At 72.1% G+C, this 44468-nt stretch carries 32 protein-coding genes; 21 read left to right on the top strand and 11 right to left on the bottom strand.

Annotation, left to right across the window (positions count from 1 at the left end):
- Window positions 1-103: 103 nt before the first annotated feature.
- On the bottom strand, window positions 104-1606 hold the full coding sequence (locus tag ACWCRB_RS29565) for an LVIVD repeat-containing protein (RefSeq protein ID WP_450998948.1): 1503 nt from the start codon (window positions 1604-1606) through the stop codon (window positions 104-106).
- A 192-nt stretch (window positions 1607-1798) separates the two neighbouring features.
- Between ACWCRB_RS29565 and ACWCRB_RS29560 the strand changes: the two genes are divergently transcribed.
- Complete coding sequence (locus tag ACWCRB_RS29560) at window positions 1799-2455, top strand: DUF305 domain-containing protein (protein WP_450998947.1); 657 nt, start codon at window positions 1799-1801, stop codon at window positions 2453-2455.
- Window positions 2456-2500: 45 nt separating this feature from the next.
- Here ACWCRB_RS29560 and ACWCRB_RS29555 read toward each other — a convergent pair whose 3' ends face one another.
- On the bottom strand, window positions 2501-2983 hold the full coding sequence (locus tag ACWCRB_RS29555; protein ID WP_450998946.1) for a DUF6214 family protein: 483 nt from the start codon (window positions 2981-2983) through the stop codon (window positions 2501-2503).
- Between the two features lie 204 nt (window positions 2984-3187).
- On the opposite strand from ACWCRB_RS29555, the gene ACWCRB_RS29550 reads away from it, so the two are divergent.
- Both ACWCRB_RS29550 and ACWCRB_RS29545 read left to right on the top strand, forming a co-directional pair.
- Window positions 3188-4540, top strand: a complete 1353-nt coding sequence (locus ACWCRB_RS29550) for an FAD-dependent oxidoreductase (protein ID WP_450998945.1) — start codon at window positions 3188-3190, stop codon at window positions 4538-4540.
- A gap of 155 nt (window positions 4541-4695) precedes the next feature.
- Entirely contained in the window at window positions 4696-6093 is a 1398-nt protein-coding gene (locus tag ACWCRB_RS29545; protein ID WP_450998944.1) for a nucleobase:cation symporter-2 family protein, read from the top strand.
- Here ACWCRB_RS29545 and ACWCRB_RS29540 read toward each other — a convergent pair.
- Window positions 6004-6372 (bottom strand): ArsR/SmtB family transcription factor, encoded by a 369-nt coding sequence (locus ACWCRB_RS29540; RefSeq protein WP_450998943.1) that lies wholly within the window; start codon window positions 6370-6372, stop codon window positions 6004-6006. The two genes, ACWCRB_RS29545 and ACWCRB_RS29540, sit on opposite strands and share 90 nt — an antisense overlap.
- Before the next feature lie 143 nt (window positions 6373-6515).
- Here ACWCRB_RS29540 and ACWCRB_RS29535 point away from each other — a divergent pair, with 143 nt between their 5' ends.
- Window positions 6516-7598: an NADH:flavin oxidoreductase/NADH oxidase gene (locus ACWCRB_RS29535; RefSeq protein ID WP_450998942.1), complete on the top strand. Its 1083-nt coding sequence runs from the start codon at window positions 6516-6518 to the stop codon at window positions 7596-7598.
- A gap of 34 nt (window positions 7599-7632) precedes the next feature.
- On the opposite strand, the gene ACWCRB_RS29530 is transcribed toward ACWCRB_RS29535, so the two are convergent.
- From ACWCRB_RS29530 to ACWCRB_RS29520, 3 genes are all read right to left on the bottom strand, one after another.
- Complete coding sequence (locus tag ACWCRB_RS29530) at window positions 7633-10014, bottom strand: SpoIIE family protein phosphatase (RefSeq protein ID WP_450998941.1); 2382 nt, start codon at window positions 10012-10014, stop codon at window positions 7633-7635.
- 41 nt (window positions 10015-10055) lie between these two features.
- Window positions 10056-11399, bottom strand: a complete 1344-nt coding sequence (locus ACWCRB_RS29525; RefSeq protein WP_450998940.1) for an SGNH/GDSL hydrolase family protein — start codon at window positions 11397-11399, stop codon at window positions 10056-10058.
- 117 nt (window positions 11400-11516) lie between these two features.
- Entirely contained in the window at window positions 11517-12851 is a 1335-nt protein-coding gene (locus ACWCRB_RS29520; protein ID WP_450998939.1) for an extracellular catalytic domain type 1 short-chain-length polyhydroxyalkanoate depolymerase, read from the bottom strand.
- Window positions 12852-13252: 401 nt separating this feature from the next.
- On the opposite strand from ACWCRB_RS29520, the gene ACWCRB_RS29515 reads away from it, so the two are divergent.
- The 3 genes from ACWCRB_RS29515 (at window position 13253) to ACWCRB_RS29505 (ending at window position 17258) form a co-directional block, all read left to right on the top strand.
- On the top strand, window positions 13253-14233 hold the full coding sequence (locus tag ACWCRB_RS29515; RefSeq protein ID WP_450998938.1) for a pectate lyase family protein: 981 nt from the start codon (window positions 13253-13255) through the stop codon (window positions 14231-14233).
- A 32-nt stretch (window positions 14234-14265) separates the two neighbouring features.
- Window positions 14266-15048, top strand: a complete 783-nt coding sequence (locus ACWCRB_RS29510; protein ID WP_450998937.1) for a pectate lyase — start codon at window positions 14266-14268, stop codon at window positions 15046-15048.
- A 206-nt stretch (window positions 15049-15254) separates the two neighbouring features.
- Window positions 15255-17258, top strand: a complete 2004-nt coding sequence (locus tag ACWCRB_RS29505) for a HEAT repeat domain-containing protein (RefSeq protein WP_450998936.1) — start codon at window positions 15255-15257, stop codon at window positions 17256-17258.
- Window positions 17259-17747: 489 nt separating this feature from the next.
- Here the strand turns inward: ACWCRB_RS29505 and ACWCRB_RS29500 are convergent, their stop codons facing one another.
- On the bottom strand, window positions 17748-18314 hold the full coding sequence (locus ACWCRB_RS29500; protein WP_450998935.1) for an Rv1733c family protein: 567 nt from the start codon (window positions 18312-18314) through the stop codon (window positions 17748-17750).
- A gap of 212 nt (window positions 18315-18526) precedes the next feature.
- Here ACWCRB_RS29500 and ACWCRB_RS29495 point away from each other — a divergent pair, with 212 nt between their 5' ends.
- From ACWCRB_RS29495 to ACWCRB_RS29485, 3 genes are all read left to right on the top strand, one after another.
- A complete protein-coding gene (locus tag ACWCRB_RS29495) occupies window positions 18527-19612 on the top strand; it encodes a WD40/YVTN/BNR-like repeat-containing protein (RefSeq protein ID WP_450998934.1) in 1086 nt (361 codons plus the stop codon).
- 154 nt (window positions 19613-19766) lie between these two features.
- Window positions 19767-20444, top strand: coding sequence for a uracil-DNA glycosylase (locus ACWCRB_RS29490; RefSeq protein WP_389348303.1), 678 nt, complete (start codon window positions 19767-19769; stop codon window positions 20442-20444).
- Between the two features lie 338 nt (window positions 20445-20782).
- Window positions 20783-21703, top strand: a complete 921-nt coding sequence (locus ACWCRB_RS29485; protein ID WP_369029922.1) for a sirohydrochlorin chelatase — start codon at window positions 20783-20785, stop codon at window positions 21701-21703.
- A 118-nt stretch (window positions 21704-21821) separates the two neighbouring features.
- Here ACWCRB_RS29485 and ACWCRB_RS29480 read toward each other — a convergent pair whose 3' ends face one another.
- Both ACWCRB_RS29480 and ACWCRB_RS29475 read right to left on the bottom strand, forming a co-directional pair.
- Window positions 21822-22895 carry a lactonase family protein gene (locus ACWCRB_RS29480; protein ID WP_450998933.1) on the bottom strand — a complete coding sequence of 358 codons (1074 nt, stop codon included), beginning with the start codon at window positions 22893-22895 and terminating at the stop codon, window positions 21822-21824.
- 37 nt (window positions 22896-22932) lie between these two features.
- Window positions 22933-24444, bottom strand: a complete 1512-nt coding sequence (locus ACWCRB_RS29475; protein ID WP_450998932.1) for an FUSC family protein — start codon at window positions 24442-24444, stop codon at window positions 22933-22935.
- A gap of 205 nt (window positions 24445-24649) precedes the next feature.
- Here ACWCRB_RS29475 and ACWCRB_RS29470 point away from each other — a divergent pair, with 205 nt between their 5' ends.
- Window positions 24650-25126 (top strand): Lrp/AsnC family transcriptional regulator, encoded by a 477-nt coding sequence (locus ACWCRB_RS29470; RefSeq protein ID WP_450998931.1) that lies wholly within the window; start codon window positions 24650-24652, stop codon window positions 25124-25126.
- 31 nt (window positions 25127-25157) lie between these two features.
- Entirely contained in the window at window positions 25158-25847 is a 690-nt protein-coding gene (locus tag ACWCRB_RS29465; RefSeq protein ID WP_450998930.1) for an HAD family hydrolase, read from the top strand.
- A 112-nt stretch (window positions 25848-25959) separates the two neighbouring features.
- Here ACWCRB_RS29465 and ACWCRB_RS29460 read toward each other — a convergent pair whose 3' ends face one another.
- Window positions 25960-27792 (bottom strand): helix-turn-helix domain-containing protein, encoded by a 1833-nt coding sequence (locus tag ACWCRB_RS29460; protein WP_450998929.1) that lies wholly within the window; start codon window positions 27790-27792, stop codon window positions 25960-25962.
- Window positions 27793-28115: 323 nt separating this feature from the next.
- On the opposite strand from ACWCRB_RS29460, the gene ACWCRB_RS29455 reads away from it, so the two are divergent.
- The gene (locus ACWCRB_RS29455) at window positions 28116-29516 is read left to right on the top strand and encodes an esterase/lipase family protein (RefSeq protein WP_450998928.1); all 1401 of its coding nucleotides are present in this window, start codon (window positions 28116-28118) and stop codon (window positions 29514-29516) included.
- Between the two features lie 95 nt (window positions 29517-29611).
- On the opposite strand, the gene ACWCRB_RS29450 is transcribed toward ACWCRB_RS29455, so the two are convergent.
- A complete protein-coding gene (locus ACWCRB_RS29450; RefSeq protein WP_450998927.1) occupies window positions 29612-30355 on the bottom strand; it encodes a LysR substrate-binding domain-containing protein in 744 nt (247 codons plus the stop codon).
- 79 nt (window positions 30356-30434) lie between these two features.
- Here ACWCRB_RS29450 and ACWCRB_RS29445 point away from each other — a divergent pair, with 79 nt between their 5' ends.
- From ACWCRB_RS29445 to ACWCRB_RS29410, 8 genes are all read left to right on the top strand, one after another.
- A complete protein-coding gene (locus ACWCRB_RS29445) occupies window positions 30435-30836 on the top strand; it encodes a DUF5997 family protein (protein ID WP_450998926.1) in 402 nt (133 codons plus the stop codon).
- 5 nt (window positions 30837-30841) lie between these two features.
- Complete coding sequence (locus tag ACWCRB_RS29440; protein ID WP_450998925.1) at window positions 30842-31006, top strand: hypothetical protein; 165 nt, start codon at window positions 30842-30844, stop codon at window positions 31004-31006.
- 179 nt (window positions 31007-31185) lie between these two features.
- A complete protein-coding gene (locus ACWCRB_RS29435) occupies window positions 31186-32931 on the top strand; it encodes a SpoIIE family protein phosphatase (RefSeq protein ID WP_450998924.1) in 1746 nt (581 codons plus the stop codon).
- 86 nt (window positions 32932-33017) lie between these two features.
- Entirely contained in the window at window positions 33018-33872 is an 855-nt protein-coding gene (locus tag ACWCRB_RS29430; protein WP_450998923.1) for a DUF4132 domain-containing protein, read from the top strand.
- Window positions 33869-38866 (top strand): hypothetical protein, encoded by a 4998-nt coding sequence (locus ACWCRB_RS29425; protein ID WP_450998922.1) that lies wholly within the window; start codon window positions 33869-33871, stop codon window positions 38864-38866. Before ACWCRB_RS29430 ends, ACWCRB_RS29425 begins: the two co-directional genes overlap by 4 nt.
- A 73-nt stretch (window positions 38867-38939) precedes the next feature.
- Window positions 38940-40109: an AAA family ATPase gene (locus ACWCRB_RS29420; protein WP_450998921.1), complete on the top strand. Its 1170-nt coding sequence runs from the start codon at window positions 38940-38942 to the stop codon at window positions 40107-40109.
- A gap of 5 nt (window positions 40110-40114) precedes the next feature.
- A complete protein-coding gene (locus ACWCRB_RS29415; RefSeq protein ID WP_450998920.1) occupies window positions 40115-44041 on the top strand; it encodes a DUF5682 family protein in 3927 nt (1308 codons plus the stop codon).
- Window positions 44038-44370 (top strand): hypothetical protein, encoded by a 333-nt coding sequence (locus tag ACWCRB_RS29410; protein ID WP_450998949.1) that lies wholly within the window; start codon window positions 44038-44040, stop codon window positions 44368-44370. Before ACWCRB_RS29415 ends, ACWCRB_RS29410 begins: the two co-directional genes overlap by 4 nt.
- Window positions 44371-44468: the final 98 nt, after the last annotated feature.

The raw sequence follows: 44468 nt of genomic DNA, 5'->3' as shown, positions 1-44468 counted from the left end.
AGGCGCAGGAAGTCCGGGGCGTCGACGAGCGACTTCGCCACGTTCGCCGCCATGCTGGATCTGTCGCGCTTCTGACTCGACAGTCAGTAGTCGGTACCGACGGTCAGTCGAAGTAGTCCGGCTGGGTCTGGACGTTCAACTCGCTCACGCGGACCTTCTTGGCCGGGTCGGTGCGCCGGTCGCTGAGCTTCAGGACGTCGAAGCCCTTGGCGATGTCGTTCGAGTAGATGTAGCCGTTGTAGTAGTACGCCGACCACGGGCCGGCGGTCGTGACGCGGTCCGTGGTGATCGGGCCGCGCTCGAAGTAGGCGATCTCCTTGGGCTTCGAGGAGTTGGTGAAGTCCCAGACGGAGACACCGCCCTGGTACCAGGCCTGGACCATGATGTCCTTGCCCTTGACCGGGATCAGCGAGCCGTTGTGCGCCACGCAGACCTCGGTGTCCGCCTGGTAGCGCGGGATCTTGAAGTAGCTCTTGAAGACGAGCTTGCGCTTGTCGCCCTTGCCAACGATGTCGTAGATGCCGTCGGCACCGCGGTTCGGCCCGATCGCCGCGTTGCAGGTGGCCGCGCCACCGCCGCCCAACTCGTCGGTGAAGACGACCTTGTCGGCCTTCTGGTTGAAGGTCGCCGAGTGCCAGAACGCGAAGTTGACGTTGTCCTGGACCTGGTCGATGACCTTCGGGTGCTCCGGGTCCTTGATGGAGAACAGGATGCCGTCGCCCATGCAGGCGCCCGCCGCGAGGTCCTTGGAGGGCAGCACGGTGATGTCGTGGCAGCCGGTCGTCTTGGAGACACCCGGGTTGGTGGGCGAGCCGGGGTTGCCGCCGCCGTCGGGGCCCTCACCGGGGAACAGGACCGGGAAGCCGACAACCGCCGCCTTCTCAGGGGCCTTTCGCGGCACCTTGATGATCGAGATGCCGTCGTGCGGGGGCTGGCAGTCGGGGAAGGTGGCGCTCGGCGAGTAGGAGGAGACGTAGATGTAGACGTTCTTGCGCTCGGGCACCAGCGTGTGGGTGTGCGAGCCGCAGGCGGTCTCCACGGCGGCGACGTACTTGGGGTTCGCCTTGTCGCTGATGTCGAAGATCTTCATGCCCTCCCACGACGACTTCTCGGTCGCGGGCTGCGAGACGCTGCTGCAACTGCTGTCGCTGCGCGAGGCGTCGGTGGACAGGAACAGCAGGTTCCCGGAGACGGAGATGTCGTTCTGGCCGCCGGGGCACAGCACCTGGGAGACGGTCTTCGGGGCCTTCGGGTTGCTGATGTCGAAGACGCGGAAGCCGTCGTAGTTGCCGGAGAAGGCGTACTTCCCCTGGAACGCGAGGTCCGAATTGGTGCCGGGCAGCGCGTCCTTGGGGATGTTCGTGAGGTGCGTGATGTTGTCGGAGTGGACGATCTCGTCCACCCCGGGTATCTCCCCCTCGGCCAGGGCCTTCTTCACCTGGGTCTGCACGCTCTGGGAAATCTCCTCCGACACCGTCGGTCCGTCCCCCGGGTCGGGGGTCGCGGCGGCGGGTCCTGCGGTCAGCAGCGCGGCCAGGAGTCCGGCCGCCGCGGCGACAACTCCCAGACGTCTGCGACGCGTTCGGGATTCGTTCAACAGGGTCACTGCATCCTCCCTGACAGCCGTTCGGGTCAGAACGGTTCACGGTCCTCCGAAGTATCGTCTTCATCATGCACCGATCAAAAGGGAGCAACGCACTTGTAATGAAAGTTTCTGATCACCGGCGAGTGGAAGCGTGTTAGGACGGACACAGCACTCACGAGGTGTCCGTCAACTCAACTGACCCAGGAGGTCGTTGTGCCCGTCCGTCGCGCGTCCCGTACCTGCCGTCCGGTCCTGGCCGTGCTCGTGCTCACCCTCGCGCTCGGCGCCTGCGACTCGGGCTCGTCCTCCGACGCGGACGCCAAGTCCGTGAAGGCGACGGCCTCTTCGGTGATCGCGCCCGGTCTGCCCGGCGAGGCGGCCCGGACGCTCTCCCCGGAGGAGGCGAAGGCCGAGCTGCCGGACGACTCGCCCAACTCGGCGGACCTCGCGTACGCCCGCATGATGATCGAGCACCACTCGCAGGCGATCGAGATCACCGAACTCGTGCCGAAACGCGCCGAGTCGACACCGGTGAAGCGGCTGGCCGAGCGCATCGCCGCCGCTCAGCGCCCCGAAATCGCCGCGATGCAGGGCTGGTTGAAGGACAACGGCGGCGACGACAAGACCACCGAGCACTCCCACGAGACGATGCCCGGCATGGCGACCGAGGCCCAACTGGCCAAGCTGCGAGCGGCGAAGGGCAAGGCGTTCGACGAGCTGTTCCTGACGGTGATGATCACGCATCACGAGGGTGCCGTCACCATGGCCACGGAGGTCAAGGGACAGGGCAACAACGTCCGCGTCGAGGAGATGGCCGACGACGTGATCGCGCAGCAGACGACGGAGATCAACAGGATGCGCGAAATGTAGTGCGGGCGGGGAGAGTTGGGCAGAAGGCCTCCTCAACCCGCTTGTTCAGCGCCGAGCGTGACGAGGTGTCAGGAAGCCCGCGTCACGGGCCTGCGAGATCAGCCTGAGGGAGCGACGGCGGCTGCGCCCGGTCGCGCACATCACGGCGAGAACGGGGTCGGCGCCCTCTTCCTGGGCCGCGCGGTACTCCTCCGCGACCAGCCACCGCCCCTCGATGCCCCGCGGCCAGGCGGGCCGGGCGCGACGGGGCCGCAGGCACACGTCAGCCTCCCCGTTCTCCCCGGCCTCCACTGGCCCGTCGCCGCACGCCTCGAAGAGCGGCCCCTCGATCCAGTCCGCGAGCGCCGCCAGATCGTCGAGGGACAGCGCCGGCTGCGCCCGTACGTCCTCGATGGAGACGCCCGCCTCCCGGACCACGGCGAGTACGTCGACCTGGGCGCCGTCGGTGAAGGCCAGCCGGACGTCGAACCATGCCGTGGTCGCCGAGCCCTCGTGCTCCTGTACTTCCCAGGCGGGCCGCACCGACACGGTTCCTTCCGTCGGGCAGCGACCGGAAAGATTAAGAAAGGATGCTTCTAGCACATACGGAACGTAACCGCATGATCACTTTCCATACGAACGGACACGCGCGCCCGCCCCGCCCGGCACCCTGTCAGCGCAGCGCCGGCGGTGCGATGCTGAAGGTGTCAGCAACAGGGAGTTCCACCGCGTCCCGCAGTGAGGGGTTCCGCCGTGTTGCGTGTCGCCGTCGTGGGTTCGGGTCCGAGCGGGGTCTACACCGCCCAGAGCCTGGTCCAGCAGGACCCGGAGGTGCTGGTCGACGTCCTGGACCGGCTGCCGGCGCCGTACGGCCTGGTGCGGTACGGGGTGGCGCCGGACCACGAGAAGATCAAGTCGCTGCAGAACAACCTGCGCACGGTCCTGGAGCACGAGCGGGTGCGCTTCCTGGGTGGCGTGCGGATCGGTTCCGGACCCGGTGAGCTGCCGGGCGCCCGCCTGCGGGAGCTGTACCACGCGGTGGTGTACTGCGTGGGCGCCGCCACCGACCGCCACCTGGGCATTCCGGGCGAGGATCTGCCGGGCAGCTGGTCGGCGACCGAGTTCGTGGCCTGGTACAGCGCCCATCCGGACGCCGTCGACGACGGTTTCGTCCAGGGGGCGCGGTCTGCCGTGGTCATCGGTGTCGGGAACGTGGCGGTGGACGTGGCCCGGATGCTGGCACGCGGCCCGGCCGAACTCAGCCCGACGGACATGCCCCAGGCGGCACTCACCGCGCTGGCGGCGAGCCGGGTGACCGACATCCACATGGTGGGCCGGCGCGGCCCGTCGCAGGCCCGCTTCACCACGAAGGAGCTGCGCGAGCTGGGCACCCTGCCGGACACCCAGGTCGTCGTGGACGAGGACGAGTTGCGGCTCGACCCGGCGTACACGGACCCCTCCGCCCTGCCCGCCGCCCAGCGCCGCAACGTGGAGGCACTGCGCACCTGGGCGGCCACACCCCCGGCAAGCACGGCCCGCCGCATCCGGCTGCGCTTCTTCCGCCGCCCGGTCGAACTGCTCGCCACCGGGGGCCGGGTGGGCGCCGTCCGCTTCGAACGGACGGTGCCGGACGGAACCGGCGGCGTGACGGGCACAGGCCAGTACGAGGACATCGAGGCCCAGCTCGTGCTCCGCTCGGTCGGCTATCGCGGGCTCCCGCTGGACGGCCTGCCCTTCGACGCGACCAACGGCACAGTCCCCCATCTCGCGGGCCGCGTCCTGCGCGACGGCCACCCCTCCCCCGGCGAGTACGTGGCCGGCTGGATCAAACGCGGCCCCACCGGCGTCATCGGCACCAACCGCCCCTGCGCAAAGGAAACGGCAACCTCCTTGCTGGCGGACGCCGCCATGCTCGTACGGCAGGAGCGCCCGGAGGACCCGCTGGCGGTACTGCGCGCGGAGGGATTCCGCCCGGTGGAGTGGGCAGGCTGGCAGGCAATCGAGCGCGCAGAGGCGGAGTTGGGGGCCACACTCGGCCGAGGCGTCGTAAAACTCCCCGACTGGAACTCCCTGATGGCAGCAGCGCAGGCTGCGGGCACCCCCTAGGGGCGCGGGGAACTGCGCGACAAGCCCCCACCGGCCCGCAGAGTCAAGACCACCTAGTTGGGCATGACACACATCGGCAACAGGTAAGCAATCAACAAACTGTTCAATTCCCCCTGCCCAACACCCTCTCCCCCACCGCCGCTCCTGGAGCACCCATGACCCCACCCCCACCCGTACACCCCGTGGACGAAGTCCCACCCGCACGCCAACTCGCCGCCTTCGGCCTCCAACACGTCCTCGCGATGTACGCCGGCGCCGTGGCCGTCCCCCTGATCGTCGGCGGAGCCATGAAGCTCTCGCCCGCCGACCTCGCCTACCTGATCACCGCCGACCTCCTTATCTGCGGCATCGCGACCCTCATCCAGTGCGTCGGCTTCTGGCGCTTCGGCGTCCGCCTGCCGATCATGCAGGGCTGCACTTTCGCGGCCGTGTCGCCGATGGTCCTCATCGGTACGACGGGCGGCGGACTCCCCGCGATCTACGGCTCGGTGATCGTCGCAGGGCTGGCGATCGTCCTGCTGGCGCCCGTCTTCGGACGGCTCCTGCGCTTCTTCCCGCCCCTCGTGACCGGCACCGTGATCCTGATCATCGGCCTGTCACTCCTCCCGGTGGCGGGCAACTGGGCGGCCGGCGGCGTGGGTTCGGCGGACTTCGGCGAGCCGAAGAACCTGGGGCTGGCTGCGTTCGTACTGGCCGTGGTGCTCGGCGTGCAGCGGTTTGCGCCGGTGTTCCTGAGCCGGATCGCGGTCCTGATCGGCATCGTCGTGGGGCTGGCCGTGGCTGTTCCCTTCGGGTTCACGGACTTCGACGGGGTCGGGGACGCCGACTGGCTCGGCATCAGCACGCCGTTCCACTTCGGGGCGCCCACCTTCGAGGCGTCGGCGATCATCTCCATGCTGGTGGTGGCGCTGGTCACGATGACCGAGACGACCGGCGACCTGATCGCGGTCGGCGAGATGACCGGCCGGAAGGTCGAGCCGCGCTCCCTCGCCGACGGACTGCGCGCCGACGGTTTCTCCACCGTCCTCGGCGGCATCTTCAACACCTTCCCGTACACGGCGTACGCGCAGAACGTGGGCCTCGTCGGGATGACCCGGGTGCGCAGCCGCTGGGTCGTGGCGACCGCCGGCGGCATCCTCGTGCTGCTCGGTCTGCTGCCCAAACTGGGCGCGGTGGTCGCGGCCATACCGGCACCGGTGCTGGGTGGCGCGGGTCTGGTGATGTTCGGGACGGTCGCCGCGAGCGGGCTGCGTACGCTCGCCACGGTGGAGTTCAAGGACAACCACAACCTGACGGTCGTGGCGGTCTCGGTGGCCGTGGGCATGCTGCCGGTCGGCGTGCCGACGGTCTACGCCAAGTTCCCGGACTGGTTCCAGACGGTGATGAACAGCGGCATCAGCGCGGGCTGCCTGACGGCGATCGTCCTGAACCTGCTCTTCAACCACCTTGCGGGGAAGGGAAGTTCAGCGGGCGGCGACACTGCCGAGGCGGGCGGCCTGACCGGCAGCGGCAGCCAGGACGCTGTCGAGAAGCCCCGGGAAGAGGTCGTCTAGGTCGTCCCGGCGCAGGCCGTTCATCTTGGCCGTGCCCCGGTAGACCTGCCGGATCACCCCGCTCTCGCGCAGCACCCGGAAGTGGTGCGTGGTCGTGGACTTGGTGACGGGCAGATCGAAGTGCGAACAGGACAGCTCGTCGCTCACGGCGGCGAGCTCTCGCACGACCTGGAGCCGCATCGGGTCGGAGAGCGCGTGCAGCACGCCCTCCAGCCGGATCTCCTCGCGCACCGGGTGCGGCAGGTCACGGCTGCTGGGGGCGGGGGCTGCGGTGGTCACGGCTGCTCCACTTCGTCGGGAATCCCATTGTACGAGAACTCTCGTAGTTTGACACTTGCCGTACTACGATGCCTATCGTACGAGTCGTCCAGCGACCCCGTGACCCGTGACGAACGACGATGACGAGACGATTGGAGTCCGCCGTGAGCGCACTCTTCGCGCCCTACCGCCTCCGCGACCTGACCATCCCGAACCGCGTGTGGATGCCCCCGATGTGCCAGTACTCGGCGGCGCCCGAGGGCCCGGAGACCGGCGCACCGAACGACTGGCACTTCGCGCACTACGCGGCACGCGCCGCCGGCGGCACCGGCCTGATCATCGTCGAGGCCACCGCCGTCAGCCCGGAGGGCCGGATCACCCCGTACGACCTGGGCATCTGGAACGACACCCAGGTCGAGGCGTTCCGCCGGATCAACCGCTTCCTGGTCTCGCAGGGCACCGTTCCAGGCATCCAGCTCGCTCATGCCGGCCGCAAGGCCTCCACCGGGCTGCCCTGGAAGGGCGGCGCGCCACTCGGCCCGGACGACGCGTACGCCTGGCAGCCGGTCGGCGCGAGCCCGGTGCCGTTCGACGAGAAGCACCCGGTTCCGACCGAGCTGACTCTCGATCAGATCCGGGACATCGTCGGGCAGTTCGCGGACGCGGCCCGTCGCGCGCTCGACGCGGGCTTCGAGGTCGCCGAGATCCACGGCGCGCACGGCTATCTGATCAACGGCTTCCTGTCCCCGCACTCCAACCACCGCACCGACGCCTACGGCGGCTCGTACGAGAACCGGGTGCGCTTCGCGCTCGAAGTCGTGGACGCCGTACGGGAGGTGTGGCCGGACGACAAGCCGCTGTTCTTCCGGATCTCGGCGACCGAGTGGCTGGAGAAGGGCGGCTGGAGCGCCGGCGACACCGTGCGCCTCGCCGCCGAACTCCACGCGCACGGCGTCGACCTGCTCGACGTCTCCACCGGCGGCAACGCCTCCGGTGTACGCATCCCGACCGGCCCTGGCTACCAAGTCCCCTTCGCCGCACGGGTCAAGGCCGAGACCTCGCTGCCCGTCGCCGCCGTGGGGATGATCACCGACGCCGAGCAGGCCGAGAAGATCCTGGCCAACGGTGAGGCCGACGTGGTGCTGCTCGGGCGTGAGCTGCTGCGGAACCCGTCGTGGGCCCGGCACGCGGCGCGTGAACTGGGCGGCGAGGTGCATGTGCCGGACCAGTACCACCGGTCCGTGTGAGGGTGAGGGTGAGGGCCGTAAGTCCCTTGGGTTATCAGAGAGTTGGCGGCAGTGCCTGTTCCGCCCAGATGGTCTTGCCCGTGCTTGTCGGGCGGGTGCCCCAGCGGTCGGTGAGCTGGGCGACCAGGAGGAGGCCGCGTCCGCCCTCGTCGAAGGTGCGGGCCCGGCGCAGATGCGGCGAGGTGCTGCTGGCGTCGGAGACCTCGCAGATGAGGGTGCGGTCGCGGATCAGCCGGAGCTGGATGGGCTCACCGCCGTACCGGATGGCGTTGGTGACCAGCTCGCTGACCACCAGCTCGGTGACGAACGCGGCCTCGTCGATGCCCCAGCGGGTCAGCCGGTCGGTGACGTGTTTGCGGGCGGTGGCGACCACGGCCGGGTCGGCGGGCAGGTCCCAGACCGCGACCTGTTCGGCGTCCAGGGCGCGGGTGCGGGCGACCAGCAGGGCGACGTCGTCGCCCGGTGTCTCCGGGAGCAGCGAGTCGAGCACCGTGTCGCAGACCTCCTCCAGACTGTCGGCCGGGACTCCGAGTGCCCTGCACAGAGCGGCAGTTCCGGTGTCGAGGTCGAGATCGCGGGCCTCGACCAGACCGTCCGTGTAGAGCGCGAGCACCGCGCCCTCGGGCAGCTCCAGCTCGGTCGCCTCGAACGGCAGCCCGCCGACGCCGAGCATGGGACCCGCGCTCACCTCGATCACCTCGACCCGGCCGTCGGGATACAGGACGACCGGCGGCGGATGCCCCGCGGCGGCGAGCGTGCAGCGCCGGGACACCGGGTCGTAGACCGCGTACAGACAGGTCGCGCCGATCTCACCGGCCTCCCCGCTCTCGTCGGTCCCGAGGTGGCCGACCAGGTCGTCGAGGTGGGTGAGCAGTTCGTCGGGCGGCAGATCGACGTCCGCCAGCGTCCAGACCGCCGTACGGAGCCTGCCCATGGTCACCGAGGCGTGCAGACCATGGCCGACGACGTCCCCGACGACCAGTGCCACGCGGGTCCCGGACAGCGGGATCACATCGAACCAGTCGCCGCCGACGCCCGCCTGGGACAGTGCGGGCAGATAACGGGAGGCGAACTCGACGGCCGCCTGACCGGCCATGGTCTGGGGCAGCAGGCTGCGCTGGAGGGCGAGGGCGGTGGTGCGTTCGCGGGTGTAGCGGCGGGCGTTGTCCACGCACACGGCCGCCCGGCTGGCCAGTTCCCGGGCCAGCGACGCATCGTCGTCGTCGAACACGTCGGGCTTCTCGGGGGTCAGCAGCCGTACGAACACGGCAACGCCCAGCGTCGTACCGCGTGCCATCAGCGGTACGGCCATCAGCGCGAGGTCGTGGGTCTCGGTGTCACGGAGTTTCGCGGAGCGGGCCGCGTGCAGACCGAACCAGCGGTCGAGGTCGGGGTCGCCGGTGCGGGCGAGGACGGGCAGGCCGGTGGCGAGCGCGCGGGCGGGCGGCGAGTACGGCGGGTAGACGTCCGCCGCGCCGAGGCCGATCGCCGCTTCCGGGACCCCGGCCGTGAGCGAGTGGTGGGCGACCCGGCGCAGTTCCACGTCGGCGTCCACCGGCCCGACCGTCGGTTCGTCGCCCTGGAGGACCGAGTCCAGCAGGTCCACGCTGGCGAAGTCGGCGAGCCGGGGCACCACCAGTTCGGCGAGTTCCCGGGCGGTCCGGGCGACATCGAGCCGGGTGCCGATGCCCGCGGCGGCCTCGTTGAGCATGGCCAGCCGCTGCCGCGCCCGGTGTTGCTCGCTGCTGTCGAAGGCGGCGAGTCCGACACCGAGCAGTTCGTCGGCCGGGTTCCGCAGCGGCCACATCTCGATGGTCCAGGCGTGCTCGCGCCTTCCGAGGGGCGACCGGGTCCAGAACTCGTAGTGGACCGGCCGCCCGGTCTCCACGACGAGCTCCAGATGGCGCAGGAAGCCCCGGCTCAGTTCGCTGTCCTCGACGGTGTCCAGGAAGTACCGGTGCAGGAACGTGGCCTCGGGCTCACCCATGGTGGCGACGGAGGCGTCGTTCATCCGCAGATACCGCTGCCCGGTGTCGAAGACGGTCATCGCCACGGAGGACTGCTGGAACGCCAGCATGCCCAGCTCCCGCCCCGCGTCGTCGGGCGCCGCCGTGACGACGTACGCCCGCCGCTCTCCCAGCAGCGGGGACAGGCGCAGCGCCAGCTCCGGGCGGCGCCCGTCCCGGTGCCGTACGGCCACGACGGCGGCGCCGGACGCGCGCAGTTCCCGCCAGGCCGTGCGCGGGTCGCCCGCCACCAGGTCCGCCGCCGGGCGGCCGGTGACGTCGGCGGCGGTGTACCCGGTGAGCCGGCGGGCGCCCTCGCTCCAGCCCGTGAGGATGCCGTGCGCGTCGATCACCGCCAGGGCGTCACCGGACGGGACCACCCGCTCTTCCTCGCGCGGCCCAGTAGCCATATGTCCCAGGATGGGCGCATTGGTGGTGGGCAACAACCCGGTCAGTCGCTCCTCAACAGGTGCGCGGGAACGGTCGCGGCCAGAATCCGGTACCCCTCGGGGTTCAGATGCAGCCAGTCCCCGTCGTGGAGGTCCGCGCGCAGCCGCCGCGGGTCGGCCGGATCGCGTACGGCCCGGTCGAAGTCGACGACGGCGTCGAAGGCGCCCCCGGTGCGGATCCAGTCGTTCACGGCCTGCCGGGTCGTCTCGCGCAGGCCGGCCGGGTCGTCGTAGGGCGTGCTGCCGCCGAAGGGGGTCAGGGTGGCGCCGTAGACGCGGATGCCCTGGGCGTGTGCGCGGACGGCTATCTGCCGGTAGGCGGCGATGAGGTCGTCGGTGACGCGCTGTTGGGCGGCCGGGGTGGCCTCGGCGGTGCCGATGTCGTTGACGCCCTCGAAGACGATCAGCCAGGAGACCCCGCTGTGCGCCAGGATGTCCCGGTCGAGCCGGGCGAGGGCATTCGGCCCGAGGCCGTCGTTGAGGACCCGGTTGCCGCCCGCGGCCTGGTTGAGTACGGCGATCCGGTCGCCGCCCGGAAGACCCCTGAGCCGGTCCAGGAGCTGGTCGGGCCAGCGGTTGTTGCCGTTGGTCGTGGAGCCCCGCCCGTCGGACAGCGAGTCGCCCAGCACGGCGACGGCCCGCGTGTCCGGCCGGGAGAGCACCTCGACGTCGCTGAGCAGGTACCAGTGGTTGACCGGGGTGGCCCCCGGCAGATCCTGCTCGGCCGTGCCGTCGCCGCCCAGCAGGTACGAGGTGGTGCGCGAGCCCGGGTGCGAGGTGAGCGCGAGCGAGGCCTGGCCGTTCGCGAGGTACGTCGTCACGGTCAGGTTGGTCGCGGGGCGCAGTCCGAAGTCCAGCGGGTCGGAGACGACCTGGGCCCCGGCGGGGACGGTGGTGGACCGGCGGCCGGCGAACGTCACCTCGCGCAGGGTGCCGGGTTCGACGGCGCTGACCCCGGCCTGCCCGTTCAGCGGGAGGGCCACCGTCACGGCGGTCAGGGGCAGCGGTGTGGTGCCGAAGGCGTTGGAGAAGCGCAGCCGGATGCGCCCACCGCCGGTGGAGACGCGCACGGTCTGGCGCAGGGTGGTGTCGACGAGAGTGGCCCGCTCCCCGGTGAAGGGTGCGGGCGGCATGTTGCCGGGCTCGGTGAGCTGCGGCATCGACGTCCAGGTGTTGACCCACTTCGGGGCGGCCCGGCCGGGGTCGGCGACCGTCGGCTGCGGGCCTCTGACCAGGGCGACCACGGCGGAGGACGCCACAGCGAGGGCCAGCACGAACACGCAGGTGGCGACCAGGTAGGCGAGCGCTGCTTTTCCGGACGGCCGCTGGGGGCGGGGCGACTTCACGGGCCGGGTGCCTTCCTCTAGGGACGCCCTGTCGGACGTATGGACGTCTTGTCGGATCGATCGCTTCGGGCGGGACGACCGGGTGCGCGCTCGTGGCACGCACCCGGCAGCTCGGGCTCAACCGGCCGTACAGGCCGTGCCGTTGAGCGTGAAGCCGGACGGTGCGGCGCTGTTGCCGGTGTGGCTCGCCTGGTAGCCGATACCGACGCTCGCGCCGGGCGCGATGGCCGCGTTGTAGGTGGCGTTGGTGGCGGTCACCGCGCCGGAGGCCGGTGCGTAGGTGGCGCTCCAGCCGGAGGTGATGGTCTGGCCGGAGGGCAGGGTGAAGCCCAGCGTCCAGCCGTTCACCGCCGTCGTGCTGTTGTTGGTGATCGTCACGTTCGCGGTCAGCCCGGTGTTCCAGGCGTTGACCGTGACGGCCACCTTGCAGGGACCGGCCGGGGGTTGGGGTACGGTGCCGCTGCTGTCCAGGCCGAAGAAGGTGATCACACGGGCGGCCATGCCGGTGGTGATCAGGTTGTGGCCGACACCCTGGAGGCTGATGGCCTCTACGGGTGCCCTGTCACCGGTGGCGCCGTAGCGGGTGCGGGTCCAGCCGGACTGGGGCGAGTCGGTCGTGGTCGGTGTCTGGGTGAGCCCCTGCACATTGGTCCACTGCTTGATCTCCTCCCCGAAGTTGGGGTAGCGCAGCACGTCGTCCTCGGTGCCGTGCCAGAGCTGCATGCGCGGCCGGGCCCCGGTGTAGCCGGGGTAGGCGTTGCGCGCCAGGTCGCCCCACGCCTGCGCGGTGCGGATCACCGTCCCCTGGGCGCACTCGCTGTTCCACTCCGAGCCGTTGGTGGTGGCGAAGCAGCCGAACGGGACGCCCGCGAAGGCCGATCCGGCCGCGAACACGTCGGGGTAGTCGCCGAGCAGGACGTTGGTCATCATCGCGCCGGAGGAGACCCCGGTGGCGAAGACCCTGCTGGTGTCGGCGTCGTAGGTCCGGGTGACGTAGTCGACCATGGACTTGATGCCCACCGGATCACTGCCGTCGCCCCGGGTGAGCGCCTGTGGCGAGGAGACGTCGAAGCACTTGCTGGCGCGGGTGACGGACGGGTAGATCACGATGAAGCCGTAGCGGTCGGCCAGCGAGGCGTACTCGGTGTTGGAGTAGAACACCGGCCCGGAGCCGGTGCACCAGTGCACGGCCACCAGGACCGCGGGGCGCGTGGTGACCGTGTCCGGGACGTACACGTACATCTGCAGGTTGCTGGGATTGGTCCCGAAGTTCGTCACCTCGGTGAGCGTGGCGGCGGCCTCGACGGGGTCCGCCGCAGGCGCGGCTGTACGGGCCGTCGCCGTCGGCGCGGCGAGCAGTGTCGCCGCGAGTAACGGCAGTAGACCTCCGAGAAGTGCGACGAGCACCCGACGCAGGGGCCTTTTCGCGATGTTGCCGACTGTGGTGGACACGTCCTTGTCCCTTCCTCAACACGGCTCGTGGGGTACGCGTGGCGGAAGTCGAAGTCCCGCTTTGCGGGGCTGCCCGCCCGCATCGTGGCATGAGCATGGCCCTCATGGAAGCGCTCCCACACGTCGAAAACATTCGCTGACCAGCGGTTGCTGAGCCGATCGGCACGCGTTGCGCGCAAAGCGTTGACCAGAAAGCGCTTACCCCCTACCTTCCGTTCATCGATGTGACCCATCGGTGTCGATCCGCATTCGACGAGACGACCTCGAAGCGGCCTTGTAGCGCATACCTCCGGGGACAGTGCACTCCCTGAGGAAGCACCACGACACACAACATGGCGAACAGAATTCATGTACCTGATCGCCCCCACGGTCAGTCAGCCCTCGCGAAGGGACGCACCCGCATGCGTACAAGCCCCCCACGTACACAGACGCAAAGATCCGCGGCGGTGGCGGCCGCGGCCACCGCTCTCGCGGCCGTCGCCGTTCTGGCCGTCCCCCAGCCGGCCGGGGCGGCCGAGAACGCACCCATCGGATTCGGCGCCGGAACGACCGGCGGCGGCAGCGCCACTCCGGTCACCGTGACGACGCTCGCCGCCTTCACGACGGCCGTCACGGGCAACGCGGCGAAGGTCGTGCGGGTGAACGGTCTGATCACGCTGAGCGGTCAGGTCGACATCGGCTCCAACACCACGGTCCTGGGCGTCGGTTCGTCCTCCGGGTTCACCGGCGGCGGCCTGAGGATCAAGGAGGAGACGAACGTCGTCGTCCGCAACCTCAACATCAGCAAGCCGCTCGCGCCCTCCGACGGGGTGACCGTCCAGGAGTCCACGAAGGTGTGGATCGACCACAACTCCTTCTCCGCGGACCGCACTCACGACAAGGACTACTACGACGGTCTGCTGGACATCAACCACGGTTCCGACAACGTGACGGTGTCCTGGAACACCTTCAAGGACCACTTCAAGGGCTCGCTCGTCGGCCACAGCGACAACAACGCGTCCGAGGACACCGGCCACTTGAAGGTGACGTACCACCACAACCACTTCAGCAACGTCTACTCGCGCATCCCCAGTCTGCGGTTCGGCACCGGCCACTTCTACGACAACTACGTCGTAGGCGCCGAGACCGCCGTGCACTCCCGGATGGGCGCGCAGATGCTCGTCGAGAACAACGTCTTCCGTTCGACGCCGGTCGCGGTCACCACGAACCGCAGCAGTGACGTCGACGGATACGCCAACCTGCGCGGCAACGACCTCGGCGGAGCCGCCACGGAGGTCTCGCAGGTGGGCACCTTCACCACCGCTCCGTACAGCTACACCGCGGAGCCGGCCTCGACCGTCGTCGCCTCGGTGACCAGCGGTGCGGGCACCGGAAAGCTCTGATCAACCCCTCACGACACAGAAGGAATCGGGACATGACTTCTGCAGCACCCCCGCGCGTCCGCGGGCGCGCACTCACCGGCTCATTGACCGCACTCGGCCTCTCGGGTGTCATGATCATGACATTCAATGTGCCCACGGCGAGCGCGGCGACCTGGCCGACGCCCTCCAGCAGCCAGGGAGTGAGCTCGACCATCAACGTGTCCGGCGTCAGGGACGGCGGCATGGTGAGGTACTACGGCAGCGGCGACCTGGCCGGCGACGGCCAGGAAGAGGGCCAGGACCCGATCTTCGAGCTCGCGGCCGGTGCGACCCTGAAGAACGTCATCATCGGCGCGCCCGGCGCCGACGGCATCCACTGCGAGGGCAACTGCACCCTGCAGAACGTGTGGTGGGAGGACGTCGGCGAGGACGCCGCGACCTTCCGCGGCGGCTCGACCTACACGGTCACCGGCGGTGGCGCCAAGAAGGCCGCCGACAAGGTCTTCCAGCACAACGGGCCCGGCACCGTGAACATCTCGAACTTCGCCGTCAGCGAGTTCAAGACGCTCTACCGCTCCTGCGGTGACTGCTCCACCCAGTACACGCGCAAGGTGAACCTCAGCAACATCGAGGTGACCGGAACGGGCTCCACCGCGCGGCTCGTCGGCATCAACACCAACCGGGGCGACGTGGCGACCCTGCGCGGCATCACGATCCTCAACGACGCGAGCCGCAAGGTCGTGCCCTGCCAGAAGTACAACAACACGACCGCGGTCGGGACAGGCCCCGACAGCACGAACTGCCTCTACAGCACCTCGGACATCACCTACAGGTAAATCCCTCCACGAGTCCCCCCACGGTAGGTGAGGCGGCCGTCCGAAGCGTCCCCGCACGGCGCTTCGTACGGCCGCCGCTCTTCACCGACCGCTTCCGGATCCCTGGCATCGACCATGCGTTCGTACTCCCTCCCCCGATTCCGCTTGATTGTCAGTGCCGTGGTGCAGACTCCCGATCAGGTGGTACTTCGTGCGGGAGGGGCAGCGTGTTCACGGGGATCGACGATGTCGACTGGGCTTCGCTGCGCCATGCGTACGGCAGCGCGGAGGACGTGCCCGGACTGCTGCGGGGGCTGGCCTCGGCGGACCCCGAGGAGCGTGAGTCGGCACTCGACGGGATGTACGGCTCGGTGCACCACCAGGGGGCCGTGTACGACTCGACGCTCGCCTGCGTTCCGTTTCTGCTCGCGCTCGCCGCCCGGGAGGAGGTGCGGGACCGGGGCGGGATCGTGGAGCTGCTGATGAGCATCGGCGAGGCGGGCGGCGCCTGTTCGGAACAGGCCGCCGAGGCGGTCCGGGCCGGTGCAGAGGTCTTCGTCGAGCTGGTCGGGGACCGCGACACCGGGGTGCGGCGGGCGGCGCCGACGGCCCTGGTCCGCTTTCTCGACGAACCCGCGCGCGCGCTGGCCGTGTTGCGGCAGCGCATCACGGTGGAGCGGAACGACAGCGTCCTGCTCGCCCTGGCGGAGAGCCTCGGCCTCTTCACGCGCCTGCACGGCGGGCACGGGGCGGAGGCGGTCGGCCAGTTGGTCACGCTGAGCGCCCCGCCCTTCGACCCGGGACTGCGCCTGGCAGCACTGGGCCAGCTCGCGCTGACCGCGCCCGAGCACCGCCCCGCCGATCTGGTCCCGACGGTCGTGGCCCTCCTCCGGGAGAGATCGGCGCGCCGTACGGGACGGCCGCAGTGCTCCGATTTTCTGGCGGAGGACACCCTCACGCGTCATCTCCGCAGGCTGCGTCCCTCGGACGAGGAGGGCTCGCAGCTGCTGCGGACCTTCCATCTCGCCCTCGACGACCAGGTGGACGACCGGATCGCCCTGCTCAACGGGCAGTTGAGCAGTCCCGCACCGACCGACCGCTGCAACGCGGTGTGGATGTCGGCGGGCCTGTTCCGCGAATGGCGCGCGGACTTCACGCAACCAGTGGCCCTCATCGGGCGGCAACTCGGCGCCGACGAGGACCGGTTGAGGGAGGCCGCGTCGACGGTCCTGGAGGAGCTGTACTTCCTGGCCGCCCCCGCCGCCGACGACCTGTTCGCCCTCGTCACCGCCCGCCCGGAGGTCCGTGTCCGCGTACGGGAGCGGGGCGGGCCCGCCGTGGGCAGCCCGCTGAACGCCCTGGCCCGCACGGGAGATCCACGGGCGATACCCGTCCTGGCGGAGCTGCTGTCCGATCCCACCGCACCGGACGGCCTGGGCTACACGGTCGCGTACCTGGGCGGGGCCGCGGCCCCGCTGGCCCCCGCCCTGCGCGCGAGGCTCGGAAGCGTGCGCCTCGACCTCCCCGACGCGTACGACCGTGCCGTGCCGCTGCTGTCGGCGCTCGCGGCACTGGGCGACGGGACGGCCACGCCGGAGGTGCTGCGGGTGCTGTGCGGCACACCGGCGGGCTCGGGGCTGAGCGAGCGTCAGCGGGGGTGGCTGACGGAACGGGCGCTCGAGACCCTGGGGGCCTTCGGAGCCGCCGCGCGTGACTCCGTGCCCGTGCTGCGCGGGCTGCTCGACTCCGCGCAAGCGGTATGGGCGGCCGACGCGCTGTGGTCGGTGGAGGGGGATGTGGACGCCGTACTGCCTGTGCTGTTGCGCGAGTTGACGGGCGAGCACTGGCGCCGGCGCGCTGCCGCCGCCGAGGTACTGGCGCGGCTCGGCCCCGCGGCCGGGGCTGCCGTGCCGGGGCTGCTGCGGCTGTGCGAGTCCGAGGAGGTGTGGGAGCGGACGCGGGCGGCGTGCGCGCTGTGGCAGATCACCGGGGACGCCGCTCCGGTCGTCGCCCCGGTACTCCGCTCGGCATGGACGCGGAACCCGTACACCCGGGGCACGATCGCCACCTGCCTGATAGCGATGGGCCCGGCGGCAACCCCCTTACGGGACCTGCCCCACACGGAACTCACAACGCACCGACGACACCGAGCACGCCAGGGCGGCTTCTCCGGCCAGGACATGCTGGAGGACGAGCGGTTGCTGCAGGCTTGCAGGGAGCTGCTGCTGTGAAGCGCCCAGGTTGGCTGGGGCGGGGGGTAGGTCGTGCAGCCCGGCGCTGTACGGGGTGCCGCTCTCGGTGGGACGGGAGCCGCCCCTAGCGGCACGCATGCCCGCAGCTAGGTGCGTTCGACGGGCACCGCCAGGGCGGGCACCGCACGTCCGCAGCCCGGCGCCCCCCAACCCCGCCCCGCCGGGGCGCCCCTCCAGGGGCGCGAGGAACTGCGCGCTCAACCCCCACCAACCCGCAGCCGAACAGCGGGGGACGGACGGGTCTTTCAGGGGCGCGAGGAACTGCGCGACCAGCCCCCACCCGTCCGCAGCCAACCGAATCGGGACGGACAGGTCTTTCAGGGGCGCGGGGAACTGCGCGCTCAACCCCCACCGGCCCGCAGCCGAACGAATCGGGACGGGCGGGCTTTTAGGGGCGCGGGGAACTGCGCGACCAGCCCCCACCGGCCCGCAGCCGGATGAGTGGCAGCCCGTCCTTCGCGACACGTGTCAGCGTGTATTGCGCCCCCACATGGGATCGAACCGCTCCCACGCCTCCTCCCACTCCTCCATTCGCCGTCGCTCCAGACGGCCACGGAGGAGACGCCAGGCCACGTACGGCACCGTCGCGCCGCTCGCGCCCGCCAGGGCGCCGACCAGGGCGGCCCGCAAACGGGCCTCCGACTCGGTGGCCGGCTTGGTCACCAGGCGGCCCTGCGGGTCCGTCCAGATCGTCGCCGGGCTGCCTGCCGTACTGCCCGAGTCGACCCGGGCCTGCCCCGTGTGCGGGGTGCCGTCGGCGGCGGTCCAGCGGACCTTCGCCCACACCTTCTCGCTGCCGACGGTGCCGGGCGCGTCCTGGACGACCAGCGCCGTCACGGGACGCCACTCGGCCCGCTCTCTGGCCAGCCCCTGCTCGACGGAGTGGGTGGCCACCAGGCCGATCAGGACTCCGGTGAGCACGGTGAGGACCCAGGTGGCCAGCACTGCCCACCCCTCCACGGCATCCACGCGACGCCTCAGCGGATTCCGCCGCCAACGCCACAGCCACACCCTCGGACCACGGAATGCCGCCATCGAAGGCATCCTCCTCACGCGCACACGGACATGCCCTGCCGTCCTCCCATACGCGCGATCTCCCGCCACTGCTCAGGACTCCCCCGAGGTCTCCGTCACATCCCGCCGACAGACCGCTCTGACCTGTACAGACGCCGTCTCCAGAGGTGACTGTCAGTGGTGGGGTGCAGACTGGCCGATGACTGGACAAGGACGTCCCGGAGGTGATCGGAATGACCGAGGTACTGCTCACGGTCGGTACGCGCAAAGGCCTGTTCATCGGGCACCGGCGCGGTGGCACGTGGGAGTTCGACGAGAGCCCTTACTTCAACGCACAGGCCGTGTACTCGGTCGCGATCGACACCCGGCGAGAGACTCCCAGGCTGCTGGTCGGCGGTGACAGCGCCCACTGGGGGCCGTCGGTCTTCCACTCCGACGACCTGGGCCGGACCTGGACCGAACCGGAGCAGCCCGCCGTGAAGTTCCCCAAGGACACGGGCGCCTCGCTGGAGCGCGTCTGGCAGCTCCACCCGTCGACGGCGGAGGCGGACGTGGTCTACGCGGGCACGGAACCGGCGGCGCTGTACCGCTCCGAGGACCGCGGCGAGTCCTTCGAGCTGGTCCGCCCGCTGTGGGAGCACCCCACCCGCTCCCAGTGGGTACCGGGCGGCGGCGGTGAAGGACTGCACACGATCATCACCGACCAGCGCGACCCACGCGCGATGACGGTCGCCGTCTCGACGGCCGGCGTGTTCCGCACGACCGACGGCGGCGCGAGCTGGGCCCCGTCCAACTCCGGTGTCTCCGCGGTGTTCCTACCGGATCCGAACCCGGAGTTCGGCCAGTGCGTGCACAAGATCGCGAAGGACTCGGCCGACCCGGACCGGCTCTACCTCCAGAACCACTGGGGTGTGTACCGGAGCGACGACGCGGGCGGGCAGTGGACGGACATCGGCGCCGGCCTCCCCTCGACCTTCGGTTTCGCGGCGGCGACCCATCCCCACCGCGGCGACACCGCGTACGTCTTCCCCATCACCGCCGACGCGGACCGTGTCCCGGCCGACCGCCGCTGCCGGGTCTTCCGTACGGCGGACGCGGGCCTGAACTGGGAGCCCCTGTCGGCGGGCCTGCCCCAGGAGGACCACTACGGCACGGTGTTGCGCGACGCCCTGTGCACGGACGACGCGGACCCGGCGGGCGTGTACTTCGGCAACCGCAACGGCGAGGTGTACGCGTCGGCGGACGACGGCGACAGCTGGCAGCAGCTGGCGTCCCATCTGCCGGACGTGCTGTGCGTGCGGGCGGCGGTGATCGACTGACACACGGTCACGGAGAACGGCTCGGGTCCAACTGGCGGAACCGTAGGGGGCGGTGTGCACGGGCAGGGTCAGAAGCAGCAACGGTTCGGTCATCCCCGGTCGGCCTTCGACCACCGGTTGATCTCTGTCGTGTGTACGGCAGTAGGGTGACGCCGTGGCACCACGACCGTTGCATGAGATTGTCGAAGCGGGCTGGGCGAAAGCCCTCGAACCCGTTGCCGGACGGATCGCCGAGATGGGCGACTTCCTGCGCGCGGAGATCGCCGCGGGACGCACCTACCTCCCGGCCGGACCGAACGTCCTGAGAGCTTTCCAGCAGCCCTTCGACGACGTACGGGTCCTGATCGTCGGGCAGGACCCGTATCCGACCCCGGGGCACGCGGTGGGGCTGTCGTTCTCGGTCGCGCCCGAGGTGCGCCCGCTGCCCGGCAGCCTGATCAACATCTTCCGGGAGCTGAACACCGACCTGGGGGCACCCCAGCCGTCCAACGGCGATCTGACGCCATGGACCCAGCAGGGGGTGCTGCTCCTCAACAGGGCGCTCACCACGGCCCCTCGCAGCCCCGCCGCACACCGCGGCAAGGGCTGGGAGGAGGTCACCGAGCAGGCGATACGCGCGCTGGCCGCGCGGGGCAAGCCGCTGGTGTCGATCCTGTGGGGCCGGGACGCCCGCAACCTCCGCCCGCTCCTCGGCAGTCTGCCGTCGGTCGAGTCGGCCCACCCCTCCCCCATGTCGGCCGACCGCGGCTTCTTCGGCTCACGCCCCTTCAGCCGCGCCAACGACCTGCTCAGCGGGCAGGGAGCCGCCCCGGTGGACTGGCGCCTGCCCTGACCGGGCAGGGGGCGTGACGTCCGAACACCGCGCGCACCGACCGACGTACGAGCCCGAATGACCGGCATACGAGCCTGATGCCGGATTGTCGGACAGGGGGCGACTCGTCCCTCTGCCGGGCAAGTCGGGCCGCTCCACCGGGTGTTGCCGATCACGCGCGGTTGACCAGCACCGGAGGAGTGTGACGGCCGAATCCCGCCCCTCCATCTGGCGGAGAAGTCACCACGTACTGACCACTTCTGATCCGTACGTAACTCATCAGACAAAAGCGGACGGATACCGCTCACCTGCACCCTCCCCGAACAGGGGAGCCCAATAAGCCAGTAACATGCGGCGCCATGAGCTCCCCCACTGGGCCCGCCGGCCTGCCCGTACGAATGCCGCGCCCCCGCCAGCCGGGCCGGCACCGCCGCCCCGAACCGCTGGCGGCTCCCGAGGGTGCGCCCGCGCTCGTCCTCGCGGTGCCCGGCGCGCCCAGTGCCGCCACCCGCGGCCTCGCCGAGGAGGTCGTGAGCATCGCCCGCTCCGAGCTGCCCGGCCTCGACGCCCGCATCGGGTACCTCGACGGTGACGACGCGGAGTTCCCCACGCTCCAGTCGGTGCTCACGCACACCGCGCAGGAGCGCACGGCCCGCTACGAGCAGGCCCTCGCCGCCGGTGTGGACGCCAAGCAGCCCGAGGGCCCTGTGGCCGTCGTCGTGCCGCTGCTCGCCGGTCCGGACAACGCGCTGCTGCGCCAGGTCCGTCAGGCCGTCATGGAGAGCCGGATCGCGGCCGACCTGACCGACGTCCTCGGCCCGCACCCGCTGCTCGCCGAGGGGCTGCACGTACGGCTGTCCGAGGCGGGCCTCGCGCGCGCCGACCGGGCCCGGCTGTTCACCGTGGCGACCGCGGCGGACGGCATCATCCTGGCCTCCGTGGGCGGCGAGGAGGCCGTGCAGGCGGCCGGTATCACGGGCATGCTGCTCGCCGCGCGTCTCGCCGTGCCCGTGATGGCGGCAGCGCTCGACCAGGACGGCTCGATCGCGGCCATCGCCGAGCAGCTGCGCGCCTCGGGTTCGCAGAACCTCGCGCTGGCCCCGTATCTGATCGGCCCGGAGATCGACGCCGGTCTGCTGGAGGCCGCGGCCAAGGAGGCGGGCTGTGCCTCCTCCGACGCGCTGGGCCCGTATCCGGCCATCGGCAAGCTGGCGCTGGCCAAGTACACGACGGCGCTGGGCATCGCCCCGCAGCAGCCGCAGGGCGCACCGGTCCGCTGACCCGCGCAGCACTCCCCGTACGGCGGCGCAGTACGACGGCCGGAACACGGTACGCCGAAGGGCCCGCTCCTTTCCCAGGAGCGGGCCCTCGGCGTTTCCGGCGGACGCGGACGCGTGCTCAGCCGAAGATCACGCAGGACACAGCCGGGATCTCGATCGAGCCGGTCCGGCGGGGGAGGCCGGTGTCGGGGTCGAGGGCGAACCAGGTGACGTCTCCGGAGCGCTCGTTCGCCGCGTACAGGAAGCCGTTGGAGGCGGCGAGCGCGCGGGGCCAGTGGCCGCCGCACGGCACCGTGTCCACCAGCCGCAGGGCCGCTCCGTCACCGTCGACGGCGAGCACGGAGACGACGTCCTGGCCGCGCGTCGCGGTCCACACGAAGCGGCCGTCGGGCGAGGCGACGATGCCCGACGGATAGGCGTCGCCGTCCGGGGCGCCCGGCAGCACCGACGTCTCGTCCAGAGGCGCCAGGAGGCCCTCGGGCGCGTCCCAGCGGCAGACGGTGACGGTCGGGGCGAGTTCGTTCAGCACATAGGCGTACAGGCCCTCCGGATGGAAGGCGAGGTGGCGCGGTCCTGAACCGGGGCGCAGGGCGGTCTCGCGGTGCGGTACGAGGGTGCCGTCGCACAGGGCGTACACGTGGACGGAGTCCGTGCCGAGGTCGACACCGACGGCCCACCGGCCGCTCGGGTCGGACTGCACCTGGTGGGCGTGCGGCCCCTGCTGGCGCGCCGGGTCCGGGCCCGAGCCGGTGTGCCGGAGCACGTCGGAGGCGCTGTCGGCGAGGGTGCCGTCGGCGCGGACGGGCAGTGCGGTGACGCTGCCGGAGCCGTAGTTGGCGGTCAGTACGTGCCCGGCGAAGAGGGCGAGGTGCGTGGGCGCGTCGCCGTCGACCGGCACGGGTGGCCCGGCGAGTTCGGGCTTGTCGCCGGTCACGCGGTAGGCGGCCACCGCGCCCTCGGCCGTCTCGCTGACCGCGTAGAGCGTGTTCCCGTCGGCGGCGAGAGCCAGATACGACGGGTCGGGTACGTCGTCCGCCGCGCCGAGCACCGTCAGGGCGCCGCTGTCGTCGTCCACGGCGGCGACCAGGACCCCAGGCCCTCCGGCCGCCGTGAACGAGCCGATGAACGCTCGCCGTTGCCCCACTGCCGTCCCCTCTCGGTGTGCTGATCGGTCGGGGCGACCGTACCTCATCGGTCTAGACCAACGGTCGGTGCATACGTGAGGGCCCTCAGGCGCCGACCAGCGGCGAACCCGAGGGGCCGCGCAGGGGCTTGGCCAGTTCGGCCAGGGCCCGTTCCAGGCCGTGCAGATGGGCCAGGGCGGGCTCGGTGGCGTGGGGCCGGTCGGCGGGGGCCGTGACAGTGTCTGAGCGACCCTCCGTGAGCGCCTCCACGGCGGTCTCCACGCGCCGGAAGGCGGCGGCGAGCCTGAGGTTGCGGGAGGCGTCCGGGCCGGCGGTCACAGCGGCCAGGCCGCGGATCTCGTGGGCGCAGTCGTCGAGCAGCGCCAGTACCCGGCGGGCCCGGCGCTTACGGGCGCGTGCGGGGTTGAGCGGATGCACGAGCGGCGCGACCGAGAGCCGTACGCGCCCCAGCAGCAGCTCCAGTTCGGCCACGCGCGGCGCCGGGTCGGTGGACGCACCGGCGCCCGGTGCACCGGCGAGGCGGGCGGTGGCCTCGGCGGTGCAGGCGTGGACGCAGCGCAGGGCGCGCTGGATCCAGGCGTCGGTGGTGGCGTGCGTGGTGATCGGCAGGACGAACAGCACGGCCAGCAGCGCACCCAGGGCCCCTACGCCGGTCTCCGCGAACCGTACGGCGAGCAGCGCGGGGTCGAGGACGCCCAGGAGTCCGTACAGCAGTTCGGCGAGCAGGGTGACCGAGAGCATCATCCAGGTGTACGACACGGCGGCCGAGTAGAAGATCCCGAACACGCATACGGCGACGAGCACCGCGGTGGGTACGGGAGCCCCAGCCACCGGAACCGCGACGGCGAGGCCGAGTCCGATGCCGAGGACCGTGCCGAGGATGCGGCGGAAGCCCCGGACCAGGGTCTCGCCGCGCGAGGTGGTGTTCACGAAGATCCACCAGGTGGCGCCGACCGCCCAGTACCAGCGGTCCCCGGACACCAACTGGCCCACGACCAGCGCGAAGCCGGCGGCGGCCGTCGCCTGGACGGCCTGACGTGTGGTGGCGCGGGCCAGACCCCGTTCGCCGACCGGGGCGACGGGGGCCGCCGGCGGGGGCGTACGGCGCTCGTAGCACCACAGTCCGAAGCGCACCGCCGAGGCGGTGAGGACGGACAGGAGGACGGCGGCGTACAGCTCGGGAAGCTGCTCCGGTCCCGCGTGCAGGAACTGGGCGACGAAGAAGGTCATGAACGCGAAGACGCCCAGGCTGTGGCCGCGCGGACCCCAGCGGCGCGCGTAGACGCCCGCGCCGACGACGGCGAGGAAGACCAGCCCTCGGGCGACCGGGCGGTCCTGCAGCTCGGCCGCGGCGGCGAGGACCGGGAGGCCGACGGCGGGCAGCAGCGCGGTGGTGACCGCCTGCCCGCGCACCGTGGCGTCGGTGACCGTGAACAGGGCGAGCAGTGCGGCAAGGCCGCCGGTCACGGCCCCGGTGAGCGAGTGTCCGGCGAGGCCGCAGACGGTGACGGCCAGCCCGATGCCGAGCACGCCCCGCGCGGCGAAGCGCAGCCGTGCGCGGCCCGGGTCCGGCGCCATGAACACCCTCTTCAGCACTGCTGTCCCGCCCCCATCTGACCCATCCGAAATCGGCATGCAAAAGGCGCCGCGGGGTCCGCAGCGCCATCGACGGGGACATTGGAGCACTGATGCCACCAGTGGCTCAAGTGAGTTCGAATATGCTGTGCCATTGGCACAGAAATCTCGGTCCGCGAGCATCCACTGCCGAGCCAACGGACCATGTACGAGGAGGCGGGACCCCATGGCCGTGGACGAGCTGGACACCCGCATCCTGCGGCTGCTGCTGGAGCAGCCGCGCACCAGCGTGCGCGAGTACGCCCGGCTTCTCGGTGTCGCGCGCGGCACCCTCCAGGCCCGCCTGGACCGCCTCGAACGGGACGGCGTGATCACCGGGACGGGTCCCTCGCTCTCGCCCGCCGCCCTCGGCCATCCGGTGCTCGCGTTCGTGCACATCGAGGTCACCCAGGGCCATCTCGACGAGGTCGGGGACGCGTTGGCGGCCGTACCGGAGATCGTCGAGGCGTTCTCGATCGCCGGTGGCGGTGATCTGCTCGCGCGGGTCGTGGCCCGCGACAACGCGCATCTGGAGGACGTGATCCAGTCGTTGATCAGCGTGCCGGGCGTGGTCCGTACCCGTACGGAGGTGGCGCTGCGCGAGCGGGTCCCGTACCGGCTGCTGCCGCTGGTGGAGTCGATCGGGCGTACGGCTGCCTGCTGATCCTTCGTCGCCCCTTGGCATCCTGGGAGCCATGAGCACTCTCGGCACCACCGCGGTCATCTTCGATCTCGACGGCACCCTCGTGGACAGCGAGCCGAACTACTACGAGGCGAGCCGGCAGACCCTCGCCGTGTACGGCGTCACCGGTTTCACCTGGGCCGACCAGGAGAAGTCCGTGGGCATCAGCACCCGGGAGACGGTCACGCTGTGGCGGGAGCGGTACGGGCTGGACGCGCCGGTGGAGGAGTTGCTCGCGGAGAAGAACCGGCGGTATCTGGAGCTGGCCCGGGCCGGGACTCCCGTCTATCCCGAGATGCGGAAGTTCGTGGAGCTGCTGGCGGGCGAGGGGGTTCCCATGGCGGTGGCGTCGGGGTCCGCGCTGCGGGCCATCGAGGCGATCCTGGCGGGCACGGGGCTGGACGCGTATCTGGGGACCGTCGTGTCCTCGGACGCGGTCGCCTGCGGCAAGCCTGCGCCGGATGTCTTCCTGGAGGCTGCGCGGCGGCTCGGGGTGGCCCCAGCGGACTGTGTGGTCGTGGAGGATGCGGCTCCGGGTGCCGCTGCCGCGCGCGCGGCCGGTATGCGGTGCGTCGCGATTCCGTATCTTGCCGCGCAGGCCGATGATCCCGGGTTCGCTTCGGTGGAGCTGTTGGTGCGGGGTGGGCAGGGGGAGTTCATGGCCAGGGCTGCGTTTGAGTGGCTCTTGAGGACGGCTGGGTAGAACGGGTCGGGCCGGTGCGTTGTCGGGTGCGGCCCGGTGGGGGCTGGTCGCGCAGTTCCCCGCGCCCCTGAAGCGGCCCTGCGGGCCGATCGCGTCGAGCCGGTCAGGTTGGTCAAGGGCGTGGCTGGGGAGTGGCAGATGGGCCCTCCCCTGCCAGCAACTCCCTGCATTCCGCCGCCAGTAGCCGCATTCCGTTTGTCTCCGCTCCCGCCAGTGCCGAGCGGAGGAGTGTCATGCCCTCGGACCGGCGTGTGCTGTCCTTCTCGCGGAGGAGTGCGCGGGCCTCGTCGGCCCTGAGGCGGGCCGTCTGGGGTGGGGAACTGCCGACCACCAGGCGTTCGGCCTGGCGGAAGTGGCCGAGGGCTGTTGTCGTGTCGCCCTCCGCCAAGGACAGGAGGCCCATGGCTCGTTCGGTCGGGCCGACCAGGACGACAGGCCAGCCCGCGAGCGCGATCCCCGCCGGTCTGCGGGTGAGCGCCTCGCGCAGTACCGGTACGGCGTGGGCGAGTTCGGTCTTGTAGCCGCCGTGCGCGTCCAAGCCCGCGCAGACCTCCGCGAGCAGGACCAGCGCCGGTACGGACCAGCCGTGCGGAGGGAGGGACGTGCAGTCGGCGGTCTCCCGGAGGAAGGCGAGCAGTCGGTCGGCCGCCTCCTCGTGGTCGCCGACCTCGCAGCGGGCGAGCGCGAACCCGGCCCGCCAGACAGGGAAGTATCCGTGCCGTTCGACGCCGTCGGCGAGTCCGGAGCTGAAGAGTTCGGCCATCCTGCCCTGCTCCCTGAGCAGCCAGTACACCTGGCCCAGCCGGGTCTGCAGCAGGGTGTCGGCGGGTACGGCGAGGTCCGCCTCCAGGCTCGCGACGATCTCCCGCGACTCGCCGAAGATCCAGTCGGTGGCGGAGTCGAACCGGCCGCACCACAGGTCGAGCAGGGTGTCCAGGGTGCACTGCTGCCAGCGCGCGAGGGTGCTGCGCGTACGGGCCGCGTGTCTGCGGTGCTCGGCCACCGTGCCCGTGGCGCCGTGCACCCGGCCGACGCGGAGCTGGTCGATGGCGAGCGCGACGAGGGACTCACCCAGGAAGTACGGGGAGCGGGCACGCAGGGCACAGTCCCGGAGCCGCAGGGAGGTGGTCAGCGACTCGATGGGCGGTACGAAGTCGTACAGGCCCCAGCGGCACTCGGTGAGCACCTCGCAACGCGTCTCCTCGTCCTGGCCGCCGGTGGCCAGGCCTTCCAGGGTCCGCCGGGCCAGGTCGGCGCCGCGTTCGGGTCCGGCGCCGGGCCAGGCGGTGTCCTCGCTGACGGACATGGAGAGCTTCTTCGCCAGATGTGCGCCGAGACGGAGGCGCAGTCCGGCCGCCTCGGCGCCGTCGCGGCTCTTGAGCGTGGCCAGGGTCTCCCGGATCAGGTGCAGGAGTTCGTGGTCGACGCGGCCCGGATCGGACCAGCGCCGGGCCCGCCGTACGACGGCCACCGCTTGCGCCTCGGGGTTGTCGGCGCCCTGCCGGTAGGCCTGGCGGTAGTAGGCGTCCGCCTCCTCCATGCGCCCGGCGAGGTAGCTGGTGTCGCCTCGGTGCAGCAGCCGGTCGAACTCGGCGCCGTACCGGGAGGGTTGGGCCGGGACCGCGCCGGCGGTGTGCGTCGGGGTCGCGCGCCGGAGGCCAGGTGTTCGCGCGGGCGGTACGTCGAGGGTGTCGCCGCGGGACTCGGGGGCCAGGTCGAGCAGTTCGCCCTTGGCGTCCAGCGCGTCGTCGCAGCCTTCGGCCAGTTCACGCGTGACCCGGCGGTGGCCGTTCTCGATACGGCTGAGGTAGCCCCGGCTGCAGTGCACGAGGCCCGCCAGGTCGGCGAGGGAGAGTCCGGCGGCGAGCCGCCGGCGGCGTAACTCCCCGCCGAACCGCGCCGATTCGTCCGCCACGCCGTTCACCACGTCGTCCGTACGCCCCACGACTGCCCGCCCTCGCCCTCCTGTTGCCCGGTGTTGCCAAATATGCCCTGGCAACACCGGATCTCTCCCCCGGACGGCGAGATCGGACAAAGCTGACCCAAAAGGCGTACGGAGCGTCCCGTCGAATGTATGGAGAACACATTGAGGAACAGGATCGGGCGAAGGGAGTCCCCGGGCCGGGCCGGAACCGGCTCCCCCCTTCCTGTCCCCTGTCTCCTCGGTACTGGTCCGAGGTACCGAGGAGGAGGTCCCGGGTGCCCCACGGGGGTGGGCACCTGGGGCCTCCGCATCCGATCGGTGGGGGCGGGCGCATGCGTTGTCCTGTGAGACATCCGATCGTCCTGGTCCCGGGAATCCTCGGCAGTGTCCTGGAGGGGCCGACGGGTCCGCTGTGGGCGCCGGGCAAGCCGTTGCTCCAGTCCCTGGCCGAGCTGCGGGATCCGGACACCACCGGGCATCCGCTGACGCTGCGCTGCGACACCTCGTCGGTCAGGGCATCACGGCTGTTTCCCGACGTCGCCGTGCTGCCCGGCCTGCTGCGGAGCAGGGGCTACGCCCAGACCGTCGACTGGGTGCGCCGGCACTTCGACGTGACGGACGGTCCCGGCGGCGGGCTACTGACGTTCCCGTACGACTGGCGGCTGGACAACCGGGTGCACGCCCGGAGGCTGGCCGAGGAGATCGACCTGCATGTCGCCGAGTTCCGGAGGCGGACCGGCGCGCAGGACACCAAGGCCGTCGTCATCGCCCACGGCATGGGCGGCCTGATCGCCCGCTACTACGTCGAGGTGCTGGGCGGCTGGCGCGACTGCCGGGCGCTGATCACCCTGGGCACCCCGCACCGCGGTTCGGTGCGCGCGCTCGACACGCTCGCCAACGGATTCCGGCACCTGCCCGGCGTACGGAGCCTGACCCGCGGCTTCCCCTCGGTGCACCAACTGCTGCCGGTGTACTCGGTCATCGACACCGGGGCGGGGCACATCCGGATCGAGGACGCGGCGCCGCTGCCGGGGGTGCGCCAGGATCTCGTGGGTGACGGCCTGGGCTTCCACCGGGAGATCGCGGCGGCGGCCGCGTACAACGCCGAGAGCTTTCCCGCGTACGCGCACCAGCATGTGACGCTGCCTCTGGTGGGTACCCGGCAGGGCGGCACACTCCAGTCGGCGCGGTGGAACGGCCAGGGGGTGGTCTGCTCGGCCGAGCCGCCGGGGGCGCTGGTCCCGGCGGTACTGGCGGACGGGGACGGTGCGGTGCCACGGGTCTCGGCGATGCCGCCGGCGATGCCGGAGGACCGGTGCCGGTTCGTGCCGGAGGCGCATGGCGCCCTCCAGTCGCCGCGTGTGCTGTCCGGTCGGCTTCTCGAACTGCTGCTGCGTCTCCAGGCGCCGGGTCTGATGGACGTGCGTGGTCCGTCGGATCCGCCGGCGCGGGTGGCGTCGGCTATCAGTAGTGAGGTCGACGACGCGTACGTCTGTTCGGTGCCGGTGACTTTGCGTGCGCAGGTCGTGGGGGCTGCTCGGGCGCCGGAGCGGGTGCGGGCGACGGTGACTCGGGAGGACGGGGAGACGTTTTCTCTGGTTCTGCGGGAGGTTGCACCCGGGCGGTACGAGGTGCGGAGGGTGTTGGCTCCGGGGCTGTACGAGGTCGAGTTCGCTGCGGATTCCGGTGCGGTGGTTCCGGGTGGGGTTCAGGACTGTTTCGTGGTGTTGCCGGGGCCTGGATGAGCGGTTCTTTCTCCGCGGGCCGGTGGGGGCTGGTCGCGCAGTTCCCCGCGCCCCTGTCGGGGCGCGTTCCGCGCCGCCTCCCCGGGGCCGTTCTCCTACTTGCGGCGGGGTTTGCCCTGGCGGGAGCCGCCGGTCCGGGCGCTTCTGCCCTTTCCTGCGGGCTTGCGGGGGGTGCTTGCCGTGCCGGAGCGCTTCTTCGGCTTCGGCTGGTCCGTCTTTGGTTCCTCCCGGCGGCCGCGGGAGCTGTTGACCGTGCGGCCTCGGACGATGCCGATGAAGTCCTCGACCAGGTCGGTGGTGCGGGACTCCGGCCAGGACAGGGCTACCTGGGATTCGGGGGCGTCTGTGACCGGGCGGTAGGTGAGGTCCTTGCGGTGGTGGAGGCGGGCGAGGGACTGGGGGACGACGAGGACGCCAATCCCGGCGGCGACCAGTTCGATCGCGTCCTCGGTCGTCGCGGGGCGCTCGAGCGCGGGGCAGCCGGGGAGGTTCTCCCAGGCGAGGGTGTCGTCGAGGGGGTACAGCACGATGTCGTCGGCCAGGTCCTCGGCGGTGATCTCGTCGACGGCGGCCACGACATGGTCCTTGGGGACCACGACCACGGTGGTCTCGGTGTAGAGGGGGATCGCGCTGAGCACCGTACGGTCGACCGGCAGCCGTACGAGGCCCGCGTCGGCGTCGCCGGCCAGCAGCAGGTCGTGCGCCTCGGTGGTGGACACCTGGAGCAGGGTCAGGGGGACGTCGGTGCGCCGCTCGTTCCAGATCCGCACCCACTTGGCGGGGATCACTCCCGGGACGTACGCGAGCCGGAACGCGGGGGAATCTTCCGAGCCAGTCACCGCGCCAGGCTACCTGCCCCGCCTCGTCCCCTGATCGCCGTGGTCGGCGCTGGTTCGTACGCTCGATACCCTTGGCACCATGACGACGCACCAGACCTCCCAGACCATGAAGCCCGCGACCGCGGCGAAGAAGCTGGGTGTGTACCTCCAGGCCACCCCCGCGGAGTTCCAGGAGGGTGTCGTCACGCGCGCCGAGCTGACCGCGCTGCAGACCGACCCGCCGGCCTGGCTGAACGACCTGCGCCGCGACGGCCCGCACCCCCGTCCGGTGGTCGCCGCGAAGCTGGGCATCTCGATCGCGGGGCTCGCCCGGGGCGGGGTCACCGAGCCCCTGACCACCGAGCAGATCGACGCGCTGAAGCAGGAGGACCCCGGCTGGCTCCGGCGCGAGCGCTCCGTGCAGGCCGACGTCCGCAAGGAAGCGGCGCGCATCAAGGAGTTGCAGCAGGACAAACAGGAGCGGGAGCGGCAGGGCAAGTAGGCGCGATGGGCCTGGGCAGCCGCATCTCAGGCCAGGACGACCAGTCGCCAGGCGGGCGCGCCCGCGGGCAGGGGCTGCCGAAGGAGTTCATGGACGGCATCGCCGACGCCGGGCCCGACCGGTCCGGCGCCTGCCTCGCGTCCGTCGACCGCTTGTGGGAGGCCCCGTAACCCGGTGACACGCGTACGGGGCCGCCCGTGTCGCACGGCATGGGCCCTGGGCCCGCACATCCGCGTCGCGTGTCGTGCGGCCGGTTCCCGGCCCGTCTCGACGTGCATGAGTCCCCCGGGAGGCCGATCATTGTCTCTGCCGTGCGGCAAGCGCTACGACGACGAGAGGTGCGGTGGCCATGGACGCATTCCGGCCGCTGCTCTTCGAGAACGTCGACGCGCTGCTCGCCGGGCCCGGCGCCGCGGACCTGCCCCGGCTGGTCGAGGAGTACGGGCTGCTGCGCCAGCTCGTCGAGGGCACGGACGCCGGTGTGGTCGTCCTCGACCCGGACCTGCGCTTCCTGTACGTCAACCCGCACATGGTCCGGCTCAGCGGTCTGTCGGCGGAGGAACTCCTGGGGCGGACCCTGGCCGAGGCGTCGCCGGACGTCGACCGGCCCGAGAGCGTACTGCGGCAGGTGCTGTACGACGGACAGCCCCGTGAGCTGGTGGGCACCGGGCACACACGCGCGGACCAGCCCTTCACCCGCCGCGCCTGGCACGCCACCTACCACCGGCTCCAGAACGGGCAGGGCCGGGTGCTGGGGCTCGCCGGGATCTTCCTGGAGATCAGCGCCCCGCAGCAGCACGTGGACGAGCTGGAGCGCGCGCACCGCCGGATGACCCTGCTGGACACGGCAACCGCACTCATCGGCACGACCTCCGACGTGAAGACGACCTGTGTCGAGCTGGCCCAGTTCATGGTGCCTGACCTGGCGGACGCGGCCGGGGTCGAGCTGAACCTCGATGTGAAAGCCGGTCCGCACAGGCCGCCGCCGGGCGTGCTGCGACTGCGCCGGGCGGCCCTCGCGGCGGTGCCCGGGGTCAAGGACGCGGTACAGGCTCTGGCCGGTCTCGGCGACACCCTGGACTATCCGCCGGGCACGGAGATCCGCGCCTGCCTGGACGCCGGCCGCCCCTGGCTGAGCAACGGCATCTCCGAGCAGCAGTGGCAGTCCGGGGCCGTGCACGCGCGGCGGGCCACCGCCTACCGGGACATCGGCGTCCACTCGGTCCTCGTCCTGCCGCTGATCGCGGGCCGGCGTCCCCTGGGCACCCTGTCGCTCGTGCGCGCGTTCGACTCCCCCGGGTTCACGGTCGACGACGTGTCGGTGGCCCAGGACCTTGCACACCGGGCCGCCCGCGCCCTGGAGCGCGCCGCCCTCCACACCCGCGAGCACAGCATGGCCCTGGAGCTGCAGCACGCCCTGCTCACCGAGACGACCGCGCCGCCGGACCCGCAGGCGCGGACGGCGTTCCGCTATCTGCCCGCCGACGACGTGGCCCTCATCGGAGGCGACTGGTTCGACCGTCTGCAACTGCCCGACGGCCGGAATCTGCTGGTCATCGGGGATGTCATGGGGCACGGGGTCGAGGCCGCCGTCGCGATGAGCCACTACCGCTCCGCGCTGCGCGCCCTGGCCATGGCGGGCCTCCCCCCGCATCTGCTGCTCGCGCACGCCGACCGCACGGTCGCCGACTCCGGGTTCGACCGGGTCGCGACCTGCCTGGTGGCGCTGGAGGACCCCGCCCGGCGGACGATGTCGTACGCGAACGCCGGTCATCTCCCACCGGCGTTCCTCTCCCCTGACGGCACGGTCGCCCTCGTCGAGGTCCCCGCCGGCCCGCCCCTGGGCACCGGCTTCGGCAGCTACACGACGCTCACCCGCCCGACGGTCCCGGACGGCGTGCTGCTGCTCTACACGGACGGACTGGTGGAGCGGCGCGGCGAGGACATCGACGTCTCGCTGCACCGCCTGACCCGGCTGCGACTGTCGCCGCGCGCCTCCCTCGACGCCATCCTCGACGACGTACTGGCCCAGCTCGCGGACGCTCCCGCCGAGGACGACATCGCCGTCTTGGCGGCACGTTCACGGCGGTCCTGACCGGCGCCGCCCACGGCCGGAGGGCGTTGTCAGTGGTCTCGCCTAGAGTTCCCGTCACTTGATCACTGGAGTGCGGGGAGGCACTTATGGGGTGGGTGACGGCCGGCGACTACGAAGTCGGCCTGGACGGTGGGAAGGTGGTGTGCCGCAACGCGGCCGGCCGACGGCTCAAGTCCGTGCCGGGCAAGCTCGCGGACGACCCGGCGGTGGTGGGGCTGCGGCAGCTCGCCGAGTGGCTGGAACGGCACGAACGCCAGTGCCTGGCCGACGTGGAGCGGTGGATGGTGCGGTCGCTTCCGGTGCCCCTCGCCATCCTCGCCCGGGTGTGGCCCGACCCGGCCTGGCAGCACGCCCTGCGCGATGTCGTCGTCACTGGACCAGACGGCGAGGTGGCCGGATTCCTGCGGGACGCCGACCTCGACCGCGGGCTCGGTCTCGTCGACCTCGACGGGGACACCGTGCGCATCGCGCCCGACCTCGTCCGTCTCCCGCACCCCGTGCTCCTCGAAGACCTGGAGGACCTGCGGGAGTTCGCCGTCGAACTCGGCGTCGAGCAGCGCGCCCAGCAGCTCTTCCGTGAGGTGTGGCATCGCCCCGCGGGTCTCGACACTGAGGGGACCGTCGTCGAGGAGTACGCGGGCGGGGCCTTCAAGGAACTGCGCTTCCTGCACGCCAGGGCCACCCAGCTCGGCTTCCGGGTGCGCGGCGGCAACTCCGTCTGCTCGGTGCGGGAGGACGGCCGCGTGATCGAGGCCCGGGTCTGGATCGGCGACTACGACAGCTACGAGGAGACGGAGACCGGCCCCCTGACCTGGACCGACGGTGCCGGCCGGGCGCTGACGCTCGGCCAGGTGGGCCCGGTCGCCTGGTCGGAGGGCTTGCGCATGGCGGCCTCGCTGTACGCGGGGCGGGACATCGAGGACGAGGAGCGGGCGGCATGACGACGTACGACGACAGCACGACGGCCGCGCTCCTGGAGGCCGGTGCCGTCCTGCCCGTGGGCAGCACCGCCCGCGAGGACGCCGACACCCTCACCGTGCGCACCTACACGCATCCCGCTCTCGACGAGCGGCACGTCGTCCGGCTGGTGCCGGGCACCCTCGGCGAAGCCGAGGATCTCGCCCTGGACTTCCTCGGTCTGGTCCGCGAGCCGGAGGCCCCCGAGGTCGGGCAGGTGCGCCGGGAAACGCTGGGCTTCCCCGCCTGGGCGCTGGTCAACGACCCGGCGAACGGACACCACGCGCTCGCGCTGGTCAAGGACGTGGAGCGGCTCGCGCGTCAGGCCAAGTCCCGTCCGGGCACCGCGAAGGACGGCTTCGACGCGCTCGGCGACCGGCTCGGCCGGGCCGTGCCTCACTTCCTGCCCACGTTCTACGAACAGGCGGCGCGGATCTTCCTCCAGCACGAGAACACGACGTACGCCGCCGCCTTCTTCGGCAAGGCCCGCGAAGCCGAGCGGGTGCACGCGCTCGCCGTGGACGAGGAGCGGCAGCGGGCCGTGTTCCTGGAGTTCGCCTTCGCCGGGGCGCTGACGGTCAAGGCGCTCAAGGAGCATGTGAAGGACCTGGCGCGCAGGCTCGATCCGGCCGAGGCGTGGGCTCAGTTCCGGCAGCTGACGGTGGAGCGCTGCGCGGCCGGGATGCCGCCGTACGCGTCGCTGCCGCAGGACGCCCGCGGTCTGATCAAGGCGACCGGCCTCGCCCGGGTCACCGAGGAGTGCGCCCTCCTCGCCGACCTGCTCGCCTCGCCCGCCGCTGTACGGGCGCCCGCCTCCTTCTGGACCGCATACCGGGCCACCCTCACCGTCCTCGCCGAGCGTCAACCGGCCGTACGGGAACGGCTGTTGGAGATCATGCCGGCCGGTCTGGGCCGCAAGGTCGAGGACGACGAGTTCTGGCTGGCGCTGCTGGCCGAGACCGGCGCCGACCGGCTGCTGACCGGTGAGGACGACTCCGAGGTCGGGGGCGGTGTCGACGCGGCGGGCTGGCTCAGCCGCTGGTCCGCGCACCGCAAGCACGGTGCCTCCGTCTCCGAGCGTTCGCCGATGACGCTCGCGCTCGTCGCGCGGATGGTGCCGAGACTGCGTGCCGAGGGCCGGCCCGTCGACCTGTTCACCGGCCGCTGGCAGGCGGGCGCCGACCTCGACCTGCTGGACCTGTGCGCGGCCGAGGGCGTCCCCCTCGCCATGCCGCCCGCCGACACCGACGTCCATCTGGCCCTCGACCGCTGGCTGCTCGGCTCCGGGACCGACCGCCGCGACCTGACCGCCACCGCCGCCGATGCCCGGCTTCGGCCTCGGCTGTACGCGGCGGTCGGCACCCTGGGCCGCAACCGGGGGATGTCCGACCTGCCGACGGCGCTCGCGACGCATCCGGTGCTGGGGGACGTACTGCGCGAGTGGCTGGACGACGCGGCTGCGGAGTTCACCGGCGCGACGGGCCTGCCCGGGGCCCGTACGGCGCTCGACCGGCTGCGTCCCTTCCGTCCAGTGGCCGCCGAGGTCAGCCCCGAGGCCGTCGCACGGGTCGCCGCGCACGACATCGCGCCGCTGCTCGGCCGCACCCTGCGCGCGGGCGTCATGGACGAGCTGGGCTGGCCCGCACTTGATGAGGCGCTGCGGCTACTGGACGCCGAGACCAAGGCGCACCGCGAGGACACGGTGAGTGTGCACGAGGCCTGGCCCGCGCTGATTCTCGCCCGTGCGCACAGGGCGGTCGTCGTCGGCCCGGACAAGGTGCTGCTCGAACACGACCTGAGGATCCCCGTCGTGCTGGACCAGTGGACGCGTCCGCACTTCCGGTACACCGACGGGGAGTTGCTCGTGGTGTGGCGGCAGAACGGCAAACAGTTCGGCTACTGGTCCGCCCGTCCGTCCGAGGTGTTCGGCGTCGGCGGCGAGCAACTCCCTTACTGGTACGGCAATGACGCCGGAGCGCCCTCGATCCCGCTGCCCGGCGGCGGTCGTGCCACCGGTGGGCGCACTCTGCACGCGGGCGACACCATCGTGCCGGCCGGTCGGCCCGTCATCGGTGACGGCACGACGTGCTGGCGCCAGGGCAGGCAGGGCAAGCAGCAGGTCTGGCTGGAGTACGACCCGGCCACGGGCACGCACGGGCGCGCGTCCCTGCCCGCCTTCCTGCGGTCCGGGATCCGTGAGGACGCGACCCTGATGCAGGAACAGTGCGAGGTTCTGCCTCTCCAACCCGGGCTTGAGCACAGCCCGTTCGGCACCGACGGCACGGTGCTCGGCCGCTGGGTGCGCACGGAGGGCGAGGGCGCCGAGGCACGGACGACCACCGGAACGCCGGACGGCCGGACCGTCACCCGGGGATGGGTCCGGGGGCAGTCGCGCGGTGTTCCGCTCGGTGCGCTCACGCTGCCCGGAGGTGCGGCGCCCGTCGCCGTCCAGACCTACCGCCAGGTCGGCCTGTTCGCGCCGGGCGACACCTCGAACGCCGGCGAGCTCGGCCAGGTGACGCCCAACGAACGAGGCGGGGAGTTCGCCGCCGGCACCCGGCTCGTACCGCCGGTCGCGTTCTGGCACGCCCTGCGGCCCCGGGACGAGCGGGCCTCGGCCGTGCTGCGTGCGCTCACCGACGAGCGGGCGGCGGAGATCCTGCATGTCGCCACGCGGGCACTGGCCGAGCGTCAGGCGCAGGTGGTCGCCGCCGGTGGGGTCGGGGCCACCGTCGGCGGGAAGCCCGTCGTGCCGACCGCTGAAGACGTCACGCGGCGGGCCGTGTCCCGGGCTCTGCCGGATCTCACCGACGAGCGGCTGCTCACCGGCGTCTCCGCCCTGGTCCGGGTGACGCTCCGGCTCGCCGAGTCGGTCGTCACCTTCGTGACACCGCCCGTCGAGCGGCTCAAGGCGGACCGGCGACGGATCGACGGCATGTTCGCCGACTACCGTCCCGAGCACGGCGACGACCGCACGCTGCGCGCCGCCGCCGACGGTTTCAGCGAGATCGGGGGGTGGTGGGGAGGTGACCACGCCTGGAGCGTGCTCCGCCAGATCCGGGCCGTGAACCACGTCCTGTCCGGGCGGCCCGCCGACGGCACACCACTGCCCGACCGCGCGCGTCTCGGCGCCCTCGGCGACGGATGGCTCAGCGAGGAGGACACGATCCCGAGGATCGGCATGGTGTGGCCGTCGCTCCTGACCGTGCTGCGGCCCCTGGCCTACCGTGCCGCTCTGCCGACCGTCTCCGACACCGAACGGGAGGCGCTGCTCCTGCTGTTGGAGGCGATCGCTGAAGGCCCGCTCGCCGCGCCCGGGGGCGGGCTGCGCGAGATCATGCTGTGCGAACCGCACGACAAGCAGGAACGCGCCGGGCAGGTGCTGCGTCGGGACGGCCGCACGGTGGTCGTCCTCGGCTGCCAGAGCATCGACGGCGCGCGCAACCGGGTCAGGTGGCTCGCTCTCGACCACGACCCCTCGGGTGCGTTCGGCTCCGTCGCCCACTTCACACTGGAGGAGGAGACCGTGCTCACGTCGGCGTTCCCGGCCGACGGGCTCGCCGATGTCGCCCGGCTGATCCGGGACAAGGGCGCGGCGCACTGGCGGCCCGAAGCGTCCGCCGCGCTCGCTGCCGCGACCCGGGGCGGACTGGGCCTCGTCCAAGCCACCATGCTGCTCGCCGGCCAACCGCAGAAGCCCGACACCGACACACTCGCCACGATCGGACTGAAGCCGCGCCAACTCGACCTCGGCAACGGCCTGTTGGCGTCGCTCGACAGGCAGGACCGGGCTGCGCTGGTCGGGGCCCTGCTGCCCGAGGACCCCTCCGATCTGTGGACGTCCGGGCCGGACACGGCTGCCGCGGGCCGGGTGTGGGCCGAGCGCCTCGACTCCGTCGTCCGGCTGCCCGAGGACATCGCGGCCGATCTCGCCGGTCTCCCCGCCGCCTCGGCCGAGGCAGTGCTCAACCCGGGACGCACCCCCTGGATCTGCCGCACCACGGTCCAAGGGCCCGACAAGGACGGCAACTTCGTCCCGCAGGACCCGCAGGCCCTGCCGGGGCGGTGGGACCTGTCGTATGCCGTCGCTGCCCTGGCCTCGCTCGCCTACGCCCTGCCCTACGGTCACCCCCTGCGCGCCGCCCTGCCCGAGAGTCTGGCAGCCCTGCGCCGCCGCCTCGCCGATCCGGGACTGCTGCTCGACCTCAACATCGAGTTCACGATGACGGGCCACTCGACCGCCCCCGAACTGCGCAAGGTGTACGGGCTGCCCGCCACCGGAGGCGCCGACGCGCAGGGCTCGACGCCTGTCGGCGAGGCGCTCGTGCTGCGTTCCTCGTACCAGGACAGGGAGGCCGTCCTGGTACGCCCGGCCGCCCTCACCGGGGCGGACGACGCGGTGTTCGGGCTCGTCACGGGGCTGCTGGACGGGCTCGATGCCCAGATGCGGTCATTGCGGGCGATCCTCGGCGACGACCTCGCCCGGACCCTCGCGGCCGGCACCGACCCCGAAGGGCCCGTCGGCCACGCCCAGGACCCGACGGTGAGCGCGCCCGCGCTCGTCACCGAGGTCGCCGCGGCCCACGGTCTGAGCGAGGACGCGGCGGCGCTCTACCTCCAGTTGCTGGCCCTGCCCGACCCGACGGACCGCAACTGCGCCCGCTGGACCGGCTGGAAGCCCGCCCGTATCAAGAAGGCCCGTACCGAACTGGCCGCGACCGACCTGGTCGTCGAGGCCAAACGGCCACGGGCCGGACGCACCCTGTTCCTGCCCTGCGGCTGGCTCGACCTCAGGTCCCCCGCGCTGCCGGTGGAGACATGGAAGGAGGGCATCCAGCCGGTCGGCTACCGCCTGCGCGCCGTGCCGATGATGCCGGTGCCCGAGTTGTTCGCCCGCGCCTGGGCACGTGTGCGCGACGGTGACGCGCCCGCGTACGAGGAACTCACCACCCGCGCCACCCGTAAGAGCGGCCGATGACCACCACCCGAGCCGGCCGGACGGCGTCCTCGCGCTGTCGACCCGCGACACCCGCAACAAGTGAAGGCCGCCGATGACCACCGCTCTCGCCCCCGACACGACTCGCCAGATCGTCCCGCCCGAGGAGCTCCACGCCACCGAACTGGCCTTCCTCGCCGCGTACGACGGCGGCCCGCGCCCGCCCGCCTGGCGGCTCACCCCTCGCGCCGTCGTCACCTTCGTCATGGGCAGCGCCGGTCAGGCCCTGCGGCTGCCCGACGACGCCGAGGTACCCGACGGTGTGCCACGGCGCCTCGTCGTGGAGGGCAAGTTCGTCGGTGACCGGGCCCTGGTCGAGCGGTGTGTCGTCACGCTCGCCGGTGAGCGCGGTCTACTGCTCGTCGGCGAGCCCGGTACCGCCAAGTCCATGCTGTCCGAGCTGCTGTCCGCCGGGGTGTGCGGCACCAGCGGTCTGGTCGTGCAGGGCACGGCGGGCACGACCGAGGACCAGCTCAAGTACGGCTGGAACTACGCCCTGTTGCTGGCGCAGGGGCCCAGTCGGCAGGCGCTCGTGCCCTCCCCTGTCCTCACCGCGATGACCCGGGGCGCAATCGCACGGGTCGAGGAGGTCACCCGCTGTCTGCCCGAGGTGCAGGACTCCCTGGTCTCGTTGCTCTCCGAGCGGCGGATCGCCGTCCCCGAGCTGGCGGGCACCGAGGACGCCCTCGCGCATGCCGCGCCCGGCTTCAGCCTCATCGCCACCGCCAACCTGCGTGACCGGGGCGTCTCCGAGATGTCGGCCGCGCTCAAGCGCCGCTTCAACTTCGAGACCGTCGGCCCCATCGCGGACCTCGACGCCGAAACGGCGCTGGTACGCAGCCAGGCGCGGGCCTCCGTCGAGCGGGCCGGGGCACCTTTCCGGGTCGACGACGCCGTCCTGGAGGCCCTGGTCACCGCCTTCCGCGATCTGCGGGAGGGCCGGTCGGCGGAAGGCTGGGAGGTGGAACGGCCGTCCACCGTGATGAGCACCGCGGAAGCCGTGTCCGTCGCGGGTGCGTTGGGACTCGCCGCCGCCTATTTCCCGGGCGACCGCGATGTCCTCGGGCTGCTGCCGGGTCACCTCCTCGGCGTGGTCCGTAAGGACGACCCCGCCGACGCGGCCCGGCTGCGCGGCTACTGGGACGGTCCGGTCCGGCGCCGCGCCGAGCAGGGTTCCGCCACGTGGCACACCCTGTGGGACCTGCGCACCGTGCTGGAGGGCTGACCATCGTGCCCCGCTCCCCCGACGACGCCGTCGCGGCCCTCACCGACCCGACGGGGCCCTACCTCATCGGCGTACGGCACCACGCGCCCTCCCTGGCCGCCGCGGTGCCCGCGCTGCTGGACGAAGCGAAGCCGGACGTGCTGCTCGTCGAACTCCCCGGCGAGATGCAGGAATGGCTGCCCTGGCTCGGCCACGAGGAGACGTGGGCCCCGGTCGCCCTCGCCGCCGCACCGCTCGACGTGTCCGACGGCGAGGGGCCGGCCTTCTATCCGTTCGCCGACTTCTCCCCCGAACTCGCCGCCGTGCGCTGGGCCGCGCGGCACGGGGTTCCGGTCGTCGCCTGCGATCTGCCGCTGGCGGACAGGGCGTGGGGCGCGGGACGGTCCGCTCCGGCACGGTCGGGCGACGAGACCGGCCGGGCCCCGGCTATGCGTCCGGACCCGTGTACGGATGATGGTCCGGGTGCGAACACGGGGCCGGACCCGGGTCCGTCCGGCGGCTCCCCCGCTGTCTCCATCGGGCCAGAGGCTCCAGGCGGCACCGGCCCTGTTGGCGGCGCCGAGCTGCCCGGCGGAACTGGTCCGGTCGGCACTCCCGACCCCGACGGGGAACACGCCAACCCGCCTGGGGAGTCCGGTAGTTCCGGCCCTGCCGGAATCCCCGGACAGCTCGGCGGCCCCGAACACGCCGAGAAGCCCAGGCAAGCCGGCGTTGCCCAGCCCGCCGGCACGACCGGGCAACTCGACGGCCCCCACGTCGACGCACCCAAGCCGTTCGACAGCCCCACCGCCCCCGAGCCGGTCAACACCCCTGGGGAATCCGGACGTTCCGGCCTCGCCGCCGCTCTGCGGGACCGTCTCACCGGGCGTCCCGGTGAAGATCTCTGGGACCGTCTCGTCGAGGCCGCCGCGCCGGGCTCGCCGCCCGAAGCCCTGCGGCGCGCGGCCCTGTTGACGGGCTGGGCGCTGCGTGAGGACGCGGCCGCCTCGGGTGGGATCCCCGAGCTTGATCTGCGGCGTGAGCGCTGGATGCGCTCCTGCCTGGCCGAGGCCACCGCCAACGGTGAGCGAGCCGCCGTACTCGTCGGCGCCTTCCACGTCCCGGCGTTGGTGTCATCGGATACGAGGCCTGCTCCCGAACGCACAGGCATCGAGCCCGACCGCCGCCGGTGGACGACGTCGCTCATCCCCTACGCCTACGCGCTCCTGGACGAGCGGTCCGGTTATCCGGCCGGCATCCGGGATCCGGAGTGGCAGCACCTGGTGCTGGGCGCGGCGGGCGATCCGGCCGCGTTGGAGGAGGCACTGACGCGCGCGGCCGTACGGGTGTGTGCGGAACTGCGCGCCCTCGGTCATCCGTCGGGCCCTGCCGACGCACGGGAGATCAGCCGTCTCGCCGGGGATCTCGCCCGGCTGCGCGGGCTGCCCGCAGCGGGCCGGGGCGAGCTGGTCGAGGCGGTGCAGACGGTGCTCGCGCAGGGCGAGCCGTACGGACGTGGCCGCGCCGTCGCCCGGGCGATGGAACGGGTGCTCGTCGGAACGCGCGCGGGCCGCCCGGCACCCGGCGCGCCCCGCAGCGGTCTCGTTCCGGCTGTCGAGGCGGAGCTGTCGGCGCTGGGGCTGCCCGGGCCGGGCGGCGACGGCCCCGGCGGCACCCGGGATCTGCGCCTCGACCCGCTGCGCTCCGACCTGGACCGCCGCCGTGAGCTGCTGCTGCGCCGGTTGACGGTGTGCGGAGTCCCGTACGCGGAGGCCAAGGAGGTCGTCGGCGCCGGCGGTGCCGAGGCGCTGACCTCGCGCTGGGAGGTGCGCTGGACGCCTGCCACGGCGGCCGTGCTGAGCGCGGCCGGCGTCCGTGGAGTCACCCTTGCCCAAGCCGCCGAGGGTCAGTTGCGCGAGCGGCTGCGCACGGAGCGGGACGAGGGCGGACCCACCGCCGCGCAGACCCTGGAGGGTCTCCGGGCGGCGGCGGAGTGCGGCCTGCCGTCGCTCGCGGACGAGCGGCTCGACGAGGTCGGCGACCTCCTCCCGCAGTCCGGCACACTGCCCGAACTCCTCACCGGTCTGGGGCTGTTGGACCGACTGCGGGCCGGTCACATCGCCGGGCTCGGCGCCGACGAGGACCGTACGGTGAGGGCGGTCGCCGTGGCCGGATCGCTCACCGCAGCGGCGGTGCGTCAGGTGGACGGGCTCACCGGTTCCGAGGACCCCACCGACGCCCGTGCCCTGCTCGAACTCGCCCACCGTGCCGACCTGTTGGGCGGCATCCGGCTCACCGACGCACTCGCCCGGCTGGCCGCCGACGGCTCCCCGTTGATGCGCGGCGCCGCCGCGGCCGTACGTGTTCTCCTCGGCCACGAGGACCCTCGGGTGCTCGGCGATCTGGTGGCCTCCTGGATCGACTCGGCCGGCGACGCCGAGGCACGGTCCGCGCTCACCGCCCGGCTCACCGGGCTGCTCACCGCGGCGGGCCCGCTTCTGGAGGCGGCGGCCCCCGCGCTGGATCCCCTCCTCGACCGTGTCTCGGAGCTGTCCGACCGGGCCTTCCTCGACCGGCTCCCCGCGCTTCGCGGAGGCTTCGACACGCTCAGCCCGGCGGCCCGCGACCGGCTTCTCGCCACCGTCGAGGAACGCCTCTCCATCACACGAGCGGCCGACACCGGGGGAATCGACCCCGGCGCCCTCGCCGCCTGGACCCGTGCGGACCTCGCGGCGCGTGCCACGCTCCGGACGCTCGGGCTGCTGCCCCCGCCGCAGGCGACCGGGCTCCCGGAAGCCGACGCAGGCGGTACGGCGAGCAGCCCCGGTTCGGCGGCCCCGGCCCCTTCAGAGGAGCGTCGTCTCGCCCCCGCCGACCGCTGGCGGCTCCTGCTCGGCCGTCGTACGGATCAACTGCCGCGTTCCGCCGCCTCGTTGGCCACCGCGCTGGACGAGCTGTACGGAAACGGGCGGGGCGAGGGCAGCAGGGGCCGCCTGGGAGGCGGAGGCGGCAGGGAGACGCCGTACCCCGGTGTGCGGGAGTGGTCCGAGGAGTTGGCCGCGCTGTTCGGGGCGGGCGTCCGGGAGGAGGTGCTGGCGGCGGCCGCGTCGGGCCGGACGGATGTGTTCGCCGAACTCGATCCGGACCGCGTGCGTCCCTCGGTCGACCTCCTGCGCACCGTGCTCCGGCATGCGGGTGGGCTGCCCGAGGCGCGGCTCGCCGCCCTGCGCCCGCTCGTCCGGCGCCTGATCGAGGAGCTGACCCGGCAACTGGCCACCCGGCTGCGCCCCGCGCTGCACGGCACCACGCTCCCGCGCCCCAGTCGCCGGCCGGGCGGCGGGCTCGACCTGCCCCGCACCCTGCGCGCCAACCTCGCGACCGCGCGACGCGGCTCGGACGGCACGGTGCAGGTCATTCCGGAGCGCCCTGTCTTCCGTACGCGCGCCCGGCGCTCCGCGGACTGGCGGCTGATCCTGGTCACAGACGTGTCCGGGTCCATGGAGTCGTCCACGATCTGGGCGGCCCTCACCGCCTCGGTGCTGGCCGGGGTGCCGGCCCTGTCCACGCACTTCCTCGCCTTCTCCACGGAGGTCATCGACCTCACCGGCCATGTCGAGGACCCGTTGTCGCTGCTGCTGGAGGTCAGCGTGGGCGGCGGCACCCACATCGCCGCGGGGTTGCGGCACGCCCGCGAGCTGGTCACCGTGCCGTCCCGCACCCTCGTCGTGGTGGTCAGCGACTTCGAGGAGGGCTACCCGATCGGCGGGCTGCTCGCCGAAGTGCGCGCGCTGGTCGGGGCGGGCTGCCAGGTGCTGGGCTGCGCGAGCCTCGACGACTCGGGGCGCCCCCGGTACTCCACCGGCGTCGCGGGACAGCTCGTCGCCGCGGGCATGCCCGTCGCCGCCCTCGGCCCGCTCGAACTCGCCCGCTGGGTAGGGGAGAAGATCGCATGAGCCCGCATCTTCCGCCGGTCGCACCGGCCGTGACCGCCGAACTCGTCGAAGCGCTGACGCCCCGGCTCCGCAAGCGGCTGGACGCGGGCGTCGCCAAGCTGGCGGGCCGTCCGGTCGTCGTCGACGGTGACACCGTACGCATCGCCGTCGACGACGACACCGACCTCGTACTGCACGCCCCCGGTGGCGTCGTGACCAGCGCGGACGCGATCAGCTGCGGCTGTCTGCTCGCCCCGGCCTGCCTGCACCGCGCGGCGGCGGCCTCGGCGGCACCCGTCGCCGAGTCGGGATCGGGGGCCGACTCCGGGACCGAGGCCGAGGCCAACTAGCAACTCGGCGACGGCACGGCCGACGCCCGAGGAGTGGGTGACCCAGACCGCCTCCGCCACCCAGAAGCCCTGGTTCCCTCCCTGCCACCGGGTCCGCT

The organism is Streptomyces sp. NPDC002156, assembly GCF_053593675.1.
The sequence above is the reverse complement of the archived record's forward strand: the minus strand, read 5'-3'. Positions and strand labels throughout refer to the sequence as shown.

What these genes read in the sequence shown, in the direction of transcription:
- ACWCRB_RS29425 (WP_450998922.1), top strand. Translation starts at nt 33,869, where the DNA reads ATGACGACGTACGACGACAGCACGACGGCCGCGCTCCTGGAGGCCGGT.
- ACWCRB_RS29510 (WP_450998937.1), top strand. Translation starts at nt 14,266, where the DNA reads ATGACTTCTGCAGCACCCCCGCGCGTCCGCGGGCGCGCACTCACCGGC.
- ACWCRB_RS29445 (WP_450998926.1), top strand. Translation starts at nt 30,435, where the DNA reads ATGACGACGCACCAGACCTCCCAGACCATGAAGCCCGCGACCGCGGCG.
- ACWCRB_RS29530 (WP_450998941.1), bottom strand. Translation starts at nt 10,014, where the DNA reads ATGGCTACTGGGCCGCGCGAGGAAGAGCGGGTGGTCCCGTCCGGTGAC.
- ACWCRB_RS29480 (WP_450998933.1), bottom strand. Translation starts at nt 22,895, where the DNA reads ATGAGGTACGGTCGCCCCGACCGATCAGCACACCGAGAGGGGACGGCA.
- ACWCRB_RS29465 (WP_450998930.1), top strand. Translation starts at nt 25,158, where the DNA reads ATGAGCACTCTCGGCACCACCGCGGTCATCTTCGATCTCGACGGCACC.
- ACWCRB_RS29430 (WP_450998923.1), top strand. Translation starts at nt 33,018, where the DNA reads ATGGGGTGGGTGACGGCCGGCGACTACGAAGTCGGCCTGGACGGTGGG.
- ACWCRB_RS29470 (WP_450998931.1), top strand. Translation starts at nt 24,650, where the DNA reads ATGGCCGTGGACGAGCTGGACACCCGCATCCTGCGGCTGCTGCTGGAG.
- ACWCRB_RS29545 (WP_450998944.1), top strand. Translation starts at nt 4,696, where the DNA reads ATGACCCCACCCCCACCCGTACACCCCGTGGACGAAGTCCCACCCGCA.
- ACWCRB_RS29485 (WP_369029922.1), top strand. Translation starts at nt 20,783, where the DNA reads ATGAGCTCCCCCACTGGGCCCGCCGGCCTGCCCGTACGAATGCCGCGC.
- ACWCRB_RS29420 (WP_450998921.1), top strand. Translation starts at nt 38,940, where the DNA reads ATGACCACCGCTCTCGCCCCCGACACGACTCGCCAGATCGTCCCGCCC.
- ACWCRB_RS29495 (WP_450998934.1), top strand. Translation starts at nt 18,527, where the DNA reads ATGACCGAGGTACTGCTCACGGTCGGTACGCGCAAAGGCCTGTTCATC.
- ACWCRB_RS29515 (WP_450998938.1), top strand. Translation starts at nt 13,253, where the DNA reads ATGCGTACAAGCCCCCCACGTACACAGACGCAAAGATCCGCGGCGGTG.
- ACWCRB_RS29500 (WP_450998935.1), bottom strand. Translation starts at nt 18,314, where the DNA reads ATGGCGGCATTCCGTGGTCCGAGGGTGTGGCTGTGGCGTTGGCGGCGG.
- ACWCRB_RS29435 (WP_450998924.1), top strand. Translation starts at nt 31,186, where the DNA reads ATGGACGCATTCCGGCCGCTGCTCTTCGAGAACGTCGACGCGCTGCTC.
- ACWCRB_RS29410 (WP_450998949.1), top strand. Translation starts at nt 44,038, where the DNA reads ATGAGCCCGCATCTTCCGCCGGTCGCACCGGCCGTGACCGCCGAACTC.
- ACWCRB_RS29440 (WP_450998925.1), top strand. Translation starts at nt 30,842, where the DNA reads ATGGGCCTGGGCAGCCGCATCTCAGGCCAGGACGACCAGTCGCCAGGC.